The sequence below is a fragment of the Actinoplanes sp. NPDC048967 genome (genome assembly GCF_040649415.1).
Taxonomy (GTDB): Bacteria; Actinomycetota; Actinomycetes; order Mycobacteriales; family Micromonosporaceae; genus Actinoplanes.
This window is the reverse complement of record NZ_JBEZFL010000008.1, coordinates 377,533-434,335: the sequence shown is the minus strand read 5'-3', so window position 1 is coordinate 434,335 and position 56,803 is coordinate 377,533. Positions and strand designations below refer to the sequence as shown.

At 73.1% G+C, this 56,803-nt stretch carries 53 protein-coding genes, 1 tRNA gene and 1 pseudogene (1 of these 55 cut by a window edge); 37 read left to right on the top strand and 18 right to left on the bottom strand.

All coding sequences use genetic code 11. The features are described from left to right. Positions 1-734, bottom strand: the 5' portion of a protein-coding gene (locus AB0C12_RS32785) for a substrate-binding domain-containing protein (protein ID WP_360553739.1). The gene continues 370 nt to the left of window position 1, outside the view; only the first 734 of its 1,104 coding nucleotides appear in the window; it begins with the start codon at positions 732-734; the stop codon falls past the left edge of the window. Between the two features lie 667 nt (positions 735-1,401). Between AB0C12_RS32785 and AB0C12_RS32780 the strand changes: the two genes are divergently transcribed. From AB0C12_RS32780 to AB0C12_RS32735, 10 genes are read left to right on the top strand one after another with little or no spacing between them, the layout of a single operon-like run. Continuing rightward, positions 1,402-2,157, top strand: a complete 756-nt coding sequence (locus tag AB0C12_RS32780; RefSeq protein ID WP_360553738.1) for a methyltransferase domain-containing protein — start codon at positions 1,402-1,404, stop codon at positions 2,155-2,157. A 39-nt stretch (positions 2,158-2,196) separates the two neighbouring features. Then, entirely contained in the window at positions 2,197-3,696 is a 1,500-nt protein-coding gene (locus AB0C12_RS32775; protein ID WP_360553737.1) for an FAD-binding oxidoreductase, read from the top strand. A gap of 43 nt (positions 3,697-3,739) precedes the next feature. Beyond that, positions 3,740-4,096, top strand: coding sequence for a PRC-barrel domain-containing protein (locus tag AB0C12_RS32770; protein WP_360553736.1), 357 nt, complete (start codon positions 3,740-3,742; stop codon positions 4,094-4,096). 38 nt (positions 4,097-4,134) lie between these two features. Then, positions 4,135-5,229 carry an ATP-binding protein gene (locus tag AB0C12_RS32765; protein WP_360553735.1) on the top strand — a complete coding sequence of 365 codons (1,095 nt, stop codon included), beginning with the start codon at positions 4,135-4,137 and terminating at the stop codon, positions 5,227-5,229. Continuing rightward, on the top strand, positions 5,226-5,885 hold the full coding sequence (locus tag AB0C12_RS32760) for a response regulator transcription factor (protein WP_360553734.1): 660 nt from the start codon (positions 5,226-5,228) through the stop codon (positions 5,883-5,885). The genes AB0C12_RS32765 and AB0C12_RS32760 overlap by 4 nt, the downstream gene beginning before the upstream one ends. 54 nt (positions 5,886-5,939) lie before the next feature. After that, a complete protein-coding gene (locus tag AB0C12_RS32755) occupies positions 5,940-6,647 on the top strand; it encodes an ATP-binding cassette domain-containing protein (protein ID WP_360553733.1) in 708 nt (235 codons plus the stop codon). Next, positions 6,644-7,432: a hypothetical protein gene (locus AB0C12_RS32750; RefSeq protein ID WP_360553732.1), complete on the top strand. Its 789-nt coding sequence runs from the start codon at positions 6,644-6,646 to the stop codon at positions 7,430-7,432. The genes AB0C12_RS32755 and AB0C12_RS32750 overlap by 4 nt, the downstream gene beginning before the upstream one ends. Further along, on the top strand, positions 7,429-7,824 hold the full coding sequence (locus tag AB0C12_RS32745; RefSeq protein WP_360553731.1) for a hypothetical protein: 396 nt from the start codon (positions 7,429-7,431) through the stop codon (positions 7,822-7,824). The genes AB0C12_RS32750 and AB0C12_RS32745 overlap by 4 nt, the downstream gene beginning before the upstream one ends. Then, positions 7,821-8,114, top strand: a complete 294-nt coding sequence (locus AB0C12_RS32740; protein WP_360553730.1) for a hypothetical protein — start codon at positions 7,821-7,823, stop codon at positions 8,112-8,114. Before AB0C12_RS32745 ends, AB0C12_RS32740 begins: the two co-directional genes overlap by 4 nt. Positions 8,115-8,123: 9 nt before the next feature. Further along, on the top strand, positions 8,124-8,822 hold the full coding sequence (locus AB0C12_RS32735) for a hypothetical protein (protein ID WP_360553729.1): 699 nt from the start codon (positions 8,124-8,126) through the stop codon (positions 8,820-8,822). On the opposite strand, the gene AB0C12_RS32730 is transcribed toward AB0C12_RS32735, so the two are convergent. The 4 genes from AB0C12_RS32730 to AB0C12_RS32715 are packed head-to-tail and all read right to left on the bottom strand — an operon-like array spanning position 8,815 to position 14,094. Then, entirely contained in the window at positions 8,815-9,900 is a 1,086-nt protein-coding gene (locus AB0C12_RS32730; protein WP_360553728.1) for a hypothetical protein, read from the bottom strand. The genes AB0C12_RS32735 and AB0C12_RS32730 overlap by 8 nt on opposite strands. Continuing rightward, the gene (locus tag AB0C12_RS32725; protein ID WP_360553727.1) at positions 9,897-12,098 is read right to left on the bottom strand and encodes a S8 family serine peptidase; all 2,202 of its coding nucleotides are present in this window, start codon (positions 12,096-12,098) and stop codon (positions 9,897-9,899) included. The genes AB0C12_RS32730 and AB0C12_RS32725 overlap by 4 nt, the downstream gene beginning before the upstream one ends. Next, the gene (locus AB0C12_RS32720) at positions 12,095-13,087 is read right to left on the bottom strand and encodes a hypothetical protein (RefSeq protein ID WP_360553726.1); all 993 of its coding nucleotides are present in this window, start codon (positions 13,085-13,087) and stop codon (positions 12,095-12,097) included. The genes AB0C12_RS32725 and AB0C12_RS32720 overlap by 4 nt, the downstream gene beginning before the upstream one ends. A gap of 32 nt (positions 13,088-13,119) precedes the next feature. Then, on the bottom strand, positions 13,120-14,094 hold the full coding sequence (locus tag AB0C12_RS32715; RefSeq protein WP_360553725.1) for a BadF/BadG/BcrA/BcrD ATPase family protein: 975 nt from the start codon (positions 14,092-14,094) through the stop codon (positions 13,120-13,122). 109 nt (positions 14,095-14,203) lie between these two features. Between AB0C12_RS32715 and AB0C12_RS32710 the strand changes: the two genes are divergently transcribed. The 6 genes from AB0C12_RS32710 to AB0C12_RS32685 are packed head-to-tail and all read left to right on the top strand — an operon-like array spanning position 14,204 to position 20,311. Next, positions 14,204-15,121, top strand: coding sequence for a MurR/RpiR family transcriptional regulator (locus tag AB0C12_RS32710; protein WP_360553724.1), 918 nt, complete (start codon positions 14,204-14,206; stop codon positions 15,119-15,121). Next, entirely contained in the window at positions 15,118-15,882 is a 765-nt protein-coding gene (locus AB0C12_RS32705) for an SIS domain-containing protein (RefSeq protein ID WP_360553723.1), read from the top strand. The genes AB0C12_RS32710 and AB0C12_RS32705 overlap by 4 nt, the downstream gene beginning before the upstream one ends. A gap of 17 nt (positions 15,883-15,899) precedes the next feature. Continuing rightward, complete coding sequence (ngcE, locus tag AB0C12_RS32700) at positions 15,900-17,324, top strand: N-acetylglucosamine/diacetylchitobiose ABC transporter substrate-binding protein (protein WP_360553722.1); 1,425 nt, start codon at positions 15,900-15,902, stop codon at positions 17,322-17,324. Continuing rightward, positions 17,324-18,232 carry a sugar ABC transporter permease gene (locus AB0C12_RS32695; RefSeq protein WP_360553721.1) on the top strand — a complete coding sequence of 303 codons (909 nt, stop codon included), beginning with the start codon at positions 17,324-17,326 and terminating at the stop codon, positions 18,230-18,232. The genes ngcE and AB0C12_RS32695 overlap by 1 nt, the downstream gene beginning before the upstream one ends. Continuing rightward, a complete protein-coding gene (locus tag AB0C12_RS32690) occupies positions 18,229-19,113 on the top strand; it encodes a carbohydrate ABC transporter permease (RefSeq protein WP_360553720.1) in 885 nt (294 codons plus the stop codon). The genes AB0C12_RS32695 and AB0C12_RS32690 overlap by 4 nt, the downstream gene beginning before the upstream one ends. 31 nt (positions 19,114-19,144) lie before the next feature. After that, the gene (locus AB0C12_RS32685; RefSeq protein ID WP_360553719.1) at positions 19,145-20,311 is read left to right on the top strand and encodes a glycosyl hydrolase; all 1,167 of its coding nucleotides are present in this window, start codon (positions 19,145-19,147) and stop codon (positions 20,309-20,311) included. A gap of 39 nt (positions 20,312-20,350) precedes the next feature. Here the strand turns inward: AB0C12_RS32685 and AB0C12_RS32680 are convergent, their stop codons facing one another. The 4 genes from AB0C12_RS32680 to AB0C12_RS32665 are packed head-to-tail and all read right to left on the bottom strand — an operon-like array spanning position 20,351 to position 23,228. After that, a complete protein-coding gene (locus AB0C12_RS32680; RefSeq protein WP_360553718.1) occupies positions 20,351-20,608 on the bottom strand; it encodes a hypothetical protein in 258 nt (85 codons plus the stop codon). Next, the gene (locus AB0C12_RS32675; protein WP_360553717.1) at positions 20,605-22,155 is read right to left on the bottom strand and encodes a radical SAM protein; all 1,551 of its coding nucleotides are present in this window, start codon (positions 22,153-22,155) and stop codon (positions 20,605-20,607) included. The genes AB0C12_RS32680 and AB0C12_RS32675 overlap by 4 nt, the downstream gene beginning before the upstream one ends. Before the next feature lie 24 nt (positions 22,156-22,179). After that, a complete protein-coding gene (locus AB0C12_RS32670; RefSeq protein ID WP_360553716.1) occupies positions 22,180-22,500 on the bottom strand; it encodes a hypothetical protein in 321 nt (106 codons plus the stop codon). After that, a complete protein-coding gene (locus tag AB0C12_RS32665) occupies positions 22,497-23,228 on the bottom strand; it encodes a prolipoprotein diacylglyceryl transferase family protein (RefSeq protein WP_360553715.1) in 732 nt (243 codons plus the stop codon). The genes AB0C12_RS32670 and AB0C12_RS32665 overlap by 4 nt, the downstream gene beginning before the upstream one ends. Before the next feature lie 67 nt (positions 23,229-23,295). On the opposite strand from AB0C12_RS32665, the gene AB0C12_RS32660 reads away from it, so the two are divergent. The 4 genes from AB0C12_RS32660 (at position 23,296) to AB0C12_RS32645 (ending at position 27,243) form a co-directional block, all read left to right on the top strand. Continuing rightward, positions 23,296-24,081 carry an endonuclease/exonuclease/phosphatase family protein gene (locus tag AB0C12_RS32660; RefSeq protein ID WP_360553714.1) on the top strand — a complete coding sequence of 262 codons (786 nt, stop codon included), beginning with the start codon at positions 23,296-23,298 and terminating at the stop codon, positions 24,079-24,081. A 109-nt stretch (positions 24,082-24,190) separates the two neighbouring features. After that, positions 24,191-25,225 carry a tripartite tricarboxylate transporter substrate binding protein gene (locus AB0C12_RS32655; RefSeq protein ID WP_360553713.1) on the top strand — a complete coding sequence of 345 codons (1,035 nt, stop codon included), beginning with the start codon at positions 24,191-24,193 and terminating at the stop codon, positions 25,223-25,225. Further along, positions 25,226-25,693, top strand: a complete 468-nt coding sequence (locus AB0C12_RS32650; RefSeq protein ID WP_360553712.1) for a tripartite tricarboxylate transporter TctB family protein — start codon at positions 25,226-25,228, stop codon at positions 25,691-25,693. It begins immediately after the preceding gene. Further along, the gene (locus tag AB0C12_RS32645; protein ID WP_360553711.1) at positions 25,690-27,243 is read left to right on the top strand and encodes a tripartite tricarboxylate transporter permease; all 1,554 of its coding nucleotides are present in this window, start codon (positions 25,690-25,692) and stop codon (positions 27,241-27,243) included. The genes AB0C12_RS32650 and AB0C12_RS32645 overlap by 4 nt, the downstream gene beginning before the upstream one ends. Here the strand turns inward: AB0C12_RS32645 and AB0C12_RS32640 are convergent. Next, positions 27,240-28,016: a TIM barrel protein gene (locus AB0C12_RS32640; RefSeq protein ID WP_360553710.1), complete on the bottom strand. Its 777-nt coding sequence runs from the start codon at positions 28,014-28,016 to the stop codon at positions 27,240-27,242. The genes AB0C12_RS32645 and AB0C12_RS32640 overlap by 4 nt on opposite strands. Next, the gene (locus tag AB0C12_RS32635) at positions 28,013-29,038 is read right to left on the bottom strand and encodes a Gfo/Idh/MocA family oxidoreductase (protein ID WP_360553709.1); all 1,026 of its coding nucleotides are present in this window, start codon (positions 29,036-29,038) and stop codon (positions 28,013-28,015) included. Before AB0C12_RS32635 ends, AB0C12_RS32640 begins: the two co-directional genes overlap by 4 nt. Positions 29,039-29,119: 81 nt before the next feature. Between AB0C12_RS32635 and AB0C12_RS32630 the strand changes: the two genes are divergently transcribed. Continuing rightward, positions 29,120-30,121 carry a LacI family DNA-binding transcriptional regulator gene (locus AB0C12_RS32630; protein ID WP_360553708.1) on the top strand — a complete coding sequence of 334 codons (1,002 nt, stop codon included), beginning with the start codon at positions 29,120-29,122 and terminating at the stop codon, positions 30,119-30,121. A 176-nt stretch (positions 30,122-30,297) separates the two neighbouring features. Next, a complete protein-coding gene (locus AB0C12_RS32625) occupies positions 30,298-31,005 on the top strand; it encodes a lytic polysaccharide monooxygenase (protein ID WP_360553707.1) in 708 nt (235 codons plus the stop codon). Here the strand turns inward: AB0C12_RS32625 and AB0C12_RS32620 are convergent, their stop codons facing one another. Both AB0C12_RS32620 and AB0C12_RS32615 read right to left on the bottom strand, forming a co-directional pair. Next, complete coding sequence (locus AB0C12_RS32620) at positions 31,006-31,677, bottom strand: response regulator (protein ID WP_360553706.1); 672 nt, start codon at positions 31,675-31,677, stop codon at positions 31,006-31,008. It lies immediately after the preceding gene. Further along, positions 31,674-33,236 carry an ATP-binding protein gene (locus tag AB0C12_RS32615; protein WP_360553705.1) on the bottom strand — a complete coding sequence of 521 codons (1,563 nt, stop codon included), beginning with the start codon at positions 33,234-33,236 and terminating at the stop codon, positions 31,674-31,676. Before AB0C12_RS32615 ends, AB0C12_RS32620 begins: the two co-directional genes overlap by 4 nt. Positions 33,237-33,283: 47 nt before the next feature. Between AB0C12_RS32615 and AB0C12_RS32610 the strand changes: the two genes are divergently transcribed. The 7 genes and pseudogenes from AB0C12_RS32610 (at position 33,284) to AB0C12_RS32580 (ending at position 41,705) form a co-directional block, all read left to right on the top strand. Further along, a complete protein-coding gene (locus tag AB0C12_RS32610; protein WP_360553704.1) occupies positions 33,284-34,246 on the top strand; it encodes a tripartite tricarboxylate transporter substrate-binding protein in 963 nt (320 codons plus the stop codon). Between the two features lie 269 nt (positions 34,247-34,515). After that, positions 34,516-35,009, top strand: a pseudogene (locus AB0C12_RS32605) (hypothetical protein). After that, positions 35,009-36,376 carry a hypothetical protein gene (locus tag AB0C12_RS32600; RefSeq protein ID WP_360553703.1) on the top strand — a complete coding sequence of 456 codons (1,368 nt, stop codon included), beginning with the start codon at positions 35,009-35,011 and terminating at the stop codon, positions 36,374-36,376. The pseudogene AB0C12_RS32605 and the gene AB0C12_RS32600 overlap by 1 nt, the downstream one beginning before the upstream one ends. Continuing rightward, positions 36,373-37,686 carry a VWA domain-containing protein gene (locus tag AB0C12_RS32595; RefSeq protein WP_360553702.1) on the top strand — a complete coding sequence of 438 codons (1,314 nt, stop codon included), beginning with the start codon at positions 36,373-36,375 and terminating at the stop codon, positions 37,684-37,686. Before AB0C12_RS32600 ends, AB0C12_RS32595 begins: the two co-directional genes overlap by 4 nt. A 16-nt stretch (positions 37,687-37,702) precedes the next feature. Beyond that, the gene (locus AB0C12_RS32590; protein ID WP_360553701.1) at positions 37,703-38,812 is read left to right on the top strand and encodes an AAA family ATPase; all 1,110 of its coding nucleotides are present in this window, start codon (positions 37,703-37,705) and stop codon (positions 38,810-38,812) included. Further along, on the top strand, positions 38,809-41,532 hold the full coding sequence (locus AB0C12_RS32585; RefSeq protein WP_360553700.1) for a DUF5682 family protein: 2,724 nt from the start codon (positions 38,809-38,811) through the stop codon (positions 41,530-41,532). Before AB0C12_RS32590 ends, AB0C12_RS32585 begins: the two co-directional genes overlap by 4 nt. Before the next feature lie 100 nt (positions 41,533-41,632). Further along, positions 41,633-41,705: transfer RNA gene (locus AB0C12_RS32580), tRNA-Gly, on the top strand. A gap of 14 nt (positions 41,706-41,719) precedes the next feature. Here AB0C12_RS32580 and AB0C12_RS32575 read toward each other — a convergent pair. Together AB0C12_RS32575 and AB0C12_RS32570 are read right to left on the bottom strand one after the other, a co-directional pair. After that, positions 41,720-41,977, bottom strand: a complete 258-nt coding sequence (locus tag AB0C12_RS32575; RefSeq protein ID WP_360553699.1) for a hypothetical protein — start codon at positions 41,975-41,977, stop codon at positions 41,720-41,722. Between the two features lie 374 nt (positions 41,978-42,351). After that, positions 42,352-44,016: a cellulose binding domain-containing protein gene (locus AB0C12_RS32570; protein WP_360553698.1), complete on the bottom strand. Its 1,665-nt coding sequence runs from the start codon at positions 44,014-44,016 to the stop codon at positions 42,352-42,354. A 236-nt stretch (positions 44,017-44,252) separates the two neighbouring features. On the opposite strand from AB0C12_RS32570, the gene AB0C12_RS32565 reads away from it, so the two are divergent. Further along, positions 44,253-44,612, top strand: a complete 360-nt coding sequence (locus AB0C12_RS32565; protein WP_360553697.1) for a hypothetical protein — start codon at positions 44,253-44,255, stop codon at positions 44,610-44,612. Positions 44,613-44,614: 2 nt separating this feature from the next. On the opposite strand, the gene AB0C12_RS32560 is transcribed toward AB0C12_RS32565, so the two are convergent. After that, positions 44,615-45,553, bottom strand: a complete 939-nt coding sequence (locus AB0C12_RS32560; RefSeq protein ID WP_360553696.1) for a cellulose binding domain-containing protein — start codon at positions 45,551-45,553, stop codon at positions 44,615-44,617. A 130-nt stretch (positions 45,554-45,683) separates the two neighbouring features. Here AB0C12_RS32560 and AB0C12_RS32555 point away from each other — a divergent pair, with 130 nt between their 5' ends. The 3 genes from AB0C12_RS32555 (at position 45,684) to AB0C12_RS32545 (ending at position 49,485) form a co-directional block, all read left to right on the top strand. Further along, positions 45,684-46,868: a monooxygenase gene (locus tag AB0C12_RS32555; RefSeq protein WP_360553695.1), complete on the top strand. Its 1,185-nt coding sequence runs from the start codon at positions 45,684-45,686 to the stop codon at positions 46,866-46,868. 92 nt (positions 46,869-46,960) lie between these two features. Continuing rightward, the gene (locus tag AB0C12_RS32550; protein ID WP_360553694.1) at positions 46,961-48,412 is read left to right on the top strand and encodes a fibronectin type III domain-containing protein; all 1,452 of its coding nucleotides are present in this window, start codon (positions 46,961-46,963) and stop codon (positions 48,410-48,412) included. A gap of 68 nt (positions 48,413-48,480) precedes the next feature. Continuing rightward, positions 48,481-49,485 (top strand): LacI family DNA-binding transcriptional regulator, encoded by a 1,005-nt coding sequence (locus AB0C12_RS32545; protein WP_360553693.1) that lies wholly within the window; start codon positions 48,481-48,483, stop codon positions 49,483-49,485. Positions 49,486-49,498: 13 nt separating this feature from the next. Here AB0C12_RS32545 and AB0C12_RS32540 read toward each other — a convergent pair whose 3' ends face one another. Next, positions 49,499-51,037: an altronate dehydratase family protein gene (locus AB0C12_RS32540; protein WP_360553692.1), complete on the bottom strand. Its 1,539-nt coding sequence runs from the start codon at positions 51,035-51,037 to the stop codon at positions 49,499-49,501. A 120-nt stretch (positions 51,038-51,157) separates the two neighbouring features. On the opposite strand from AB0C12_RS32540, the gene AB0C12_RS32535 reads away from it, so the two are divergent. From AB0C12_RS32535 to AB0C12_RS32525, 3 genes are read left to right on the top strand one after another with little or no spacing between them, the layout of a single operon-like run. Beyond that, the gene (locus AB0C12_RS32535) at positions 51,158-52,624 is read left to right on the top strand and encodes a tagaturonate reductase (RefSeq protein WP_360553691.1); all 1,467 of its coding nucleotides are present in this window, start codon (positions 51,158-51,160) and stop codon (positions 52,622-52,624) included. A gap of 5 nt (positions 52,625-52,629) precedes the next feature. Next, on the top strand, positions 52,630-53,265 hold the full coding sequence (gene eda, locus AB0C12_RS32530; RefSeq protein WP_360553690.1) for a bifunctional 4-hydroxy-2-oxoglutarate aldolase/2-dehydro-3-deoxy-phosphogluconate aldolase: 636 nt from the start codon (positions 52,630-52,632) through the stop codon (positions 53,263-53,265). Positions 53,266-53,277: 12 nt separating this feature from the next. Then, on the top strand, positions 53,278-54,381 hold the full coding sequence (locus tag AB0C12_RS32525) for a sugar kinase (protein WP_360553689.1): 1,104 nt from the start codon (positions 53,278-53,280) through the stop codon (positions 54,379-54,381). A gap of 183 nt (positions 54,382-54,564) precedes the next feature. On the opposite strand, the gene AB0C12_RS32520 is transcribed toward AB0C12_RS32525, so the two are convergent. Then, a complete protein-coding gene (locus AB0C12_RS32520) occupies positions 54,565-55,155 on the bottom strand; it encodes a helix-turn-helix domain-containing protein (protein ID WP_360553688.1) in 591 nt (196 codons plus the stop codon). Between the two features lie 129 nt (positions 55,156-55,284). On the opposite strand from AB0C12_RS32520, the gene AB0C12_RS32515 reads away from it, so the two are divergent. Then, complete coding sequence (locus tag AB0C12_RS32515; protein WP_360553687.1) at positions 55,285-56,754, top strand: MFS transporter; 1,470 nt, start codon at positions 55,285-55,287, stop codon at positions 56,752-56,754. Positions 56,755-56,803: the final 49 nt, after the last annotated feature.

The window sequence follows — 56,803 nt, the reverse complement described above, 5'->3', positions numbered from 1 at the left end:
GCGTTGCCGAGGCCGTCGTTGGCGGCGAGCACACCCTTGATGTCCTTCTTCGAGGTGAGCATCTGCTCGAAGATGGTGCCGGCCTGCGCGTTGTCCCAGTCCGGTACCGCCTGGTCCGGGCCCTTCACGTATTCCTGCGAGTCGTACTTGGGCTTGAGGACCGAGTCGTAGCCCTGCTTGAACAGGGTGGCGTTGTTGTCGGTGGGGGAGCCGTTGAGCTCGGCGACGACCGGCTTGGTGTACTTCTTCTCGGCCAGGCAGTCCACCAGACCCTGACCCTGCAGCTCGCCGACCTTGACGTTGTCGAACGACACGTAGTAGTTCGCGCCGCCGTTGAGCGTCAGCCGGTCGTAGTCGATGGTGGCGATGCCGGCGTTCTTGGCCTTGTCCAGCACGGCCTTGCCGGTGCCGGAGTCCAGGTTGACGATCATCAGGACCTTGACGCCGCTGGAGATCATGCCGTCGGCGATCGTCTGGAACTGGGTCTTGTCGCCCTGGGCGTTCTGGATGTCGGCCTGGATCCCGGCCGCGTCGAACGCCGCCTTCAGGTACGTGAGGTCGGCAGTGGCCCACCGCGCCGAGCTCTTGGTGTCCGGCAGGATGACGCCGACCTTGCCGGTGGACGAGCCGCCGGTGCTGCCGGAGTCGCCACTGCTGCTGTCGTCACCACACGCGGCCATGCTGCCGGTGGCCAGCAGACCTGCCGCGGCCAGGGCGAATAGTCCTTTACGCATACCTTGTGTCCTCTCGGGTGTTCCGGGGCTTCGATCGGCTTCGATGGTGCCAGTGCGCGGGAGAGTCACTCCCGGAGGTGTTCAAGATCAGGAGCGAGTTTGTTGTGCCCGGCAACGTTTTCCCATAACGACCGGTTGCACAAGAGAGTCGGCGGGCGATCTTGAAACACGGGATAACAATCCGGCAACACGGCGGTGATACGAGGATTTCCGAGCTGGGCGGGCGTTGACCGGCGAGGTCGTGGTAATCGCTGGAAACGACACAGAATGGGCCGCCGCACCCGGTCAGGTGTCCGAACTCGACCCATTTAAGGGGAAAGGATCCGGGCCGGCGGACACCGAAACTTCCGAGGGGATGATCTTCCATGACTCCGGACCGATCCGGACGATGGGTCGGTCGTTCGGACGGGTCCTCGATCCTCCGAAGGGGGAGAGGCCCTCCGCAACTTCCGGAGCGGGTTTGAGGTGTACCGGCTGCGGCGGGGGTACACCGGCTCGTTGGCCGATGCGGTGCGCGGTGCGGCGGTGCTATTCCGGATTGTGTGGTGGCGGCCCGGGAATGGACGTGATCAGCGCGAGTGGCCAGTGCTTTTCCCGGAATCCGCGGTCGATATCCTGGTGCGCCGGGCCGGGCAGCAGATGGCCCGGCGACCCCCGGGAGAACAAGATGAACGGTGCCGATCCCGACCGCTGGTCGGCCGTCGCCGAAAGCTGGTCGCAGCTGTGGGGCGAATTCGCCGCGCCGGCCTGGGACGCGGTGCTCACCGCCGCCGCGGTGGGTCCTGATGCCCGCGTCCTCGACGTGGGCTGCGGCGCCGGCGACCTGCTCGCCCACCTCGCCCGCCGCGGGATGTCGGCCGCCGGCATCGACCCGGCGCCCGGCATGGTGGCGTACGCCCGCACCCGCGTGCCCGGGGCCGACCTCCGCGTCGGCACCGCCGACCACCTGCCCTGGCCCGACGCCGGCTTCGACCTGGCGGTCTCGGTGAACGCCCTGCAGTTCGCCGAGGACACCCTCGCCGCGCTGGGCGAGCTGATCCGGGTCACCGTCCCCGCCGGACACGTCGCGGTCGCCAATTGGGCCGAACGGGACCGCAACGACCTGACCGTCATCGAGGACGCCGTGGCCCGGGCCGCCGACGAGGAACCGCTGCCCGACGGTGAGCTGCGGCTACCGGGCGGCCTGGAGGAGCTGTTGCACGACGGCGGTCTCACTCTCGTCGCCGCCGGAATCGTCGAGCTTCCGTGGCGGGCGGCCGACGACGACACGCTCATCCGGGGCGTCCTGCTGGGTGAGGATCCGGCCACCATGGCGGAAACGGCGCCGACCGTGATCGCCGCCGCCCGGCCCTTCCGCACCCCGGACGGCGGTTACGCCCTCGGCAATGCGTTCCGTTATGCGGTCGGCCGGACGGCGCGCTGAGCGCCGGGCTACCCTGCCCGATATGCGACGATTGTCGGCATGCCTCTGTCTCGTCGGACACTGCTGCGCGCCGCCGTCGCGATCCCGGCCACCGGAGCCGGCTGGCCTTCCGCCGGCGGCAGCCGGAAAACCGGCGGCAGCCCGAAGACCGGCGGCGCTACAGGCACCGGCCCGACGGCTCGGGACTGGAAAGCGCTGGCCGCCGGCCTGACGGGAACGGTGGCACTGCCCGGCGCCGCGACCTTCGCCGACGCCCACCGGCTGGTCGACCCGCGCTTCGATGCGGTCCGGCCGCCCGCGGTCGCCCGGTGCGCCACCCCGGCCGACGTGACCGAGGTGATCCGCTTCGCGCGGCGCTTCGGCGTACCGGTGGTGCCGCGCGGCGGTGGCCACTCCTATGTGGGCGCGTCGACCAGCCGGACCGGCGTGGTCCTCGACCTGCGTGGCATCCGCGCGATCGGCTACGACGCGGGCAGCCGCACCGCGACGATCGGCGGCGGCGCCCGGCTCATCGACGTCTACGACCAGCTCGACGCCCACGGCGTCTCGATCCCCTCGGGTTCGTGCGGGACCGTCGGCATCGGCGGGATCACGCTGGGCGGAGGCATCGGGATGGCGGCTTCCGCGTACGGGATGACCTGCGACGCGGTGCTCGCCGCCGAGCTGGCCACCGCCGACGGCCGGCTCCGCACCGTGCACGCCGGTCGGGAGCCGGAGCTGTTCTGGGCGCTGCGCGGAGGCGGAGGCGGCAGTCTCGGGGTCGTCACCACCTGGCGGATGCGCACCTACCCGGCGGCCCCGGCCGGCACCTTCGTGCTGACCTATCCGTGGAGTGCGGCGGCCGAGGTCGCAGCCGGCTGGCAGGCGCGGCTGTCCCGGGCGCCCGACGAGACCTGGTCGTCCTGCCAGTTCGCCGCCGACGCGCGCGGTGCCCGCAGCGTACGGATCGCCGGTGTGCTGCTCGGCGGGGCCGCGGACGCCGAGGTGGCGGCGATCGTCCGGGCGATCGGCCGGGAGCCGGCCACGGTACGCGTCGAGCAGCTCCCGCACCGCACCGTCGTGCACAACCGCGGGGGCTGCGACGACGCCGGTGACTGCGGCCCGCGCGCCACCGAGCTGGTCGGCAGCGACGTCTTCCCGCGGGTCCTGCCGCCCGCTGCCGTCGCCGCCCTGCTGGCGAGCGTGGAACGCCGGTCCAGGACCCGCCGCCCGGGCATCGCCAAGCTCAAACGGATGACCGGCGCCCAGGGCCGGGTGGCTCCCGGCGCGACCGCTTTCCCCTGGCGTGGCGTGCACACGATGCTGCAGTGGCTGGTCCAGCCCGCGACCGGTGACCCGGCCACGGTCCGCGACGCCTACGCCTGGATCGACGACGGCCACCGGGCGGTGGCCCGCTGGTCGGCCGGCCGCTACGTGAACTACCTCGAACCGGATCCGGCCCGGGTGCCGCGGTATCACGGCGCCAACCTGGCCCGGCTGCGGCGGATCCGCGCCGCCGCCGACCCGGACCGGTTGTTCCGCTCGCCGTACGCCGTCTGAGGGCCCGCCGTTTCGGGCCTGACCAGCAGGGAACCACAGCAGCATGTTCCCCGCTGAGAATCTGCGCGACTGGCGCGGCGAGAAAGTCATCGACCCCGACGGCTCCAAGATCGGCGAGCTGGAGGCGGTCTACGTCGACACGGCGACCGACCAACCGGCGTTCGCGACCGTGCGGACCGGCATGATCGGCCGTCACCGGCTCACCTTCGTGCCGCTCGACGGGGCCACCGTGAGCCCGAGCGCCGTCCGGGTGCGCTACGACAAGAAGGTCGTCAGCGACGCGCCCACCATCGACCTCGACGGTGAGCTGGCCGCCGGCGACGAGCCCGGCGTCTTCGCCCATTACAACCTGCCGTACCAGCCGGGGGCCGCGGGGGAGCGCCGCCTGGCCCGCCGCTGATTGCCGACCGGACGGGCCGGGCCCAGTAGGGTGCGAACGTGCGTCGCAGCCTTTCCGCCGGCCCCTCCGGTGGCGTGCGGCTGGTGCCGGACGTCCTCGCCGCGGCCGTCGTCGTCCTGGTGTTCTGGGCGCCGCCGACCCTCGACACCGCGAGCCCGGCCGGCCGGACCGCGGGCTGGGCCCTCGCGGCGATCACCGGCCTGGCCATGGTCTCCCGGCGGCGGACCCCCGGCGCGGCGACCGTGGCCGCGGCGATCGCCACCGTCACCGGCAACGCCCTGGGCGTGTGCCAGGACCCGATGCTGGCGGTGGCCTGGTGCCTGTATCCGCTGGCCGTCGCGCGCGCCTCGCGCACCAGGCTGCCCGTCCTCGTGCTGGCCTGCGTCGCGCTCAGCCTCGCCGCCGTGACCGGCGTCCCGTCCAGCGACATGACCGGGCTCGGGCAGCGGGCCGTCGTGGCCGTCGCCGCGGTCAGCGTCGCCTGGCTGCTCGGCACCATGGTCGGCCGGGGCATCGCCGCCACCAGGGAGGCGGAGCGCGCCCGCGTCCAGCTCGAGGTGGCCCGCGACGTGCACGACGTGGTCGGCCACGCGCTCGGCGTGATCAGTGCCGAGGCCGGCGTGACCCGGGGCCTGGCCGACGCCGGGGAGCAGGAGCTGCGGGACTCCCTGGCCGGCATCGAACTGCACGCGCGGCGGGCCCTCGAAGAAGTGCAGGTGCTGGTCCGGGGACTGCGTTCAGCGCCCCCGCCGGTCACCCGGCTGTCCTCGGTCGTCGACACCACGCGCGCCGCCGGCGTCGACGTCCGCGCCCGCATCACCGTCGACGAGCAGGTCGAGGACGCCGTCGGAGCCGTCGTGCTGCGGATCGTGCAGGAGTCGCTGAGCAACGTGGTGCGGCACGCGGCGGGCGCGCCCTGCACGGTGGACGTGCACGAGACGGGCGGGGCGGTCGTCGTCCGGGTCCGGGACCGGGGGCCGGGCGCCGCCGGACGCGAGCACACCGGCTTCGGCCTGGCCGGGATGAGCGAACGGGCCCAGCTCGTCGGCGGCTCCGTCACCTGGGGCGACCATCCGGGCGGCGGCTTCGAGGTCAGCGCGCGCCTGCCCGTCCGGCGAGGTGGTGGCCGGTGACCGCGGCCATCAGCGTGTTCCTGGCCGATGACGACGACCGGTTCCGCGGCGTCTACCGCAAGCTGTTCGACCGGACGCCCGGCTTCCGGGTCGCCGGCGAGGCGGCGGACGGCGGGACCGCGGCCCGGCTCGTCGGCGCGCTGAAACCGGCGGTCGCCCTGCTCGACGTGCAGATGCCCGGCGTGAGCGGACTGGAGGCCGCCCGCCGCCTGCTGCCGGACACGACCACCAAGGTCATCATGCTGACCACCTTCGACCTCGACGAGTACGTCCACGAGGCCCTCACCCTCGGGGCCTCCGGCTTCCTGCTCAAGAACGCGTCCCCGCCCGAGGTCCTGCACGCCGTACGCACCGTCCACGCCGGCCACGCGATGCTGGCCCCGGAGATCACCGCCCGGCTGATGCGGCAGTTCGCGCCGCGCCGGCCCGAGCGGCGGCACGCGTTCGCCGGCCAGGTGTTGTCCGCCCGCGAGACCGAGGTCATCCGGTACGTCGCCCGGGGCTACTCCAACCAGCAGATCGCCGACGAGCTGATGCTGAGCGTGGAGACGGTCCGCACGTACCTGCGCCGGATGTTCGCCAAGCTCGACGTGAACGACCGCACCCACCTCGCGGTGCTGGCGTACGAGGCGGGCCTGCTGCACGAACCTCGTTAGGTGTCTACTTCCGGGTGACGCGGGCGGGTGACCGCGCGTCGCAGGCTGGTGTCCGTGATCGACATCGCTCATCTCAGCAAACGCCACGGCGGCCGGACGGCCGTCGACGACGTCAGCTTCATCGCACGGCCCGGCCGGGTCACCGGTTTTCTCGGCCCCAACGGTGCCGGCAAGTCCAGCACCCTGCGGATCCTGCTGGGCCTGGACGCGCCGGGCGGCGGCACCGCGACGATCCACGGCCGGCGCTACCGCGACCTCGACCATCCCTTACGGACGGTCGGCGCGCTGCTCGACGGGGCCGGGCCGGTGCCGGAGCGCCGGGCCGTCGACCACCTCACCTGGATCGCCCGGTCGAACCGCATCCCCCGGGCCCGGGTGGGTGCGGTTCTCGAGCTCGTCGGCCTGGCCGAGGTGGCCGGGCAGCGGGTGAAGCGGTACTCGCTCGGGATGGGTCAGCGGCTCGGCATCGCCGCGGCCCTGCTCGGTGAGCCGGATGTGCTGGTGCTCGACGAGCCGGTGAACGGGCTGGATCCGGAGGGGATCCGCTGGGTGCGGCAGCTGTTGCGGGACTACGCGGCGTCCGGGCGTACCGTGCTGCTGTCCAGCCACCTGATGGCCGAGACGGCCGGGACCGCCGACGACCTGGTGGTCATCAACCGGGGCCGGATCGCCGGGCGGGGTTCGGTCGCCGAGGTCACCGCGGGCCATCCGTCGCTGGAGGCGGCGTTCTTCGCCCTGACCGGCGAACGGACCGCGGCATGAGAGCGGCAGTCCGCGCGGAACTGGTCAAGATCACCACTCTGCGCACCGGCTGGCTCGTGCTGGGCGCCGTCCTCGCCCTCCAGGTGCTGGTGGAGGTGCAGGTGGTGGGCCTCACCGCCGACGCGGTGGCCCAGGTGACGCCGGACGGATCCATCGAGATCTTCCTCGGCCGGCGCGAACCCGCCCGCGCGGCCCTGCTCGAGGGCATCCGCGCGTCGTCGCTGCAGATCAGCGTGTTCCTGCCGGCACTGGCCGCGGTGCTCGCCGGGCAGGAGTTCCGCGGCGGGCAGCTCGGGCTGACGGTGCTCGCCGTGCCCCGCCGGGGCCGGTTGCTCGTGGCCAAGCTCCTGGCCGCGGCCGCGTACCTCACCCTGGCGGCGGTGCTGATCGCCACGATCAGCACGGTGTTCAGCTACCTGGGCGTCAAGGACCGGTTCCCCGGGCTGCCGGTCAGCGCCGACGCGGTCGGGGGCCAGGCCAGGTTCATCCTGTACGCGGTGCTGCTCGGCCTGAGCACGTACGCGATCGCCGTCATCGCCCGCAGCACCCTGGTGGCCATCGGGGTCAGCCTCGCGCTGATCACCGTGACGATGACCCAGGTGCTGGCCGGCGCGCCCGGCCTGGACGCGCTCCTGCCGGTCAGCGCCGGCCGCAACCTGCTGCTCAACCCCGCGACCGGCGACCTGACGTCGAGCCCGCCGCAGGCCGTGCTGGTGCTGGTGGGCTGGGCGCTGGTGACCGCGCTGCTGGCCGGGGTCACCCTCGTACGGCGGGACGCCCGGTGACCGCCCTGCTCGCGGCCGAGCTGGCCAAGATCCGTACCCTGCCGGCGGTCTGGATCGCCCTCACCGCCGCGCTCGCCGCGAACGGTGGGCTCGGCGTCCTCGCCGCGTCGGACGCCGTCCGCGTCGCCGGTCCGGACGGCCCGGTCCCGGTCGCCCGGCTGGGCGCCCCGTTGCTGGCCCCGGTCTACGTCTTCGTCGCGATCGCGGTCTGCGCCGCCGGCAGCGAGTTCCGTGGCGGGCAGGTCCGGGTCAGCCTGCTCGCCGTGCCGCGCCGGACCCGGCTGTTCGCCGCCAAGTCCGCGGTGTGCGCTCTGGTCAGTGTGCTCGCGGCCGTGCTGGTGGTGCTGCCGTCCCGCGTGTCGCCGCGGGCCCCGGCCTGGCCGAACTGGTGACCGCGTACCTGTTGCTCGCGCTGGTCGGCTACGGCTTCGCGGTCATCGTGCGGACCGTCGTGACCCCGCTCGCCGTGCTGTCCGTCGCCGCCCTGCTGGTGGCCCCGATGCTTCGCGACGTCGTTCCGGTCCTGGTGAAGTACCTGCCGCATGACGCGGCGCTCAGCCTCGTGGGCCTGCCCGGCGGCCCGGCCGCCCTGGGCCCGGCCGGCGGCCTGCTCACCCTGTCGTGCTGGGCCGCGGGGTGCGTCGCTGCCGCCTGGCTGGTCTTCGTCCGCCGCGACGCTTGAGGAGCTGTGTTGTCGAAACGGCTTGTGGTCGTCGCGCTCGCCGCCGTCCTGGTGGCCGCCGTGGCCGCGCTCGTGGTGCTCTACCCGATCGCTGTCGCGGCCACCTGTCCCGGCTGCTACGGGCTGCGTCAGGCCGCCCCGGACGTCTACGTCGACGACGGCGCGACGCCCCGACAGCGGCGCCAGGTGGTGGACCTGATCGCGGCGGCGAGGCAGCGGGTCGGCGACTACCTCGGTCCGATGCGCAGCAGCCCCCGCGTCCTGGTCTGCCTCAGCGCCGAGTGCTACGAGCACATCGGCGGTGGCGGCGAGAAGGGACAGGCCCTGCGGGACCGTGCGCTGGCGCTGTCCCCGGACGGCGCCGACGTGGTGATCGCCAGCCACGAGCTGACCCACGCGGAGCTGTACCGGCGGCTCGGCTCCCGCTACGACCAGGTGCCGCGCTGGTTCCACGAGGGCATCGCGGTGCTGGTCTCGGACGATCCCCGCTACCTGACCGCGAAGCCGCCGGGCGAGCGCTGCCCGATCGACCACGCCCGGGCGCTGGCGGCCATCCGCGCCGGCGCGGCGCCCTCGACGGATTTCTACCGCGACAGTGCCTGCGTGGTGGACCGCTGGGTCGCCGCGCACGGCGGTGCCGACGCCGTGCTGGACCTCGTCGCTCGCCTGCGAGCCGGCGAGTCCTTCGCCGCCGTCGTGGTCACTTAGCCGCTCGCAGCAGGCGGCGCAGGTTGGCGATGATCTCGGTCTCGTGCTCGGCCAGGATCGGGATGGTGGCGTCGACCAGCTGGAAGATGTCCGGCCCCTCCAGCTCGGTCAGGGTCCGGCGCAGGGTGGCGGCCCGGGCGTCGGACGGCGGATGGTCCGCGACGATCGCCGCGCCGCCGAGCTCCGGCACCTCGTCGCGCACGCGGTTCAGCAGGTGGTCGACCGCGAAGAACAGGAACGTCCCGGTGACCGCGACGGACTTGCGCAACAGCGGGCTCTGCTCCTGCTCGTCGTACTCCAGGGCTTTCAGGGCGAGCAGCATCCCGATCTCGTCCGCCTCGAACTCCTGGTCGTGACTCTTGCGCAGCCACTCGGCACCGCTCGGGCGCCGGCCGGTACGGGTGAGGTGCCCGGCCAGGAAGTGGCCGTACTCGTGGGCCACGGCGAAGGTCTCCGCGGCGCCGGCGTAGAGGTAACTCAGGGCGCCGCGGGTGGTGCCGTCGACCTCCTGCTTGCCGCCGCGGCCGGGATCCGTGTGCAACAGGTACGCCGCCAGCGAGCTGACCAGGTTCTCGTCCGCGTGCCGCCGGCGGCGTTCCATGGCCGGTGTGGTCGGCTGGACGTCGTAGCCCCCGTCCGGGCGCCGCTCGGCCACCCGCACCCTGGTGTTGAGCGCGAGGGCCACCTCGACGAGCAGGTAGTGCAGGCCGGTGTTGATCAGCAGCAGCGTGCCGTGGCGCGCGGCGAGCGCTTCGGCGTTGAACGACCGGTGGGGGTACTCGCCGACGTACACCGGGCCGGGCAGCTCCCCGCTGAGCTCACGGATCGCCCGCTCGATCCGCGCCGAGGTGGCGGCGTAGCGGTCCCGCGGTCCGCCGCCGCGCGGCTCGGGCGGCTCGGGCGGCAGCAGATTCCGTTCGCCGTAGTCGGCCGCCGATCGCTGCGCCTGCTCCGTGATCCGGGCGATCAGGAGCGCTTCCTCCGCCGGCGTGGCGGTCCGCCCGACGAGGTGCTCCAGGCCCTGGGCCCGCAGCAGCTCACGGTACTCGGCGGCCAGCGCCGCGCGCGCCGCGCTCACGGCTGCCCCTGCCATCCGGCGCCGGGCACGTCGGTCGGCCCGCCGGTCACGGCCACCGCGAAGTCCTGCGGCCCGAAGAGCAGCTCCGACACGGCGGTCACCTCGATCGAGTAGTCGCCCGGCCCGGCCCGGTCGAGGCGGACGATCTGCACGTTGTTGGCGGTGTCGGCGGTCGCGTAGGCGGTGCGGCGCTGCTCGTTGCCGGACCAGCGGCGCCCGTCCGCCCGGTGCACCACGACCAGGCTGAGCGCGTGCTGGATGCCGCGCCCGGGCGGATCGGTCCACGTCAGACACACGCGCAGCGGGCCCGGATCGGTGCGGTGCAGCGTCAGCCGGACGGTCTGCCCGAGCCGGTCCAGCGGCCGGCTGGGGGAGGCGGCCGCCCAGGTGTCGGCGTAGATCGCGGGCCGGGCGCCGGCCAGGTCGAGCAGGCCGAAGCCCTGGTGGCAGTTGGGCGGGTACGGGTGCTGCGCCGCCGCGTCCCGCCCGCCGAGCCAGCGGGTGCCGTTGAGCAGTGCCGCCTTGAGCAGGGCGGCGCTCGGCTCGTGAGCGTGGGCGGTGAACCACTCCCGGACCAGGGCCGCGGCTCCGGCGACGAGCGGCGCGGCCATGCTGGTGCCGCCCAGTACCGCGTAGTTGTCGTCCCAGTCCCGCCAGAAGGAGCGGTCCGGGGCCAGCGCGGACCGGGTGGACACGACGCAGGTGCCCGGGGCCACCAGGTCCGGCTTGATCCGGTCGTGCTCCTGGCACGGTCCCCGGCTGCTGAACGCGGCCAGCGAGTCCGGGTCACCGCCGAGCCGCTCGTCGCCGATCGGGGCGTCCGGGAAACCGGCCGGGGACCACTCCCGCCAGGTCAGATCGGGCACGCCCCGGGTGCTGCGGCTCGCGCCGACGGTCAGGGCGTTCTTGGCGGTGGCCGGCGCGGTCACCGAGAAGAGGTCGACGAAGCCGGGCGGCACGTGCCGGGGAGCCACGGCCTGGCCGGCATTGCCCGCGGCGACGACGACGAGCATGTCGGGGTGCTCGCTGACGAACTCGTCGATCTCCAGCGAGCTCATCCGGTAGACCGAGCCGGCCTCCGCACCCCAGCTGTTGTTGTGGATCCGGGCGCCCGCGGCGTAGGCCTCGCCCAGCAGGTCGTTGAGGTCGACGGGCAGGCCGGAGAGCCGGCCGGCGGCGTCCAGCACGGACTGGAAGAAGACCGACGCGCCGGGCGCCGCGCCGCGGAACGTGCCACCCGAGGCGGACCCGTCCCCGGCGAGGGTGCCGGCCACATGGGTGCCGTGGCCGTGCGGATCGCTGGCGTCGTTCGGCCGGCCCCGCGCGACGACCCGCAGCAGGCGGCCCTTGAGGTCGGGGTGCCGGCTGTCGACGCCGGTGTCCGCGATCGCGACGACCTGGCCGCGCCCGGTCAGCCCGGCCAGGGCGGGAACGGTCGCGCGCAGGCCGACGATGCGCTGCGCGTGGTCGTTGGCCAGCTCCGGGGCGACGTAGAGGTCGACGGCCGCCACGTCCTGCCGCCGGGCCAGCTCGACCAGGGCGGGATCACCGAAGCGGCACCGGAAGCGCACCTTGCGGCGCCCGGCGCCGTCCTCCGGCCAGCCCTGCCGGGCCAGCCAGGCGCGGATCGCCGGCAGGTCCGGCGCGCGGTGGGCGAGCACCTCGTAGCGCACGGGACGGGCCCCGGGCAGTTGCCCGCCGGGGGACACCACGTTGCCGGCGTCGGCGGTGTCGCTGAGCCGGTACGGCCGCACGTCCAGCACGAACTCCAGCGCCGCCACCGCGGCCCCGCGCCCACCCGGGATCCGGGTCACATAGAGCTGGTCCGCGACCCGCTCGAGCACGGCGGCGTCGAACGCGGCCAGCTCGTCGCGCCAGGACCGGGGTGGCACCGGCACCGTCCGCAGCAGGACGGTCTCGCCGTACCCGGGCTGCTCGGCCTTCGGGGTGTCGTCGAGGTCAGGAAGGGTGAGCGAGCCGAGCATGGCGTACCGCGACGGCGGTGCGAGCGGCGGGACCGGCCCGGCGGCGGGGTCTCCGACGGAGTGGATGATCAGTCCGAGCCGGCGTAACTCCGGCAGGTTCCGCTCGTCGGTGGCGCCCGAGACCACGTCACCGCGTACGGCGGTGCCGGCCAGCAGAGCGAGCACGGCGTCCCGGTCGCTGCCGCCGGCCAGGTGCCCGACCACCGAGATCACGAGCGGCGGCCGAAGAAGCGCCGGGCCGGAGCCGGCAGCACCCGCAGTCGTTGCGCCGCCCGGGTGGCCACCTCGGGCACCGAGGACTTCGCGGCGAGCCGGTAGAAGCGGCGCGACTTCGTCACGTCCCCGGCCTGCTCCCAGTACCAGCCCAGGTTGTGCGCGGCGAACGCCCGGCTGCGGTCGTCGGTGGCCCTGTCGTACGCGAACTCCCACAGCCGGCGGGCTTCGGCCTGGTGGCCGGCCTCGTCCTCCAGCATGCCGAGGTTGATCGCGCCCTCGACGGCGAACTCGGGGATGCCGAGGTCGATGGCGAGCTGGAAGGCCGCGTGGGCACCGGTCAGGTCGCCCAGCTCCTTGCGGACGTTGCCGAGCTGCCGGGCGGCGGCCGAGCGGAACACCGGATCGGCGCCGGCCTGCTCGGTGGCGTCGCGCAGCGCTGCCTCCGCCCGGCCCGGCTCGCCCAGCTCGATCAGGGACAGGCCGAGGTGCAGGCGTACGGCCGCCACCTCGCTGGGCGTCTTGGCCACCGGCGCGGCCCGCTCCAGCCAGAGCACCGCCTTGGCGTGCTCGCCGTGCTGGTGCGCATCGATCCCGATCTGCGCGGCGAGCAGGGTGGTCAGGGCCCGGCTGATCAGCTCGTGCTCGGCCTTGCGGGCCGACGTGGCCTGCCCGTACATCGTGTCGCGCAGGGAACTGGCGAAAGCGCCGCGCGTGAACTGCCGGCCCGGGCCGTCGCCGCCGAACCCGGCGAAGTCGGCGGTCGGCCGCAGCACGTTGCCCCAGGGACCGGAGCCGTCGGCGGCCGCGTCGACGTGCTCGCGCGGGGCGACCAGCTGCAGGTCCTCCTCGGTGCGCGGCCGGTCACCGCACACCGGGCACGGCTTGCCGACGCAACGGGCCTTGAGCGCCTGGTATTCGTCCGGGCCCAGCACCACCTGGTGGTGGACACAGTGGCCGCACCGGTGCGACAGCACGAAGATGTTCAACGACGCCTCCCAGGCGGGCGGACACAGCCACCCTACGACGCGGGCGTATCCCTGTGTACCCGAGAAGTTCCGGTGTGTGAGAGGGCTGGCAGCATGCGGCCATGCAGCCGGCCGGCCGCCTGGTCGTCCAGCTCGGACACCTCGCGCAGGGCCAGCCAGGCGGCGCCCGCGGCGGGATCGTGCGAGGTGGCGACCGGGCCGGGCAGAGCCGCGAGCACGGCCTCGCGGACGGGAGTGTCGCCGGTGAGCAGGCCGCCGGCCAGCACGACCGGGCCGTCGAGGGGCCCCAGCTCGCCCAGGGTGGCGACCAGCCGGGTGCCGGCCTCGGTGGTCAGCCGTACGGCGAGGGGGTCGCCGGCCCGGGCGGCGGCGCAGACCACCGGAGCGAGCGCGGCGAACGCCGAGGGCGGCTGGCGTCCGGCCCAGTGCACGAGCTGATCGCACGAGACCACCGCGGCGTGGGTCGCCACGGCGGCAGCGAGCCCGCGCGGTGCTGAAGCCGGCCACGTGCGGGCCACCGCCCGGACGGCGTGCAGGCCCAGCCACAGGCCCGAGCCCTCGTCGCCGAGCAGCCAGCCGAGTCCGTCCGCCGTGCCTGTGACCCGGCGGCTCTCCAGGCGGGCCGCCACCGCGCCGGTGCCCGCGATGAGCACCGCGCCGGAGGGTGCCGGGGTGCCCGCGGCGAACGCCGTGACCGCGTCCCCGACGACGGTGACCGGGCAGGTCAGACCGGTTGCCCGCCACTGCTCGGCGAACGCCTCCGCCACCCGGGGATCCGCCAGGGCGCTGCGACCGGCGACCCCCACGACTCCCGCGATCACCGTTGCCGGGTCGTGGCCGCGCAGGGCTGTGCGGACCGCCGTACCGATGGCCCGGGCGGCCTGGGGTCCGGCCGCCGCGGGGTTGCCCGGGCCGGCCGACCCTCGGCCCAGCACCGCGCCCCGCGTGGTCGCGACCACGGCGCGCGACGCCGTCCCGCCGGCGTCGACTCCCAGCACCAGTTTCACGCATCGCATCGAAACATAGAAAGTTTTTGTTGACCAGAAGCCATAGTGGTCGTAATTTTCATCGACACAGGACAACTATGAAAACGAGGATCAGCACAATGAGGATCGGGTGACGGGCGAGAGCGGCGGCCTCCTGGTGCGGCTGCGCATCGAGGGACCGAGCATGCCGGAGGCGCTGGCGAAGATCGCCGAGACCATCCTGGCCGATCCGGAGACGGCGGCCCACGCGAGCATCGTGGACCTGGCCGAGCGGTCCGGCACCTCGACCGCCACGGTCACCCGGTTCAGCCGGGCGCTGGGTTTCAAGGGCTACGCGAACCTGCGGGTCGCCGTGGCCACCGAGACCGGCCGGGCCGAGCAGGCCCGCTGGGAGACCGACATCAGCGGCGACATCAACCCCGGCGACCAGCTCGACAAGGTGCTGGACATGATCACCGCCGCGGACACCCGGGCCATCCAGGCCACGGCGTCCGGATTGGACACCGCGGCGATCGAGCGGGTCGCGGCGGCGATCGCCACCGCCGGACGGGTGGAGATCTTCGGGCTGGGCAGCAGCGGTACGGCGGGCAGCGAGATGGCCTTCCGGCTGGAGCGCATCCGCGTCCCGGTGCGGTACCGCGCCGACACCCACACCGCCCTGACCAACGCCGCGCTGCTCGGCCCCGGTGACGTGGCGATCGCCCTGTCGCACTCCGGCCGCACCCGCGAGGCCATCGAGACCCTGGCCGAGGCGGCCGACCACGGGGCGCTGACCGTCGCGGTGACCTCGTTCGCCCGTTCGCCGCTGGCCGAGGTCGCCGACGTCGCGTTCGTGACCTCGGTGCACGAGACCACCTTCCGGCTGGCGGCGCTGTCCGCCCTGCACTCGCAGCTGCTGATCCTCGACCTCATCTACGTCGCCGTGGCCCAGCGCACCTACGAGCGCACCGCCGAGGCCCTCGAGCTGACCGTGCGGGCCGTCGACGCCCACCGGGTGCCCGAGCCCCACGCCAACCGCAAGCGAGCACGGAGGGACAAGCCGCTGTGAAGATCACAAGTGCCGCCTACGCCGAGGTCATCGCCGAGGCCATCACCCGGGTCGGGAGCAGTCAGCGTGACGCGGTGGCCCGGGCCGCCGACCTGCTGACCGCGACCCTGCGCGCCGGCGGGGTGATCCAGGCCTTCGGGTGCGGACACTCCGAGGCGCTGGCCATGGAGATCGCCGGCCGGGCGGGTGGCCTGGTGCCGACCAACAAGATCGCGCTGCGCGACATCGTCCTGTACGGCGGCGAACCCGCCGCGGTACTCACCGATCCGCAGCTGGAGCGCACGCCCAGCGTCGCCCACCGGCTCTACGACCTGGCCCCGATCAAGCCCGACGACACCTTCGTCATCGCCTCCAACTCCGGCGTCAACGGCGCCGTGGTGGAGATGGCGCAGCTGGTCAAGCAGCGCGGGCACGCGCTGATCGCGATCACCTCGCTGGCGCACTCGGCGCGGGTGGACTCGCGGCACGACAGCGGGCTCAAACTGACCGATCTCGCCGACGTCGTGCTCGACAACGGCGCCCCCTACGGCGACGCCGCGCTGCCCTACAGCGCCGGCGCCGGAATCGCCGGGGCGGTGGGTGCCGTCTCCTCGATCACCGCCGCCCTGCTGGCCCAGCAGCTGGTCACCGAGGTGGTGGCCCGGCTGCTGGCGCTCGGCATCACCCCGCCGGTCTATCTCTCCGACAACGTGCCGGGCGGGCGGGAGCACAACAAGGAGCTCGAAGCGCGGTACGCCGGGCGCATCCGGCGTACCGCTTAGGGAAGAAGGCCCAGCTGATGAACCGCCCACCCCTGGCCGAACCGTACCCCACGAGACGCACCCTGCTGCGCACGGCGCTGACCGCCGGCGTCGCGGCCCCGCTGCTCAGCGCCTGTGTGACCGGCGGCGGCGACGACAACGACCCGGCCGCCGGCAACACCGGCGCCAAGAGCGCCGACAACCCCCTGGGGGTCAAGGCCGAGACCCCGCTCGAGGTGGTGATCTTCAAGGGCGGGTACGGCGACGAGTACGCCAAGCACGCCGGCACCCTCTACACCCGCAAGTACCCGGGCGCCAAGATCGACCACCAGGGCCTGCAGAAGATCGGTGAGGCCCTGCAGCCCCGGTTCGTGGCCAACACACCCCCGGACGTCGTCGACAACACCGGCGCGAGCCGGCTCGACATCGCCACGCTGGTGGCGGCCAAGCAGGTCAGCGACCTGAGCGCGCTGCTGGACGCGCCGTCCTTCGACGACCCGGCCGTGACGGTGCGCGACACTCTGCTGCCCGGGGTGGTCGAGGACGGCACCTTCGGCAAGACCCCGATGACCCTGAACTTCACCTACACCGTCTGGGGGCTCTGGTATTCCAAGCCGCTGTTCGCCAAGAAGGGCTGGGCGTACCCGAAGACCTGGGACGAGATGCTGACGCTGTGCGCGACCATCAAGGCCGCCGGCATCGCGCCCTGGACCTACCAGGGCAAGTATCCGGAGTACATCAACGATCCGCTGCTCAGCATGGCCGCCAAGACCGGCGGGCTCGCGCTGGTCAAGGCCGTGGACAACCTGGAGCCCAACGCGTGGAAGGCGCCGGGGCTGATCGGGGCCGCCGAGGCGTTCGCCGAGCTGGCCGGCAGGGGCTACCTGATGGCCGGCTCCGAGGCGCTGACCCACACCGAGGCCCAGGCCGCGTGGTGCAACGGCAAGGCCGCGTTCATCCCGTGCGGGTCCTGGCTGGAGAGCGAGCAGAAGGACGTCACCCCGCCCGGCTTCGACATGGTGATGGGCGCGGTGCCGTCGCGGACGGCGGGCGACCAGCTCAAGCCGACCGCGGTGCAGGCCGCCAGCAGCGAGTCGTTCCTGGTGCCGGCCAAGGCGAAGAACCCGGCCGGCGGGATGGAGTATCTGCGGATCCTGTTCTCCAAGCAGTCCGCCAAGGCGTTCGCGTCCACGGCCGGCACGCTGCCCGCGGTGGCCGGGGCGACCGACGGGCTGACGTTGAGCAGCGGGCTCGGCTCGGTCCGCGACGCGGTCACCGCGGCCGGCCCCGAGACCTTCACCTACCGCTTCCGCACCTGGTACGCCCCGCTGGCCAAGGCCCTCGACGACGCCACCGGCGAGCTGGTGAACAAGCGCATCACCGCGGCGGAGTGGGCGCAGCGGGTGCAGAAGGCGGCGGACGCAATCGCCAAGGACTCCTCGGTGCAGAAGTACACCCGCTGATGCGGCACGGTCGGTGGCGGTTCCTGGCCGGCGCGCTGGTGCCCGCGCTGGTGCTGCACGTGGTCTTCGTGCTGTCGCCGTACGCGCAGGCCTTCTATCTGTCGCTGACCGACTGGACCGGCGTGGCCGGCGAGGCGCACTTCGTCGGGGCGGGCAACTACGCCCGCCTCGGCGGGGACTCGCTGTTCCTGGACGCGGTCCGCAACAACGCGGTGATGCTGGTGGTCGTCCCGCTGGTCACCATCGGCATCGGGCTGTTCCTGGCCAGCATGATGCACCTCGGCGGGCGGGGCGGGCGGCGCGGCATCGCCGGCTCGGGGGCGTACCAGATCGTGTACTTCTTCCCGCAGCTGCTCTCGCTCGTGGTCATCGCGGTCCTGTGGGGTTTCGTCTACAACCCCAACACCGGCCTGCTGAACGGGGGACTGCGCGCGATCGGGCTCGGCGGGCTCGCGCAGAGCTGGCTGGCCTCGCCGTCGCTGGCCCTGATCGCCGTGATGGCGGTGCTGGTCTGGTCGTCGGTCGGCTTCTACGTGGTGCTGTTCAGCGCGGCGATCGACGGCATCCCGCGGGAGCTGTTCGAGGCGGCGCTGCTCGACGGGGCCGGGGCCTGGGCGACCTTCCGCAAGGTGACGTTGCCGCTGGTCCGCGAGACCGTGCAGGTGGCGTTCGTCTATCTCGGCATCGCCGCGCTGGACGCCTTCGCGGTGGTGCAGGTGATGACGGTCGGGCCTGGCGGTCCGGACGGCGCCACCGAGGTCATCGGGCTCTCGCTGTACCGCAACGCGTTCACCTACGGCAAGTTCGGCTACGCCTCGGCCATGGGCGTCGCCCTGTTCTTCGCCACCCTGACCCTGGCCGTGCTGGCGCTGCGGGCCGGCCGCAAGGAGAGGCTGGAGCTGGCATGACGCTGGTGGATGAACGGCCCGCGGTGTCCGTACCACCGGCGCCCGCGCGCCGGGCCCGGCGGTCCTACGCCGTGTTCCCGGTGCACCTGGCCATGCTGGCCTGGGCGGTGGTCACCGCGCTGCCGCTGCTGTGGGCGGTGATCAGCTCGTTCAAGACCGACACCGAGATCCTCAACGAGCCGTGGTCGCTGCCCGCCTCCCCGCAGCCGGGCAACTGGGCGCGGGCCTGGACCGAGGCCAGCATCGGCCGCTACTTCCTCAACAGCCTCATCGTGGTCGGCGGGGCTCTGCTGCTGACCATGCTGCTCGGCTCGCTGGTCGCCTACGCCCTGGCCCGCTACGAGTTCCGGGGCAACCGGCTCATCTACTACACCTTCGTCGCGGCCATGTTCTTCCCGGTCTTCCTGGCCCTGGTGCCCCTGTTCTTCGTGGTGCAGCGGCTCGGGCTGCTGGGCACGTACCAGGGTCTGATCCTGGTCTATGCGGCGTATGCCGTGCCTTTCACGGTCTTCTTCCTGCACTCGTTCTTCCGCACCCTGCCCGGCGAGGTGGCCGAGGCGGCGTTCATCGACGGCTGTTCGCACGGTGCCGTCTTCTTCCGCGTCATGCTGCCGATGGCCCGGCCGGGCCTGGTCGCCGTCGGCATCTTCAATTTCCTCGGGCTCTGGAACCAGTACCTGCTCCCACTGGTCCTCAACCCCGACCCGGACCGGTACGTCCTGGCGCAGGGTCTGGCCGCCCTGTCGGTCAGCCAGGGCTACCGCAGTGACTGGAGCGGTCTGTTCGCCGGCCTGACCATCGCCATGCTGCCGGTGCTGATCGCCTACGTCGCGTTCCAACGCCACATCCGCGCCGGAATGACCGCCGGCGCGGTCAAGTAGGTCCCCTCACCCCCCATTCCGGAGGACCCCCATGTCCAAAATCCTCAAGCTGCTGGGTGTGACGACGCTGCTGAGCTCCCTGGCCGTCTTCACCCACGCCGCCGGCGCCTCCGCCGCCGACTGCGGCTACCTGTTCGACGACTTCTCCTACAGCTCGTCCGGTGACAGCTCGCTGACCGCGCACGGCTGGACTCCGCGCAGTTACGCCGGCGGACCGGGCGTGCCGGGAGCGACGTGGTCGCCGAGCAGCATCACCTTCCCCACTGAGGGCGGGCAGAAGGTCATGCAGCTCACCGCCTCGACCGACGGCACCGGCGCCGGCACCAGCCACGCGGAGCTCTACAGCACCCAGAAGCGTTACCTGGAGGGCACGTACGCCAGCCGGGTCCGCTTCACCGACACCCCCACGGCCGGCAACGACGGCGACCACATCAACGAGACGTTCTTCACCATCAGCCCGCTCAACGGCGACCTGGACCCGACGTACAGCGAGCTGGACATCTCCGAGTACCTGCCCAACGGCGGGTGGGGCGAGACGGGCCCGATCAACTACCAGACGACCTGGTACACGTACCGGGCCGAGCCGTGGCTGGCCGACAACGTGCACTCCGAACAGCGGTCCAGCCTCAACGGCTGGCACGACCTGGTCGCCACGGTGGCCGACGGGCACGTCAAGTACTACATCGACGGTGTGCTGGTCGGTGACCACTCGGGCAAGTTCTACCCGCGGCAGACCATGACGATCAACTGGAACCTCTGGTTCATCGACACGGCGGCGCACACCGGCGGGCGCAGCACCTACATCCAGCAGGTGGACTGGGTGCTGTTCGCGAAGAACCAGGCGCTGACCCCGGCCGAGGTGAGTGCGCGGACCGCGGGCTACCGCTCGGCCGGCAGCACGTTCGCGGACACGGTGGACACCACGGGGGGCTGCACCCCGCCGACCAACCCGCCGTCCACTCCGCCGACGAGTCCGCCCACCACGCCGCCGTCGCAGGGCGACTGCACCAACGCGCCGGAGTGGGCGTTCGGATCGGTCTACCAGGGCGGGCAGACCGTCAAGCACGAGAAGAGCCGCAACGGCGACCCCAGCGGCCCGCCGTCGGGTGAGGGCAAGCACCTGTGGAAGGCCCGGTACTGGACGCAGGGCTCCGAGCCCGGCTGGACCCAGCAGTGGCAGGACCTCGGTCGCTGCTGATCCTTCTCGCGGGGGCGTCGCCACCGGCGGCGCCCCCGCTCAGGTCAGCCAGGTCCAGCACTGCCAGCCGATCCCGGCCAGCCCGGCCGCGGTCAGCGCGGCCAGGTACGCCACCACCAGCCGGACGTCACGCAGGACGCACTTGGACCGTTGCAGTCCCGCCCGCCGTGCCCGCACGTAGCCGGCCAGCCCCAGTGTGGCGAACGCGGTGACCGCCAGCGGCCCGGCCAGCCAGGCCAGCGCGGCCACGGTGGCGTAGACACACAGTCGCAGCGGATCGGCCGGAGTGCCGGTCACCGCCGCACCACTGCCTGGGGAAGGCGCTGGGCGGCCAGCTGCGGCCAGGCCTGCACGGCGCAGAACGGCGCGCACTGGTCCCGGTCGTCCTTGCGGGTGCCGACGTGCACGCAGCACTGCAGCAGCCGTTCCTCCACCATCGTGGCCATGTCCATGAACGGCTTGACGGTGATCCGCTTGACCCGTTCGGCCAGCATCCGGCGCAGCCGCTCCCGGCCGCCGGGCAGGCTCGACGACGCCATCGCGGCCAGCGTGCCGATCCCCAGGTCGCAGTTCGCGCAGATGTCACGCCACAGGTCGCCGACCCGGGGATGCGACAGCGACGACTGCTCCGAGAGCAGGCCGAGCAGCGAGTCGCGGACCGCCCGGCGCAGCTGCGCGGGCAGCTCGGTGTCGGCGATCCGGTTGGCCACGGCGTCGGGCGCCAGCTCCAGGAAGGACAGCAGCCGGTCGTGGCCGACCAGGGCGGTCAGCGAGCGCCACTCGCCGGTGTCGTCGCGCAGCAGGTAGCCGACCGAACAGCAGTGCGGGTGCGAGCAGGGCAGCGCGGTCAGGTCCCGCCAGGTGACCAGGTCGCCGGTCTGCGGGCCGAGCCGGGCCAGCACCCCGGTGTGGGTGAGCCGGCGGCTGCTGTCGATGACCCCGGAACGGCCGGAGCCGAACTGCGGCTGGATCGACACCCCGCCCACGTACGGCGTGTCCAGCGCCCGCTTGACGACCGCGCCGATCTCGTCGTCGTTGACGTCCAGCGCGGCCGTCATGGTCAGCGTGGTGAAGATGCCGCGCCCGGCCAGCCGGTCGATGGCCTGTTCCTTGGCCCGGCGGAGGTCGGCGCCGCGGTGCTGCCGGTGCGCGCGCTCACTGACCCCGTCGTACTGCAGGTACACCTCGACCCGTTCGCGATGGGCGGCGAGCAGGTCCAGCAGGGCGTCGTCGCGGGCGATCCGCAACCCGTTGGTGTTGAGCAGGATCCGCACGACGTCCCGGGCGGCGACCGCGTCGAGCAGCTCGGCCAGGTACGGGTACAGGGTGGGCTCACCACCGGAGAGCATGAGCACGTCGATGCGCTGCCGCTCGCGGGCCAGCCGGGCGTCGAGACTGGCCAGTACGTCGGCCAGCGGGACGACGGTGTCCAGGGCCGGCGACGAGTCGGCGAAGCACGTGGGGCAGCGCAGGTTGCACGAGTCGGTGAGGTCGGTGAGCAGGATGCAGGTGTGCTGCGTCTGCATCTCCGGCAGCCCGTCGAGGTAGGCGGCCGGCACCGGGGCGAAGTTGCCGGCCAGGTCGGGCTCGTGCTGCTTGGTCGGCGCGGTCCACTGCTCCAGGTAGGTCAGGATCGCCGGGTGCTCGTCGTACAGGGTGCGCACGAGGCCGTGCCGCGGGCAGCCGCGCTCGAGCCAGACCTGCTCGTCGCGGACCACGAGCCGGCCGGAGAGCCGGGCGACCTCGGCCAGCGGGCGCTGCGGGTGCTCGTCGTGGCAGTGCGGGCAGAACGCGTTGACATAGCGGTGGATGCGGTCGCCGCGCAGCGGCATGCCGGTGCCCATCAGTGGTCCCTCCGGTAGTGCTTGTCATGAGGCCGAGATCAGGGCCACGCACAGCCCGAACCCGACGAGCGGCAGCACGATCAGGCCGGTGGCCCACCCGATGAACAGCCCGATCCCCAGGCCCCGGTCGCCCTTGACGATCAGGACGGTGCCGGCCGCGACGACGGCGGCGAACAGCACCAGCTGACCGAGCAGGCTGCCCCCGATCAGCGCCTGGTCGGCGGCATCGCCCGCGCCCCAGATGGCGGCGGCGACCAGGCCGGCGCACATCAGGTGCCCGAGCAGCGCGAGTCCGATCCCGGCCCAGACGGCACCGGTGCGGATCGGCTGCGGCGGCGGCCTCATACCGGCACCCCCTGCGTGCGGGCGGCCCGGTGCCGCCGGGCGAGGATCACGAGCCGCCAGGCCAGCAGGGGAGCGCAGGCCAGCAGGAACAGCTGCGGGCGGGTCAGCCCGGCCGCCACCACCTCGTTGCCGCGGACGAACTCGACCGCGAACCGGAACACGGCGTAACCCGTCAGGTAGCCGGTGAACAGGGCGTCCGGCTGGGTGATCCGGTCGCGGGCCAGGATCAGCACGGCCAGGGCGAGGAGATGAAAAGCGATCTCGTACGCGAAAGAGGGGTGCCGCGGCACACCGTCCACGGTGACGCCCCAGCCCGCGCCGGTGGGCGTGCCGGGCCGTTCGGTGAGCAGGCACCCGATCCGGCCGACCGCCATACCGGCGGCGATCGCGGGCGCGAACAGGTCGCCGCTGCGGGCCCGGTACCCGCAGAGCCGCTTGGCGACCAGCACACCGAGGTACGCGCCGGCCAGGCCGGAGAGGATGCTGCGGTTGCCGTACGCCCACTGCTCGGCCAGGGTGGCGTTCTGCCGCGGGTCCAAGTGCTGCAGCCAGGTGCCGAGCCGGCCGAACAGGGCGCCGCCGACGAGCACCCCGGCCACCAGGTACCAGAGCCGCTCGTCGCCGCGGCCGCGCCGGCGTACCTCGGCGGCGAAGACCAGCCCGGCGACCGCCAGGCCGAGCGCGACGAAGACGTCATGCGTACCCGCAGGCATTTGCCCGATATGCACCGAATCACGATATAGCAAGCGTCGTCGGATCAGGCGCGGTCGGGTCATCCGGGTAGCGTCTGGCGGCGTGACCCGGACGACCGTGGTGCGGCTGCTGACCTTCAACGCGCTCATGCGCGGTGACGTCCGGGCGCGGCTGCGGGCCCTCGGCACGGTCCTGGAGCAGTCCTCCTACGACGTGGTCTGCCTCCAGGAGGTGCTGCTGCATCGCCATGCGACCCTGGTGCGCCGCCTCGCCCGGCACTACGGCCACCACGCGCGGTCCGGCTCCCCGCTCCTGGAGGGCGGCCTCGTGCTGCTGTCCCGGTGGCCGATCCGGACCGCCCGCTTCGTGCGGTACCCGCGCACCGGCCCGCCCCGTCCCGAATACCTCATGCGCAAGGGCGTCCAGCTCGCCGTCCTGGACACGCCCGCCGGCCCGCTCGCGATCGCGAACACCCACCTGTCCGCCAACCGCGACGGAGACTGGTCACCGGCGAACCGCTACACCCGGGTCGCCCGCGCCGAACTGGATCACCTCGCCGGTGAGCTGGCCCGGCTCGACCCGGCGCTGCCGGTCGTGGCGGTCGGCGACTTCAACGTCCCTCGCACGGCCGCCGCGCTCACCGGCTTCCTGGCCCGGGCCGGGCTCACCGACGTGCTGGCCGGCGACCCCGCGCCGACGTACCGGCCCACCCCGCGCTGGCCGGCCCCGCCCGCCTTCGACCACGTGCTGATCCGGCCGGCGCCGCAGCGGGAGCTCTCCGCGGAGGCGCGGATCGTCCTGCGGGACGCGGTGACGCTGCCGGGTGGCCGGCCGGGGTATCTGTCCGATCACTACGGTGTCGAAGCGGTGCTGTCCCTGGGCGGCTGAGCTGCCACGACCACAAAGACCACAACGACCACCGTGTCCGTAACGATGACCGCCGATGGTCCCGCGATGCAGCATCTCTGAAACACGCAGGCAACACAGAGGAGCGGTCGTGAAGGACACAGTTGTGCGGCGCCCGGGTCGCGTCGTCGCCGCGGGGATGGCCGCGGCGCTGCTGGCCGCCACCGCGGCCGGGTGCACCAAGGACACCGCCGGCGGGCGGACCGGCACCGGCGAGGTGCGCTATCCGACCAAGACAGTGCAGCTCATGGTGCCCGCCGCGCCGGGCGGCGGCTGGGATCTCACCGCCCGCACCATGCAGCAGGCGATGACCGACGGCAAGCTCGTCGAGCAGCCTGTCGAGGTCTACAACGTCACCGGCGCGGCCGGCACCATCGGGCTGGCCCAGCTCGTCTCCAAGAACCGCGGCGACGCCCACCACCTGATGGTCATGGGCCTGGTGATGGTCGGCGGCGTGGTGGCCAACAAGTCGCCGGTGAAGCTGGACCAGGTCACCCCGATCGCCACGCTCACCGCCGAGCAGGAGGTCATCGTCGTCCCGGCGGCCTCCAAGTACCAGAACCTCAAGCAGCTCATGGACGACGCCAAGACCGCACCGGCGTCGGTCAACTGGGGTGGCGGCTCGGCCGGCGGCACCGACCAGATCCTGGTCGGGCTGCTCGCCAAGGCGGCCGGCGCCGACCCCGAGGCGATGAAGTACGTCGCGTACTCCGGTGGCGGCGAGGCCAAGGCCGCGCTGCTCTCCGGTGACCTGACCGCGGCCGTCTCGGGCCAGAGCGAGTTCAAGGACCTGGTCGCGTCGGGCAAGGTCCGCGCGCTCGCGGTTTCCGGTGCGACCGGCGTCGACGTCGGCGGCGGGTCGCCGGCCCCGACCGTCAAGGAGCAGGGGTACGACGTCGAGCTGATGAACTGGCGCGGAATCGTGGCCCCGCCCGGGATCGACGTCCCGACCAAGGACGCCGTGACCGCCCTCATGGACCGGCTGCACTCCTCGGAGTCGTGGAAGTCCGCGTTGCAGAAGCAGGGCTGGGAGGACTTCTACCAGAGCGGTGATACCGCGTCGACGTTCTTCACCAGCGAGAACCAGCGCATCACCGCGGTGCTCACCGACATCGGGCTCGGCTAGATGACCACCGACGTGGCACCGGCCCGCCGTACCGGTGGAGTGATCCTCGCCGGCGGGCTGGTGCTCGCCGGCGTGGGTCTGCTCTGGTCGGCGGTGTCGGCGGCCGATGGTGACCTCGGCCTGCAGAGCCCGCGCCTGGCCCCGGTCGTGATCGCCGCGGCCTGGGTTGTCGTCGCGCTGGCGCACCTGATGGCCCAGCTGCGCACCCGGGAGGCGCCGCCGGAGGAGAAGCCCGGCTGGTGGAGCCCGGCCGGGGTGGTCGCGAGCCTGGTCGGCTTCGCCGTCGCCCTGGAGTACGCCGGCTTCGTCGTCTCCGCCGCTGCCTTCGTCGTCGTGGTGTCCCGGGTCCTCGGCAGCCGCCACCTGGTCCGTGACGTCATCGTGGCGGTACTGCTGCCGACGGCGGTCTACCTGGTCTTCACCCGGCTGCTCGACATCTTCCTGCCCGCGGGGGTGTTTCCGCTGTGAACGTCTTCGGTGATCTGCTCTCCGGCTTCGGCACCGTGCTGAGCCCGCAGTACCTGCTGTACGCGGCGATCGGCGTCACTCTGGGCACGTTCGTCGGCGTGCTGCCCGGCATCGGCCCGGCCCTGACGATCGCGCTGCTGCTGCCGGTCACCTTCAGCCTGGACGACCCGATCGGCACGTTCATCATGTTCGCCGGCATCTACTACGGCGCCATGTACGGCGGCTCCACCACCTCGATCCTGCTCAACACCCCGGGCGAGTCGGCGTCGGTGGCCACCGCGATCGAGGGCTATCAGATGGCCCGGCGCGGAAGGGCGAAGGCCGCCCTGGCCACGGCCGCGATCGGATCGTTCGTGGCCGGCACCATCTCCACGCTGTTGCTGAGCCTGCTGGCCCAGCCGGTGGCGAAGCTGGCGACCACGTTCCGCGCGGCCGACTACTTCGCGCTGGCGTTGCTGGCCATGGTCGCGGTCACCGCGCTGGTCGGCCGGTCGGTCGTGCGCGGCCTGATGTCGCTGGTCTTCGGCCTGTTCCTGGGGCTGGTCGGGATCGACGCGCTGACCGGGCAGGCCCGGTTCACCTTCGGCACGATGGAACTGCTGGAGGGCGTGGACATCGTGGTGGTGATCGTCGGCCTGTTCGCGATCGGCGAGACCCTCTACGTCGCGAGCCGGCTGCGGCACCTGCCTGAGCACGTGCATCCGCTGGAGCCCGGGTCGGCGCGGCACGGCTGGCTCACCCGCGACGACTGGCGGCGCTCGTGGGGGCCGTGGCTGCGCGGGACGGCGGTGGGCTTCCCGTTCGGGGCGCTGCCGTCGGGCGGAGCGGACGTGCCGACGTTCCTGTCGTACACCTACGAGAAGCACCGGGCGCGGGACCGGGCCGAGTTCGGTAAGGGGGCGATCGAGGGGGTGGCCGGTCCGGAGGCGGCCAACAACGCGGCGTTCTCGGGGGTGCTCGTACCGTTGCTGACCCTCGGCATCCCCACCTCCGCGACCGCCGCGGTCATGCTGGCCGCTTTCCAGATCTTCAACCTGCAGCCCGGCCCGCAACTGTTCGACACCTCGCCCGAGCTGGTCTGGGCGCTGATCGCCTCGCTCTACGTCGGCAACGTGCTGCTGTTGCTGCTCAACCTGCCGCTGATCCGGGTCTGGGTCAAAGTGCTGCAGATCCCGCGACCCGTCCTGTACGCCGGCATCCTGGTCTTCGCCACGCTCGGGGTCTACGCCGCCACGGGCAGCGTCAACCAGGTGTTCATCGCCTACGCCGTCGGGGTGATCGGCTTCGGGATGCGGCACTTCGACTTCCCGATCGCGCCGGTGATCCTGGGCCTGATCCTCGGCCCGATGATGGAGGTGCAGTTCCGCCGGGCGCTGCTGGTGGCCAACGGTGATCTGAGCACGTTCGTGACCCGGCCGCTGACGGCGATCCTGCTCGCGTGTGCGGTGCTGGCGTTCGTGGTGCCGTACCTGCCGCGCATCGTGGCCCGGCTGCGCGGCCGCGACCCGCGCGACGAGCCCGGCAAGCTGGTGTTCGCCGAGGACGACTAGCCGAACGCGCGGCGGAAGTCGTCCAGCGCGAGGTCCGGGTCGTCGCTGGCCCAGCCCTCCAGGGCGACGACGCCGCGGTAGCCGAGCCGGCGCAGGGCCGCGGCGACGGCGGGATAGTGGATCTCACCGGTGCCCGGCTCGCACCGGCCCGGCACGTCGGCGACCTGGATCTCGCCGATCCACGGCAGGGCCCGCTCGACGAGCTGGACGAGGTTCCCCTCACCGATCTGCGCGTGGTAGAGGTCCAGGTTCATCCGCAGGTGCGGACTGCCGACGGCTTCCACCAGGGCCAGCGTGTCGGCCGCCCGGGCGAAGGGGACGTCGGGGTGGTCGACCGCGGTGTTGAGGTTCTCCAGGGTGAAGACCCGCCCGGCCCGCTCACCGAGCTCCGCCAGCCGGCTCAGGGTCCGGACGGCGGTGAGCCACATCGCGGGCGTCACCACCGCGGCCGGGACGACCGGCAGTCCCCGGTCGTCGAGTCCGGTGCCGTGCACGTTCAGGCGTGGGCAGCCGAGCCGCTCGGCGGCCTCCAGCGAGAGCCGGGCGGTGGCCAGGAGCTCGTCGGCGCCGTCCGGGTCGGCCAGGGTGCCCCGCAGGTAGCCGGTCATCGACGAGATCGTCGCGCCGGTCGCGGCCAGCGTGTCGAGGTCCTGGCCCGCCCAGTTCCACATCTCGACCTCGAAGCCGCGCTCGGCGATGCGCCGCACCCGGTCGGCGAACGGAAGGTCGAGGAAGACCATCTCGGCGCAGACGGCCAGCCGGTAGCCGCTCACCCGGCCACCTCGTCGATGCGGACCGGACGGCCGCCGGCCACCGACGCGGCGGCGGCCAGCGCGATGGCCAGGGCGGCCCGGGCGTCCTCGCCGGTCACCGGCGCCGGCGTGCCGGAGCGGACCGCGTCGGCGAACGCCGCCAGCTCAGCGGTGTAGGCGCCGGTGAACAGCTCCTGGTCACTGCGGACGGTCCCGGCCGTCCGGCCCGGGGCGCCGGAGAAGACCATCGTGGTACGGCGGCCGTCGCCCATGGTGGCCGTGCCGCCCGGGCCGAACACCTCGCCGCGGACGTCGTAGCCGTAGGTGGCCTCGAAGCAGGCCTCCGCCGTGCCGATCGCGCCGTTGTCGAAGCGCACGGTGACCACGGCCGTGTCGAGCAGCCCCCGGTCCCGCCAGCCCGGCTCGACCAGGGCGTCGGCGACCGCGTGGACCTCCACGGCCGTGCCGCCCGGGTTGAGGAACCGCAGCGTGTCGAAGTCGTGGATCAGGGTCTCGAGGAAGATCGTGCCCGGCGGTACGCGCGCCGGGTCGAACCCGCCCGGATCCCGGGTCAGCGACCGCAGCAGCCGGGGCGTCCCGATCGTGCCGGCGTCCAGCAGCGCCCGTGCCGCCTGCCAGTCGGGGGCGAACCGCCGGTTGAAGCCGACCTGCAGCACCACCCCGGCGGCACGGGCGGCCGCGACGGCCCGGTCGGCGCCGGGCAGGTCGAGGGCCATCGGCTTCTCGCAGAACACGTGCTTGCCCGCCTCGGCCGCCGCGACGACCAGGCCGGCGTGGAACCGGGCGGGCGCGGCGATCACCACCGCGTCGACCTCCGGGTCGCCCCACACCTGGGCCGCATCGGTGTAGGCCCGGTCGGCGTCGAGGGCATCGGCCAGCGCTTCGGCCGCGCCCGGCGCCGGGTCGGCCACCGCCACCAGCCGGGTGCCGCGCAGCCGCCGGCTCACGGTCTCGCCGTGGAACGAGCCCATCCGGCCCGACCCGATCAGCGCGACTCTGACCTCTTTACTGGAACGTTCCATGCCACGAGAGTGGGCCGCGGCACCGGCCGGCGTCAAGGGTGGAAGCTGGAACGTTCCAGACTGTGCGACTACGCTGGGCCGGTGCGCAGCGCGGAACGGAGAGCGACCCTGGCCGACGTGGCGGCACGGGCCGGCGTGTCCAAGTCGCTGGTGAGCCTGGTGATGCGTCACGAGCCGGGAGCCGGCACCGAGACGCGGCGCCGGGTCCTCGAGGCCGCCGACGAGCTCGGCTACCACCCCGACAGCCGGGCCCGGCTGCTGCGCAGCGGCCGCAGCCGGCTGCTCGGCGTCGTGTTCGGCATCCAGCACGACTTCCACGGCGACCTGGTCACCGACCTCTACGCCGCCGCCCGGGAGACCGGTTACGAGGTGGCGCTGAGTGCCGTCACGCCCGGCCGCGACGAGCGGGAGGCGACAGCCGGCCTGCTCCAGGACCGCTGTGAGGCGCTGATCCTGCTCGGGCCGCAGCAGCCCACCGCGAGCCTGGTCCGGCTGGCCACCCGGCTGCCGGTGATCGTGCTGGCCCGGGGCGTCCGGCACGCGGCCGTGGACGTCGTCCGCACCGCCGACGCCGAAGGGCTGCACCAGGCCGTCGATCACCTGGTCCAGCTGGGCCACCGCCGGATCGCGCACATCGACGGCGGGCGCGCCCCCGGCGCCGCCGAGCGCCGCCGTGGATACCGCGACGCCCTGCGGGGCCACGGCCTCGACCGGTACGCACGGATCGTCCCGGGCGGCCTCACCGAGGAGGACGGCGCGGCGGCGGCCCGGGTGCTCCTCGACGACCCGCCGACCGCCGTGACCGTCTTCAACGACCGCTGCGCCACCGGGGTCCTCGACGTCCTGGCCCGGCACGGACGCCAGGTGCCCGGCGATCTCAGCGTGGTCGGCTACGACGACAGCCGGCTGGCCCGGCTCGCGCACGTCGACCTCACCACGATCGCGCAGGACGCCGGCACGATGACCAGGCTCGCCGTACGCCGGGCGATCGACCGGATCGAGGGGACCGCGGTGGCCCGGCGCGAGGTCGTCGTCCCGCCCCGGCTGGTCGTCCGGGGCACCACCGGACCGCCAATACATTGACAGACGTAGATGTCTTCTGAAAGTCTCGGTGCGGGACCGCCGCGGGAGCAAGTGGCCGGTCGGGAGAGGGCGAGACTCCCGGCCCACCGTCCACCGATGCCCGCGCGCGTCGTGCTTTCCGTCCCCCGGCGACGTTGCCCGGGCATCTCGATCCCTCATCGAGTGCTGGAGGCACCATGTCCTCGACCATCCGACTGCCCCGACCCGTGGCCCGCACCGGCACCGTGCTGGTGGCAGCCGTTCTGCTGCTCACCACCGCGCTGGCCGGCGGCGCGTTCGCCCACGGTTCGACGATCGACCCCGCGTCGCGCAACTACGGCTGCTGGAAGCGCTGGGGCAGCGACTTCCAGAATCCGACCATGGCCACCGTGGACCCCATGTGCTGGCAGGCCTGGCAGGCCGACACCACCGCGATGTGGAACTGGAACGGTCTCTACCGGGAGAACGTCCAGGGCAACCACCAGGCCGCCGTCCCCAACGGCACGCTGTGCAGCGCCGGCAACACCGGCGGCACCCGCTACTCGGCGCTGGACACGCCGGGCAACTGGACCGCCACCCGCATCCCGAGCTCGTCGGCGTTCACGGTGGTGGCCCACGACCAGGCCCGGCACGGCGCCAAGTACTACCGGGTCTACGTGAGCCGGCAGGGCTACAACCCGCTGACCCAGCGGCTGTCCTGGAGTGACCTGACCCTGCTCAAGGACACCGGGCCGATCGCGCCCGGCGCCGGCGAGACCACCTCCGACCCGGCCCTGGGTGGCGTGTCGGTGAAGATCCCGGTGAGCGCACCGGGGCTGACCGGCCGGCACATCGTCTACACCGTGTGGGAGGCCGGGCACGCCGACCAGGTCTACTACTGGTGCGCGGACGTGAACTTCGGGTAGCTAGGCGATCCAGCGGTACCGGCGTTGCGGCCGGCCCGCCGACCCGTAGCGGAGCCGGACCTCGGCCTTTCCCGCGGTGACGAAGTGCTCGAGATAACGGCGGGTGCTCACCCGGGAAAGGCCGATCCGCTCGGCGCACTCCTCGGCCGACAGGTCACCCGGGCAGTCGCGCATCGCGTCCGCGATCAGGCGGGAGGTTTCCGCGGTCAGCCCCTTCGGCATCGGCGCGCTGGACATCCGCAACGTCACGAACAGCTGATCCACGTCGGGCTGCCCCACGTCGGTGCTGAGCGCGAGCCGGTCGTGCACGGCGGCGTAGCGCTCCAGCCGGTCACGCAGCACGTCGAAACCGAACGGCTTGAGCACGTAGTGCACGACGCCTCCGCGCAGCGCCGAGCGTACGGTCGACACGTCGCGCGCCGCCGTCACCGCGAGCACGTCCGGCCCGCCGTCCCCGCTGTCCCGCAGCCGCCGAAGCACGTCCAGCCCGGTGATGTCGGGCAGGTAGATGTCCAGCAGCACCAGATCCGGCCGCACCGCACCGACCTGGGCCAGCGCGTCGGCGCCGGTGTGCGCGACCCCGACCGTGGTGAAGCCGGGCACCCGGTCGACAAAACCGCGGTGCACCTTGGCCACCATGAAGTCGTCGTCCACCACCAGTACGCGGATCACGCCACCACCTCCCGGGCCGGTGGCAGCCGGGCGGTGAAGGTCGAGCCGCGCACCTCGACGCCGCCGCCGCGGTGCCCGCAGATCAGCCGGATCATCGCCAGGCCCAGCCCGTGGTGGCCGTCCACCTGGTCCTTGGTGCTCCAGCCCTGCTGGAACACCCGGTCGGCCAGCTCCGGCCCGACCCCGGGCCCCGAGTCGGTCACCGTCACCACCACCTCGCCCACCGGCGTCGTCGTCACCCGTACGGTGATGGACCCGCCCGGACCCACCGCGTCGAGCGCGTTGTCCACCAGGTTGCCGACCACCGTGACCAGGTCGGCCGACAGCTGATCGTCGACCGTGGGCAGGTCCGTGCCCTCGGCGATGGTCAGCGTGACCCCCTGCTCGGCGGCCAGGCTGGCCTTGGCGATCAGCAACGCGGCCAGGGCCGGGTCCCGGATCACCCTGGTCACCTCCCGGTCCAGGGTCTCGTGCAGCTCGCTGGTCCGGTTGATGTAGCGGACCACCTCCTCGTGCTCGCCCAGCTCGACCAGGCCGGAGATGGTGTGCAGCCGGTTCACGAACTCGTGCGCCTGGGCCCGCAGGGTGTCGGTCGTGTGCCGGCTGACGTCGAGCTCCCGGCGCAGCGCGGTCAGCTCGGTGCGGTCGCGCAGGGTGGTCACCGAACCCGCGGCGCGGCCCCGCATGACGACCGGCTGACGGTTCAGCACCACCACCCGGTCGTCGCTGAGCACCACCTGGTCGACCCCCTCCGACCGGCCGGTGAGCACGTCCAGCAGCGCCGGCTCGAAGCCCTGCTCCAGCAGGGACCGGCCGACCGCGTCCGGGCGCAGCCCGAGCAGCCGGATCGCCTCGTCGTTGACCAGGGTCACCCGGTGCGCGGTGTCGGTGCCGATCACACCCTCCTTGATGCCGTGCAGCATCGCCTCCCGGTGCTCGACCAGGCCGGTGATCTCGCGCGGCTCCAGGCCCAGGGTCTGCCGCTTCACCCGCCGCGCGAGCAGCAACGAGCCGCCGACGCCCAGCGCGGCCCCCAGCACCAGGTAGGTGAGCAGGTTGGTCAGCGCGCTGCCGAGCTGATCGGCCGGGGTGGGATAGGCCCGGCCCACGATGATCAGCCCGATGAAGTGGCCGTCCTGCTCGTCCAGCACGGGAACGTGCGCGACCAGCGCCTTGCTGCCGCTCTCGATGACACCGACCCAGGACCGGCCGCTGAGCGCCGGACTGCCGGCCATCGGCGCGGGCCGCCCGGCGTCCGGGCCGGTGACGACGGTCCCGGCCGCGTCGGCGACCACCACGTACGAGGCACCGGACACCGCCCGCGCACTCTCCGCCACCGTCTCCAGGGCATCGCGGCCCAGCGGATTGCCCAGCCCCAGCCGCACGGTCCGGTTGATCGCCGCGTTCTCACCGACCGACCGCAGCCGCTCGCCCTCGACCCGGCGGAACGCGGCGTCGGCCTCGGCGATCGAGACCGCGGCGACCGCCCCGACGACGAGCAGGACGATGGCCAGTTGCAGGGCGAGCAACTGGCCGGCCAGGGAGAGCCGGTGTCTCATGCAACAGCATCCTGCGCCGATCGGCCGTGCTGCGCCAGACTGTCGGCATGCGAAGACGCTCCCTGCTCGGCGGCGCGCTGGCAGCCGTCCTGGCGGGGTGCGCCGCGCCGGCCGGGCCGGGCGACGACCTGCGGATCATGGTGCCGAACCCGCCCGGCAGCGGCTACGACATCACGGCCCGGGTGCTGGCCACCGCGCTCGGCGACGCCGGCATCGCCCGCGGCGTCGAGGTGTTCAACCTGCCCGGCGCGGGGGGAGTGGTCGGGCTGCGCCGGCTCGCGTACGAGCAGGGCAACGCCCGGCTGGTCATGCTCATGGGGCTGGGCCTGATCGGTGCCGGGATCGCGGCCGGTGCCGAGGTCACGCCGGCGGAAGCCACGCCGATCGCCCGGCTGGTGCAGGAGCCGTCGATCGTGGTGGTGCGCCGCGATTCGCCGTACGGCTCGCTCGACGAGCTGATCGAGGCCTGGCGGGCCGACCCGGCCGGGGTGCCCGCCGGCGGTGGCTCCTCGATCGGCGGACCCGACCACCTGGCCACCATGTTGCTGGCCGAGGCGGCCGGCCTGGCGCCGGCCCGGGTCGCCTACCGGCGCAACGACGGCGGCGGCGACCTGCTCGCCGCCGTCCTCGGCCGCGAGGTCGCGTTCGCCCTGTCCGGCCTGAGCGAGTACGCCGACCAGATCACCTCGGGCCAGCTGCGGGCCCTCGCGGTGACCAGCGAGCAGACCGTCGACCAGGTGCCGGCGCCGACGGTCCGGGCCGCCGGCCTCGACGTCGTCTTCAACAACTGGCGTGGCATCGTCGCCCCGCCCGGTCTGGCCCCCGCCGATGCGGCCGCGCTGCGGGCGACTGTCGCGAAGCTGGACACCTCGGCGCCCTGGGCCGCGGCCCGCGGCCGCTTCGGCTGGACGCCGGCCTATCTGACCGGCGACGCCTTCGGCGCCTTCATGGCCGAGGAGAGCGCCCGGGTGGCCGGCGTCCTGCGCCGGCTCGGCCTGCACCGCCCTTGACCGGTACGCCGGCCCCGGACCTGATCGCCGTGAAGTCGCCTTCCTCGTAACGGCTCGCAGCCCTGCCACGGGCTACACGTCCGCGGCGCCACCGCGCACGGTTCGTGACCCGTCGCCGATGCGCGGCCGGCCGGCACCTCCCAGGAAGACGAGTCCGGACGCCGGGTGCCACCGGGCCGGCGCACGCCAGCAACCCGGATCCGCCCCGGGTTCTGTCGTACCCGTCCGATACAACTACGACCCGATCGATCGTGCGGGAGGACCGGATCGTGACCGAGGACGAGATCGTCTACGAGCGGCGCAGCGCGGCGCCGGTCATCGCGCCCGTGCGCCCGCGCAAGCTGGCCAAGGTGCCCTTTGTGGAGCTGGCCGAGGGCCGGTTGCAGGGCGTCGTCTCGAGCGGCTCGGACGCGTCGCGGGTCTACGTCTCCTCGATCACCGCCGGGGACCACGGGCTGAGCTGCACCACCAACAACAACCGGCCCTGCGGCGGCCTCGGCCCGGCCCGGCCGTGCAACCACATCGGCGCGCTGATCGACGCCGCGGTGGCGCAGTACGGCCTCGACCGGGTGACCCGCTACCTCAAGGCCTGCCCGAGGGCGAGCAGGACCTCCGCCACGCCCTGCACCCGACGACGGCGCCGAGGCACTCCGCCGAGGTGTTCAGCGGCTTCCTGCGCCACCTGGCCTATCTGGAGCTCCCGCCGGCCGCCGACCCCCTGCCCGAGCTGCAGTGGTTCCCGGCCGCCGGGGCGGTGAGCTGATGCTCGCCGCGGCGCTGCGCACCCGCCCGGCCGGGCTCGACCAGGCGCTGGCCCTGGTCGACGGCCTGGACGACGCGCTCCTGCACGGCCTGGCCCGCCTCGACGAGACGCGCGCCGCCCACCTCACCGCCCTGGCCGCCGCCTTCGCCGGCTCGCCGCTGGCCGGCCCGGTCGCCGAGGCCACCGGCAAGATCATCGCCGGGACGGTGACCGACCAGCATCTGGCCGTCCTGGCCGGCGCCCGTTCCGCTCTGCTCGGCGCGGCCCACGACACCCTGCTCGCCGGCGTGGACGCCGCCCTCGGCCGGGTCCGGGAGCCGTGGTCCGCCGCGCCTGTCCCCGCGGCTCCCGGCCGTCCCCTGGCCGCCGGCCGTTCGTGGCTGCGCGAGCTGGCGATCGCCGGTTGGCGCGGCGTCGACACGGAGGTGGCGGCCGGCGGCGCGCAGGCCGTGCAGGCACTGCTGGCCGACCCGTCGGCCCGCCGGCTCGCGGTCCTGCTCGACGGCTTCGCGGCCGAGTTACGGGCCACGGCACCGGTCGCCGCGCTGACCCCCGTCCCGGTGCGCCGCTGGGCCGATCTCTGGGCCCGGGCCCTGCTGCTGTGCCAGGACGGCTTCGCGACCACCGAGGCCGTCGCGGTCGACGGGCGGTTGCTGATCCTCGGCGCCGACCTGCACGAGCACCCGACGGTGTTCCGGGCCCAGGTGCACGGGCTGCTGGAGACCCGCGGCGGCGGGGTGCGCCTGGTCCGGGCGAGCATGGCGGCCGCCAAGGTCGACACCATCACCGGCCCGTCCGCCTGGCGGATGCTCGCCGCCTTCCCACTGCTGCGCGCGGCGCTCGCCGGGCACCGCACGGTCGAGGTGTCCGGCATGCCGCTCACCCCGGGCGGCGATCTGATCTGGCACGAGGCCCGCGCCGCGGCGGGCGGGCCGGCCGACCCGTTCGCGACCGCCCGGGTCCGGCTCGGTGCCGCGATCGCCTCGTCCGCCCCGCCGCTCGACCGGCATCCGGTGGCGATCGCCGAGCCGGTGCTGCTGGAGGGCTATCGGGCGACGGCGGACTCGTTCGACCTCGGCGGCACGACCCTGGCGGTGGACGTGAGCCGGCTGCCCGCGGCCGGCCCGCTCACGCCCGCGCTCGTGGCGGCCTCCACGGCATGCCTGGGGCTGCTGCGCTGGGAGGCCGGGCGGTGGTCGGTGCAGCCGCTGGCCGTGCAGACCCTGATCGGCAAGAAGGCGGTCGCCGTGCACACCGCCGACTGGGCCCTGGGCCCCACCGAGGCCAGGGCGGCGAAGGCGGAGGCGGTCGCGGGCACCGCCGTCGACGTGCTGCGCGAGCGAGCGGGAAGGCTGCTGCGAAAGTGACGACGGCGCACCACCGACGGCAGGTGCTCTACTGGCGGCTCCTGGCCCGGCTCTTCGACCCCGACGAGCAGGCCGCCCTGGAGTCCGCGAGCGTGGCCGTCGTCGACGACCTGGCACTGCCGGCCGCGCTGCTCGACCCGTCGGTCTCGGTGGACACGGTGGTGCAACGGTTCCCGCACCTGGAGTCCGAGTTCGACGGCCTGCTGACCACCACGGCGGACGACCGCGACGGCGAGGTGCGCCGGGCGGCCCTGATCTCCAAGGTGCTGCTCAACGTCTTCGCCACCGGCTCGGGCGAGGTGACCGCCGGGCAGCTCACCCGCTGGCAGGCCGACGCGGGCTGGTTCGAGCGGGCGCTCGGCGCCGAGCCCGGGCGGTTGCGGGGGCGCTCGACCGGCGTGGGCGGCGGCTCCGGCGGCGACCTCACCGCGGTGCTGGCCGGGATCGAGGGTGAGCTCGTCAAGCGGATGCGGCTGCGCGAGGTCCTCGCCGACCCCCGGCTGGCCCGGCAGCTGACGCCCGGCATGTCGCTGATCGAGCAGCTGCTGCGCGACAAGAGCAACCTCGACGGCGTCGCCCTGGCCAACGCCAAGGCGCTGATCCGCCGGTTCGTCGACGAGGTCGCCGAGGTGCTGCGCACCCAGGTCGCGCAGGCGCCGGCCGGCACCGTCGACCGGTCCGTGCCGCCCCGGCGGGTCCTGCGCAACCTCGACGTCAACCGCACCATCTGGCAGAACCTGCCGAGGTGGAGCCCGGCCGACGAGCGCCTCTACGTCGACCGGCTGTATTACCGGCACACCGCCAGGCGCACCAGCCCGGCCCGGATGATCGTGGTGGTGGACCAGTCCGGCTCGATGGTCGATGCCATGGTCAACTGCACCGTCCTGGCCTCGATCTTCGCCGGGCTGCCGCGGGTCGAGGTGCACCTGATCGCGTACGACACCCGCGCGCTGGATCTCACGCCCTGGGTGCACGACCCGTTCGAGGTGCTGCTGCGGACCGATCTCGGCGGCGGCAACGACGGCCCGGCCGCCCTGGCCCTGGCCCAGGCCAAGATCGCCGCTCCGGCCGACACGGTGCTCGTCTGGATCTCGGACTTCTACGAGTTCGACCGGTCCCGGCCGCTGTTCGACGGCATCGCCGCCCTGCACCGCTCCGGCGTGCGCTTCATCCCGGTCGGCTCGGTCACCAGCTCCGGCGCCCAGCAGGTCAACCCCTGGTTCCGCCGGCGCCTGCGGGACCTGGGCACCCCGGTGATCTCCGGCAACATCGGCAAGCTCGTCACCGAGCTCAAAGACTTCATCGCCTGACAACCAAGGAGCTGCCATGAGCGAGATGCTGCGCGCCCCCGCCGAGGTCAAGTACGCCGACGAGCTGGACTGGCTCGAGTCGGTCGACGACGGGCCCAAGCCGTTCTCCTGGCGGCTCAGCCCCAAGATGGTCCGCCTGTTCGTCCTCGGCTCGGTCCGCGCCGACGGCCTCGACCGGGTGATCCCGCAGAAGTGGTTCGGCGAGCGGAGCCTGGTCGAGCGGGCCGTCGTCACGCTCGCCTCCGACCGCGGTCTGCTGCTCATCGGCGACCCCGGCACCGGCAAGAGCTGGCTGGCCGAGCTGCTCGCCGCCGCCGTCAGCCGCAACTCCACGCTGGTCGTGCAGGGCACCGCCGGCACCACCGAGGACCACGTCAAGTACTCGTGGAACGTCTCGATGGTCATCGCCCAGGGCCAGTCCCGCGCCTCGATGATCCCGTCACCGATCATGACCGCGATGGAGGGCGGGGTGATCGGCCGCTTCGAGGAGCTGACCCGCTCCACCAGCGACGTGCAGGACGCCCTGATCTCGATCCTCTCCGAGAAGTACGTCTCCATCCCCGAGCTGGACGACGACAACATCGTCTTCGCCCGGCCCGGCTTCTCGATCATCGCCACCGCCAACAGCCGCGACCGGGGCGTCAACGACCTCTCGTCCGCACTCAAGCGACGCTTCAACTTCGTCCGCATCCCGATGGTGACCAACCGCCGGAGCGAGGCGGAGATCGTCCGCTTCCGCACCGCCGAGCTGCTGCGCCGGCACAACATCGAGCTGGAGGTGCCACCGACACTGCTGGACGTGCTGCTGCAGAGCTTCGCCGACCTGCGCGCTGCCTCGGCCGCGGCAACCGGCGACGACGAACGCCTGGAGTCGGCGCTGTCCACCGCCGAGCAGATCGGCGTCCTGGAGGACGCCATCCTGCACAGCACCTTCTTCGGAGGCACGCTCGACGCGCAGACACTCGCCGGCACGCTGGTCGGGTCACTGGCCCGGCGCAGCCCCGAAGACCTGGCCATCCTCAACAAGTACTGGCACGGGGTCGTCGAGCCACGCAGCAAGGACCACGGCGGCGAATGGTCCGGCTTCCTGGAGGGCGGCCGCCGGGCGATCGCCACCCTGTCGTGAGTGACCCCTTCGGTGAGCTGCGCGCGCGGCTGCTCGAGGCGGCCGAGGCGCTCACCGGCGGGCCGGCGGCGCTGCCGGAGATCCTCGCCGGCATCGTCGACGACGTCGATCACGCCCTGCGCGAGCCGGTGGAGATCTTCCCCGTCTGCCACCACTCGCCGTCCTCGGCGCTGGCCATGGTCCGGCGGCTGCGGGAGAAGCGGCCGACGGTGATCTACCTGGAGCTGTGCGAGGACCTCGGGCCGCTGCTGAGCGAACTGCGAAACTGCCGGCTGCCGGTGGCGTTGCAGGCGTTCGCGGCGGAGCTGGACGGCTTCCCCGAGGAGGCGGCGCCGCTGAGCGTGATCGCGCCGATCACCGAGGCGTCGGCGGAATACCAGGCGATCGCCTACGCCCTGGAGACGCCCGGCGTGGAACTCGTCCTGGTCGACCGGTCCACCGATCACCTCTTCCAGTGGATGCCCGCACCCGGGCCGGCCGCGTCCACCGAGGCGGCGTGGGAGTTGCACGGTGCCGCGGTCGGGGTGGAGCTCGGCGATCTGCGGCCGCGCTTCGCCGAGCTGGAGGAGCACCTGCTGCGCCACGGGCGGGTCCGGCACTGGTCGGAATGGTGGGACCAGTACGTGGAACAGCCCCTCGCCGGCGCCGACCATGCGACGTACCGGCAGGTGATGGTCCTGATCGGCAGCCTGTTCCGGCGCCTGACGCCGCACGACACCCGGCTGCACGCGATCGACGAGGACCGCGAGCGTCACATGTGGACGCGCATCCGCGAGCACCTCGCCGCCGGCGGCGCCGACCGGGCCGACTGCCTGTACGTCTGCGGGGCCTTCCACGCCGCCAGCCGCGTACCCGAGGCCGGCTCCGATCCCTTGGCGCCGGACTTCACCATCCCGCCGCCCACCGGCAGCAAGTGGCTCTACGGGCTCATCCCGTCCAGCCGCTCCGCGATCGAGGCGCAGTTCGAGCTCGCCCCGGGCTCCGTCTCCATCGCCGCCGCCACCTGGGAGAAGGCGCTCAGCGGCAGTGGGCTCACGCCGTACCGGCTGGCCGGGCAGAAGGGCGGCCGGAAGCGCGCTGCGAAGGCCTTGCCGCTGCCCGCGAGGGAGCCCGTGGCGGTGACCGACCAGCTCACCGCCTACCTCGGTACGCCCGCTGTCCTCGACGGGCTCGACGAGCAGGAGCTGCGCGGCTGGTGCGTCGACATCGTGCGGCTGGCCCGGCGCAACGGCTATCCGGCCAGCACCGCCGACGCCATCGCCGTCTTCGAGACGTCGATCCTGCTGGCCGGGATGCGCGGGCGGGCGCGGCCCACGCCGTACGACTTCCAGGACGCGGCCGTCACCTGCATCGAGAAGGAGGCCGTGCCGGGCCGTCGTGACGTACGCCGGCTCTGCGAGGTCCTGCTCGGCGGCGACCGGGTCGGCCAGGTCGGGTACGCCGCGATGCCGCCGCTCGCCCGTGACGTCCTCGACCGGCTCGCCCCGCTCGGCCTCGACCTGGAACAACGCACCATCCAGCGGGCGCTGCTCGACGTCACCGCCCGGCCGGAGCTCGCCGCCTGCTCGGACCTGCTGTGGATGCTGCGCTGCCTGCTGCCCGACCACGCCGTACGGCCGATCATGGGCACCCGCCGCCTGGGCGAGCCGACCATCCAGGAGAGCTGGGACCTGGACCTGGGCCGCCACCAGCGCACCATCATCGAGCTCGGCTACGAGGGCGTGACCGTCGAACAGGTCCTCGAGCAACGCCTCCGCCGCGCGGCCTGGGGCCCTGAGTCCACGGCGGCGACCGCGCTCAGGGCCGTCGAACAGTCCCTGGTGTTCCTGCACAGTCCCCGGCTCACCGACGACCTGGGTGCTCGGGCCGTCGACCTGTTGGCCGGTGAACGCACCGTCGACGAGGCCCCCACGGTGCTGCGCCGCATCCGCCGCCTGCTCGCCTACTACCGGACGACCGCCCGGGCGCTGCCGCCCTGGTGCGACCGGTTCGTCACCGAGGGGTACGCGCACTACTGCACGCTCCTGCCCACCGCGTTCGTCAGCGAGGACACGGGGGTGCGGCAGGTCGGCGCGATGCTCGGCTTCCTGGTCAGCCTGGAAGCCCTGGCGTTGTCGCTGGGCTGCGACCGGAGACAGCTGGAGCTGGCCGTACGGCAGTCGCATCCGCGGGCCCCGATGAAGCTGGCATTGCTCTGGGCGGCTCAGCATCAGCTGGGCCTGCTTCCCCTGGCCGAGTTGCGTGCCCGGGTCGGCGCTCTGCTCGACAACCCGCTGGTGGTGCCGGCCTTCCCGCAGTACGTCACTGGCCTGGTGCAGGCGCTGGAGGCGGTGCCCCGGCTGGCGCCGTTCGTCGTCGAGACGCTGTCCGAAGCGTTCGGGCAGCTGCCCGATCGGGTCCTGCTGCCCTGGCTGCCGACCCTGATCACCACCCTCCGGACGCATGCGGCGGAGCTCGTCCCGGTCCTGACCCGTGCGGCCGGACGCACGTTCCCCGGCACACTGGCCGAGCTCGACTCCTGGACCCCGCCCTGGGATGCCGACGGCGGGCCCGGTCCGCCGGTGGGCCTGGGTGTGAGCGCCGCCGTGGCGTTGCTGGCGGCGTATCCGTCAGCCACCGACGGAGTGGCGGGACTGCTCGGGGTTGCTGCCGGCGGCGTGGCCGAGCTGCTGGCGGCTCATCCGGCTGCGGGGGAGGCGGTGGCCGAGTTGATGACGTGAAGGTGATCTCGTGACGCCGGGTGGCCGTACCCGGGTGCTCGGCCGGCGGGGGATTTGCTAGTGTTTCCTCCGTCGCCGGGGCAACGCGCCGGAGTGACAAGCGGACGTAGCGCAGCTGGTAGCGCATCACCTTGCCAAGGTGAGGGTCGCGGGTTCGAATCCCGTCGTCCGCTCTCCCGAACGACACCTACCCGTCGAAGCCCGTGCTCACGGTCAGGTCCCTCCACCGCTCCAGCTCGGCGCGTTGCGCGTCCAGGACGTTGCTGAACGCATGGAGGGCATCCGCGCCGAGCAGCAGGAGGGCCGGCGGTTCCGGCGCGGCCACCGCGGTGATGATCGCTTGCGCGGCCTTCGCCGGGTCACCCGGCTGGGTGCCGTGGACGGTGTCGTTCGCGCCGGCCCGGCGAGCCCGCATGCCCGGGAGCACTGCCTTGATCATCGCCACCGCACCGAAGAGTGGGTGTCGAACAGCCGTCGCACCTCGGCGTCGTCACCTTCCTCGACCGCGGCCCGGTAGCCGTAGCCGGCATTGTCGACCAGGACGTCGACCCGGCCGAAGTCCCGCCTCGGCCCGCCGCACCGCGGCCGTGACCTGTGCGGGGTCGGTCACGTCGAGCGCGAGGGCGCGGGCGGTGTCCGGGTGCGCCTGCTCCAGGTCCTGGATCTTGGCGGCGTCGCGGGCGGTCACGACGGCGTTGTCGCTGCGGGCGAGGACCGCCTCGGCGAGGGTACGGCCTCCCAGCCGGACGCCGGTGGGCCGCGCCGGTGGCCGAGGGGCGCGGCGGCCGGATCGTCGCCGCACCCCTCGGGCCTCAGGACTCAGCTCGCACTGCAGGTGGGCGTCATCGGGCCCGCCGTACCGGTGGCCTGGAAGCCGAATTCCGTAGCCTGACCGGCGCCGATCCTGCCGTTGTAGGCCACGTTGGAGAACTGGACCGCGCCGCTGGTGCCGGTCCGGTCGGCGTTCCAGCTGCTGGTCACCGTGGCGCCGGCCGGTACCGTCATTCCGACGGTCCAGCCGTTGGTTCCCGACGCCCCCGCGGTCACCTTGACCGTGGCCACGAAGCCGCCGTTCCAGGCGTTGACCGACACCGTCGCGGTGCAGCCGGCACCCGGAACCGGGGCGCTGGGTGACGGCGAGCCGGAGGACGGCGAGCTCGGGGACGGGGAGCCCGTCGACGGGGCGCTGGGCGACGGGGTGCTCGACGACGGCGGCGTGGAGGTGAGGGCCGGCGTCTGCCAGTCACGCCACTCGGCCAGGTTGCCCGCCGCGCGGCTGGAGATCCGGATCGCGCCCGGGGCGGTGCCGGTTCTCAGGAGGAACTTCTGGATGTGCTGCTGCAGCGGGGTACGCCACTCCGGCCGGTTCGCGCAGTGGGTGCCGTCCTGGACGTCCGACCAGTACGTGATGTTCGCACCCGCGCCCAGCGCCTTGTAGACCTCCGCGCCGCCCAGGGCGGCCACGCTGGCCGACTTCGGACCCAGGTTGGCGATGTGCGGGTTGTCCATGATGAACAGGCCGCGCGGGGCCACCATCGCCACGAGTTCGTGGGTGTCCACCGGCAGCCTGGCCGGGCTGCCGGTGAAGGAGCCGAACGCGTCGCCCAGCCAGGGCTGCTCGCCGTACGCGCTGCTCAGGCTCTGCGCGCCCTCGCCCGGGATCCCTCGGAAGATCGGTGCGCCCGCGCTGCCCGACTCGATCGGCATGGTCAGCGCGATGCGCTGGTCGAACGCACCCGTGACGATGGCGCCCTTGCCGAAGCGGGAGCAGCCGGTGACGCCCGTGGCGTCCGCGCGCAGGATGCTGCCGTTCGACTGCTCGATGACGTCGATGATCCGGCTGACCCCCCACGCCCACGCCACCAGCAGACCCGTGCTGCTGGACGCGCCGTAGATGCTGTAGAACGCGCCTTGCTTGTTGTTGCGCGGGGTGCCTTCCTTACCCACCGCGTACGGGTCGTAGTTGATGACAGCCGCACCGGCCGCCTTGATGCCGGCCGTGTCAGCACCGAAACCGCCCAGCACGACAACGGCGGGGAACGGGCCGGAGCCGCTGGGCAGCTCGACCTTGGCCGAGAAGCTGGAGCTTCTGCCGTTGTGGCTCACGTTCACGGTGATCGTGGTGCTCGACACCGTTCCCGTGACGGTGGCGGGCTTCGCCGGCTTCTCGCCGTACACGAATCTCTCGGCCAGTTTCTTGATCTCCGCCCGCCGGCACTGCCAGTCCGACGTGCTGGTGATGCGCGTGCCGTTGAGCCGGGTGAAGGGGTCGGGGAGTTTGGCGATGGTCGGCAGCGAGCCGCCGTCGGGCAGCGCGGGTACGGCGCAGCCGGCGCCTTCGTCCTCGACCGCGGCGGCCGGGACGGCGGCCTCCGCGGCGGGGATCGTGGTGACCAGAGTCGCCACTCCGGCGATGGTCACTGCCGCAGTCAGCAACGCGACGAGTGCCGAGCGGATGTCAGAGCGGCCCGGGCTGGTGGTCACGGGGCCCTCCTTCCGTGGGGGGATCGCGGGGGCGCCGAATACCGGAACTTCCGGTCGCGCAAGCATGGAAGCGCTCCCATGGTGGACGGCTCCAGTGTTGAGTGTTGTATCGACGAATGTCAATCAACCTGGGCGGTAGGGAGGCGCCGGCCGGTCGCCTTTCTCGCCGGACCACCGAAACTTACGGTCCGCTCGGGGCCGGGGAGAGGCCGGCCGCCGACGCGTACCCTCTGCCCATGGCTGATGCTGAGGATGTCCGCCGCCTGGCGCTGGCTCTCCCGCAGACCGAGGAGATCGACAGCGAAGGCTTCGACTTCCGGGTGGCGGGCAAGGGCTTCGTCTGGTCCTACCCCGAGCGTCTGCCCGGCAAGCCGCGCACGATCCGCACCGACGTCGCGGTTCTCTACGTGGGCGACGAGGCCGAGAAGCAGGCGCTGCTGCTCGGCGAACCGCGGCTCTTCTTCACCACGCCCGGCTACGACGGCCTGCCGCTGGTGATGCTGCGCCTGCCGGAGGTCACCGTCGACCGTCTCGGCGAGCTGGTGACCGACGCCTGGCGGATGCGTGCCCCCGAGGGCCTGGCCGGCGCCGCGTAGCCCTACGGGTAGCTCAGCTCCACCACGGCCGAGTAGTTGTCGACTGCGTTCAGCGTGCGCACCCCGAGGGTGTGCGAGCCCGGCGCCGGCGCCGCAATGGTGATCGATGTGCTGCCGACCTGTCCCACCGGCACCCCGTCCAGCAGGACCTCGTAGCCCGCGACCGGCGCCGTGATGAACGGTGACTGGGCCGGGGGAGCCGTCCAGGACAAGCGCAGCAGCCCGGCCCCCGGAGTGTCCACCCGCAGAGCGCTCGGCGGCGCCGGGATCTCGTCACCGCGCCAGATCCGCCCGAGCGACTTGTACGACCACGGCGACACGTTCCCGGCCGCGTCCACCGCACGCACGGAGAAGACGTACACCCGCGGCGGCAACGCTCCGCCGGTCGAGTAGACGTAGCGGGTGTCGGTGACCGTCGCCCGAGGCTCGCCGCTCTCGGACACCTCGTATCTGACCGGTCCCTGATCGTCGGTGGACGGCGCCCAGGTGATCGTGAGGCCGGCGCTGATGTCGAAGGCCAATGGTCCGGGACGGCCGGGTGCCGTGTGGTCCATCGGGGCCCCCGCGCAGTCGGCACCGTTGAGGGTGCAGTTCGCCGGGTCGCCCTGGCCGCCGGCCACCCAGCCGAACGTCGTGGACGATCCCGGCGCCAGCCGCGCGTTCCAGGTCTCGTTGGTGACCGTGTAGTGCTCCCCGCTGCGGGTGAACACCCCGCTGTAGGAGCTCGTCACCCTGGTGCCGGGAAGGTCGAACTCGACCCGCCAGCCGTCGACGGCGGCCGCGCTGTCGTTGCGGATCGTGATGCTGCCGACGTAGCCCGCCGGCCACTGCCCCAGGCGCGTGAAGGCGGCGACGGGCGCGCCAGTCGCCGCCGAACCGGCGGCTGCGGGCGCCAGGACGGCCCCCGTGGTCAGGACGAGCAGCACGGCGAGTCGTTTCATATCGACGACGTTATATGTGACCGGACCAAGATCGAAAGGAGGCGTATTTCCGGGTCATCCCGGATAGGACTCCGCTCCCTATTGCGGGCATGCTGGACGGATCGCGCATTCGGCCACGGGGAGGAAGCCCATGCACGCCAGACGACTCACCATCGGGACCGGCGCCGCACTCGCCACACTGCTGCTCGCTGCGGCGTGTGGTTCCGGCACCGGCGACGCGGCCGAGCCCGCCCCCGCCCCGGCGGGCGCCGGCCCGCACGGTTCGCACAGCGCGTCGTCCCCGGCGCCTCCGGTGGCGCTGCGCCAGGGGGAGCGGTTCGTCGATCTGGCCCTGCCGCAGCCCTACACCCCCGCCGCCCCCAACGGCGGCACCGACGAATACCGGTGCTTCGTCGTCGATCCGAAGCTGACCGAGCCCGCGTACCTGACCGGCAGCCGCTTCCGGCCGCAGAACGCCGACATCGTGCACCACGCGATCTTCTACCGGCTCAGCGCCGAGCAGGCCAAGGCCGCCGCCGACCTGGACGCGAAGACGCCGGGCGAGGGCTGGACCTGCTTCGGTGACGCGGGTGTGCCGGGGGACACGGCCTGGGTCGCGCACTGGGCTCCCGGCGCCGGCGAGACGCTCATGCCGGCCGGTTTCGGCTTCGAGATGCCGCCCGGCAGCAAGCTGGTCATGCAGGTGCACTACAACCTGCTCGGCGTCACCGATCAGAGCAAGGCCTCCGACCGGTCCGGCATCCAGATGCGGATCGCGGACGGCGGAGCGCCGTTGCGGGGCCTCGAAACCGCCCTGGTGGCGGCGCCGATCGAGCTGCCGTGCGAGCCGGGTGCCACCGGCCCCCTCTGCGATCGCGACACCGCTGTCGCGGATGTCGCCAAGCGCTTCGGCGCCGGATCCGCCGAGACCGTCCAGGGCCTCAACGCGGGCTGCAACGCCGGCGCCGCGCCGGTCGCCGGCAACACCCAGCATTGCGACCATCCGGTACGCGAGCCCGGCACGATCTACCTCGCCGCCGGCCACATGCACCTGCTCGGACGGTCCATCAAGGTCGAGCTCAATCCGGGTACGCCCAAGGCCCGCACCATCATCGACGTGCCGCGATACGACTTCGACAATCAGGCCCTGGTCCCGCTGCCCGAGCCCATCGCCGTCGAGCGCGGGGACACGCTGCGCGTCACCTGCACCCACGACGCGACCCTGCGCAAGCAGTTGCCGCAGCTCAAGTCCCTTCCCTCGCGGTACGTCGTGTGGGGCGAGGGCACCAGCGACGAGATGTGCCTGGGAGTCATGGTGATGGCCCCCAGGTCCTGAACGGTGAGCGGTCCTTGACATCGCGCGGGGCAGGCCCTTGGCTGAACGCATCGACGGCCACGGATGGTCTGTCCCGCGCCGGAGAGGTTCCCATGCGCCGCTGGCTCGCGCTTCCGCTCGTGATCGCCGTACTGACGCCGGGGGCACCCGCCCGGGCGGACAGCGCCGCGCCCGCCACACCGCAGCGGGTGGCGCTGGGGGCCGGCACCACCTCGATGAGCCTGTCCTGGGAGCAGCCGCGCACCGGTCCCCGGGCCCGCTGGTTCCAGGTGTACGAGGACGGCCAGGTGGTCGCCCGGGCCACCACCACCTCCGCGACCGTGGGGGTGGCCTTCAACTCCACCCACACGTACACGGTCACCGCCGTCGACGCGCAGGGCCACGAGTCCGCCCCGACCGTCCCGGTCAGCGGGCAAGCCTGGGCGTCCGGCCTGAATCCGGAGTGCCTGAGCCCGGCGCCGCTGACGGTCACGGCCACCGCGATCACCGCCTCGGCCGCCTCGCTGTCGTGGCCCCGGCATCCTCTGTGGCAGGACCTGGAGCTGCGGGTCGGCGGGGTCGGCCTGGGCCGGACGACGCGCACCAGCGCCCGGATCGGCGGCCTGGCCCCGGCGACGACCTACAACGTCGGCCTCTACCGCTACAACGGCTGTCTGCAGCAGACCGTGCCGGTGGCCTGGGGCTCCCTGACGACCGCCGCCGGCGGCACCGAGCGTCCGGCCGCACCGTCCGCGCTGTCCGTCGCCGGCCGCACCGACACCACGATCCGGCTCTCCTGGACCGCAGCCGAGGGCCCGGCCCCGGCCCGGTACGCGGTCTACGACGGCGACACCCTCGTCGCCCGCACCAGGAGCACCGCCGTGACGGTCGGCCGCCTTTACCACGCCTCGCGACACACCTTCACCGTGGCGGCCCTCAACGCCGCCGGCGACGAGTCCACCCACACCCGGCCGGTGCCGGCCGACACCGAGCCCTGCCAGGTCGACCCGCCCCGGCCGATCGGGCTCACCGCCACCGCGGTGTCCCCGTCCTCGGTCCGGCTGAGCTGGGTCCTGCGATCCGCGGCGGTCTCGTACACCGTCTACGACGGCGACCGCCCGGTCGCCACGCCGGCCGGTCCGGAGGCCATGGTGACCGGGCTGGCGTCCGCCTCGCGGCACAACTTCCGGGTGACCGCCATCCTGCCGGACGGCTGCGGCGAGACCCCGCGCAGCACCGCCGTCGCGGTGACCACGCCGCCCGGCCCGACCGGCCGCCCCGCCCCGCCCGTGGACCTCACGCTCGCCGGCAACGCGCCCCTGGGCGTGAACAGCACCGCGCTCACGCTCAGCTGGACAGCGTCCGCCGGCGGCGAGCCCGCGACCGGCTACCGGATCTACGAGGGCGCGACCCTCGCCGGTACGGCCACCGGCACCCAGCTGCCCCTCACGGTCGGCGCGGGCACCCGGCACACCTACACCGTGGTGGCCGTGGACGCCGCCGGCACCGAGTCCTTGTCGAGCGCTCCGCTGGCCGTGCAGGCCACGTACCTGCCGCCGCCGTAACGGCTGCCGCGCGCCGACGTCTCGCTATGCTGACGCCAGCAATGGCCGGCAGCGAGGGAGAGGCACGCGTGCGCACCACCGTGCATGACGTCGCGCGCGCGGCCGGCGTCTCGGTCTCCACGGTGTCGCGGGCGCTCACCGGCGGCCGGGTCAGCCCCGCCACCCGCGAGGCGGTGCAGGAGGCGGCGGAACGCCTCGGCTACCGGCCAAACCGGGCGGCCCAGGGGCTCATCACCGGCCGCACCGGCAACCTCGGCCTGATCGTGCCCGACCTGCGCAACCCGTTCTTCGCGGACGTGGCCAAGGGCGTGACCGCCCGGGCCCGGGCGGTCAACTGCGGCGTGTTCATCAGCGACACGGACGAGGACGTCGCGGCCGAGCTGGAGGCGATCGCCACCCTGGGCCGCAACACCGACGGGGTCCTGCTCTGCTCCCCGCGGGCCGGCGACGCCGAGCTGCTGGAGGTGGCCGACCCGGCGACGACCGTGCTGGTGCACCGCCGGGTGCCCGGCATGCTGTCCGTGGTGGCCGACATCGCCGGCGGCACCCGGCAGGCCATCGGTCATCTCCGGGCCCTCGGGCACCGGTGCATCGCCTTCGTCGCCGGGCCGGAGGACTCGTGGGCCGGGCAGCAGCGGCTGTCGGCACTGGCCGAGATCACCGCCGGCGACGACACCGAGATCCTGCGCGTCGGTTCGGTGGCGCCCACGTTCCAGGGCGGGGTGCTCGCCGGCGACCTGGTGCTGGCCGGTCCGGCCACCGCCGTGCTGGCCTACAACGACCTGGTCGCCATGGGCCTGTTGCACCGTCTCGCCGCCCGCGGGATCGCGGTGCCGCAGCGGATGAGCGTGGTCGGCTACGACGACATCAGCATGGCCATGATGAGCCACCCGCCGCTGACCACGGTGACGGTCCCCAAGGGCCGGTCCGGGGTGGCCGCGCTGGAGCTGCTGCTGCGCCGCATCGGGGGCGCCGACGGGTCGGGCCGGCCGGCCGGCTCCGCGCGCGAGCCGGAGATCACCCTGGCCACCAGCCTGGCCGTGCGGGACTCCTCCGGGGTGGCCCCGGCCTGACTGACGGCTCCCGTCAGGTCACCGCGCCGAGCTGCCACGGGACGAACTCGTCGCGGCCCAGGTCCAGTTCCTCGCTGACCGTGGGCCGGCCGGACGCCACGTCCAGGACGGTCCGCAGGATCTCCTCGCCGAGGCCCTCGATGGTCGCGGTGCCGTCGGCGATGCCGCCCGCGTTGAGGTCCATGTCGTCGCGCATGCGCTCGAACATCGTGGTGTTCGTCGCGATCTTGACGCACGGCACCGGCTTGGTACCGAGCACCGAGCCCCGGCCGGTGGTGAAGCAGACGACGTTCGCGCCCCCGGCGACCAGCCCGGTGACCGAGACCGGGTCGTAGCCCGGGGTGTCCATGAAGGTGAAGCCGGACGCGGTCACCCGCTCGGCGTACTCGTAGACCGCCACGAGCTCGGCGGTGCCGCCCTTGGCGACCGCGCCCAGCGACTTCTCCAGGATCGTGGTGAGGCCGCCGGCCTTGTTGCCCGGTGACGGGTTGTTGTCCAGCGTGCCCCCACCGGCCTGCACGTACCCGTGCCACCAGGCGATCCGGTCGAGCAGCCGCTGCCCGACCTCCTTACTGACCGCCCGCCGGGTCAGCAGGTGCTCCGCGCCGAAGACCTCGGGGGTCTCGGCCAGGACGGTGGTCGCTCCCTGAGCGACCAGCAGATCGGAGGTACGGCCCAGAGCCGGGTTCGCGGTGATCCCCGAATACCCGTCCGAGCCGCCGCAGTTGAGCCCGAGCACCAGCGCCGACGCCGGTACGGTCTGTCGCCGCCGTTGCGCCACCTGCTCCAGCAGCCCCCGCACCGCGGTGACCCCGGCCCGGACCGTGGCCCGGATACCGCCCTGCTCCTGGATGACGAGCTGCTCGATCAGGGTGTCCGCCGGGAGCGCGCCGGTCACGCTGTCGACGCCGATCATCTCGCAGCCCAGGCCCAGCACCAGGATCGCGCCGATGTTCGGGTGCGCGGCGTACCCGCGCAGGGTGCGCTGGAGCAGCCGGCCGCCGTCGCTGGTGGGCACCAGGCCGCAGCCGGAGTCGTGGGTGAGCGCGACGACGCCGTCGACCCCCGGGAACGCGTCCATCGCCAGGCCACGGAACTGGTCGGCGATCATCCGGGCCGTCGAGGCGGCGCAGTTGACCGACGTCACGATGCCGACGTAGTTGCGCGTGCCGACCGAGCCGTCCGCGCGGACGTACCCCTCGAACGTGAGCCGCTCGGGGGCCGGCGGAATCGCCACGCGGGCCGTGCCGAACTCGTACGTGTGGTCGACCGAGTCCATGGCGAGGTTGTGGGCGTGCACGTGGTCGCCGGCGCGCACGTCGCCGGTGGTGCGGCCGATGGTCTGGCCGTACTTGTGCACCCGGGTGCCCGGAGCCAGCTCGCGCAGCGCGACCTTGTGTCCCTGCGGCACCGCCGCCGCGACGGTCAGCAGCAGGTCACCGTGTCGCAGCACCAGGCCCGGCGGGAGGTCGCGCAACGCCACCGCGACGTCGTCGTCGGGCCCCAGCAGCAGGGCGTGCTCGGGAAGCGGGGCGGGTTCCGGGTCAGCCATGAGGTGCATCCTCGCCGCGAATGGAAAGTTGCGGGAACGTTTTCACTCTGTATCATCGCACGCAGTCGATGGGCCGTCCACGGGCGGCGACGTCGGTGCCGGTCCCCGGAGAGGAATCACGTGACCCAGGCGAGGCCAGATCTGCGCCCCCTGAGCAGCGCCGGCGTGGCCCGGGCGGAGCTGCCCGTGCGGATCCTGCAGATCGGCGCCGGCAACTTCATCCGCGCGTTCGTCGACCTGATGGTGCACCGGGCGAACGAGGCCGGCGTGCTCCGGCACGGGATCGCGGTCCTGAAGGTGACGCCCCGGCCGGAGCACGTGACCCCGCGCCTGGCCGAGCAGGACGGCCTGTTCCACGTCGTCCTCGAGGGCGCCGGGGCCACGGAGACCACCCTGGTCACCGCGGTCCGCGAGGTCGTCAACGCCTACGCCGACTGGGACCGCTGCCGCGCGCTGGCCCGCGGCGAGGAGCTGCGGTTCGTCGTCTCCAACACCACCGAGGCGGGCATCGTGTTCGTCGACGGCGACGACCTCACCGCGTCGCCTCCCGCGTCGTTCCCGGCGAAGATGACCGCGCTGCTGCACGAGCGCTGGCGGCACTTCGGCGGTGACCCGGCCCGGGGACTGTCGTTCCTGCCCTGCGAACTCAACGAGGACAACGGCAGCACCCTGCGGGCGATGGTCCTCCGGCACGCCGCTCGGGCGAGCGCCGATCCCGGCTTCGCGCGGTGGGTCGCCGAGCACTGCCGGTTCTACGACACGATCGTCGACCGCATCGTGCCGGGACTGCCCGCGGACGAGGCCGCGGAGCTGCGGCAGAGCCTGGGGTACGACGACCGCCTCATCGTCCGCGGCGAGTCCTACGGGCACTGGGCGATCGCCGGCGACCCGGCCATCCGTGACGAGTTCCCGCTGGACCGGGCCGGCCAGCCCGTCGAGTTCCTCACCGACATCCGGCCGTACCGGGAGAAGAAGGTCCGTGTGCTCAACGGCGCGCACACCGCGATGGCCGCGGTGGCCCCGCTGCTGGGCTGCCGGACCGTGCTGGAGGCCACCGCGCACCCGCTCGCCGGGGCGTACGTCCGGCAGCTGGTCGAGTGCGAGGTGCTGCCGACCCTGCCCGGCGACCGCGCCGAGCTGAGCCGCTTCGCCGCCGCGATCCTCGACCGGTTCCGCAATCCCGTGCTGCGGCACGAGCTGGCCGACATCGCGCTCAACGCGATCGCCAAGTGGCGTACCCGGAATCTGCCCGTGGTCCTCGACGCCTGGCGCGCCGGGCGCGAGGCCCCGCTCAGCGTCTTCGCCCTGGCCTGCCTGCTGGCCGGCTACGCCGGGGTGCTGAGCGACCTGCCGGTCCGCGACGACGATCCGGCGGTGCTGTCGCGGATCCGGGACAGCTTCCCGGCCGGCGATCCGCAATCCTGGCCGGCGCAGCTCTTCCCGGCGCTCGGCTGGTCCGGAACGCTCGACCAGTCGCAGCTGACGCGGCTGGCCGCCGAGACCGCCGTACCGTTGCGCGCGCTTCTCGCCGGTGACCCCGCGCAGGTCCTGACCGGACTGCTGACGCCTTCCCCTGTGTCCGACTAGGAGTGATGACCGTGCACGAGACCTGGCAACAGCTGGCCGACCACGCGCTCGTACCCGTGGTGGTGCTGGACGACCCGGCCGCCGCCCGGCCGCTGGGCCAGGCGCTGGTCGACGGCGGGCTGCCCGTCGCCGAGGTCACGTTGCGCACCCCCGAGGCCCTCAAGGGCATCCAGGAGCTGGCCGGGCACGGCGGCCTGCTCGTCGGGGCCGGCACGGTGCTGACCCCGCGGCAGGTGGAGCTGGCCGTCGAGGCCGGCGCCCGGTACGTCGTCTCGCCCGGGCTCTCGCGGGCCGTGGTCGAGCGCTGCCAGGCACTCGGCGTACCGGTGCTGCCCGGCGCGGTGACCGCGACCGAGGTCCAGGCGGCCATCGAGCTCGGCCTGGAGGCCGTCAAGTTCTTCCCGGCCGCCACCTCGGGCGGTCCGGCCGCCGTCGCCGCCCTGGCCGCGCCCTTCGCGGACATGCGCTTCGTGCCCACCGGCGGCATCGACGCCGGCAACGTCGCCGACTACCTCGCGCTGCCCGCCGTGCTGGCCGTCGGCGGCTCCTGGATGGTGCCGCGCGCCGCGATCCGCGCCGGTGACTTCGCCCGGATCCACGAGCTGACCAGCCAGGCTGTCGCCGCCACCCGCGGACGTTGAGAGAGGTCCACCATGCCGGTACTGCCGCTCAGGCCCGCCGACTCCTGCCGTTTCGACGCCGTCAGCCTCGGTGAGGTGATGCTGCGCCTCGACCCGGGGGAGGGGCGCGTGCGCACGGCCCGTTCCTTCCGCGCCTCGGAGGGCGGCGGTGAGTACAACGTCGCTCGGGGGCTGCGGCGCGTCTTCGGCCTGCGCACCGCCGTCGTCACCGCGCTGGCCGACAACGAGGTGGGCCGGCTCGTCGAGGACTGCATGCTGACCGGCGGGGTCGACACCAGCTTCGTGCGGTGGATCCCGTACGACGGGGTGGGCCGGGCGGTGCGCAACGGGCTCAACTTCACCGAGCGGGGTTTCGGCGTACGGGGGGCCGTCGGGGTCTCGGACCGCGGGCACACGGCCGCGTCGCAGCTGCGGGCGCAGGACGTCGACTGGGACCACCTGTTCGGCGAGGTCGGGGTCCGCTGGCTGCACACCGGCGGCATCTTCGCCGCCCTGTCCGACACCGCCGCGGAGACGACTCTGGCCGCGGTGCACGCCGCCCGCCGCCACGGCACCGTGGTCTCCTACGACCTCAATTACCGCCCGAGCCTGTGGAAGGCGGTCGGCGGCACCGCCCGGGCCCGCGAGGTCAACGCCGGCATCGCCCCGCACGTCGACGTGATGATCGGCAACGAGGAGGACTTCACCGCCTGCCTCGGCTTCCAGGTCGAAGGCGTCGACGACAACCTGCGGGACCTGCGTACGGCGTCGTTCGCCCGGATGATCAGCAAGGTGGCGGCCGAGTACCCCCGCCTGCGCGTCATCGCGACGACCCTGCGCGGCGTCCGCACGGCCACCCGCAACGACTGGGGTGCCCTGGCCTGGTCCGGGCCGACCGGCGTGATCGAGTCGACGCACCGCCCGGACCTCGAGATCCTGGACCGCGTCGGCGGCGGCGACTCCTTCGCGGCCGGCCTGATCTACGGCATCCTGGACGGCGCCTCGCTCGCGGAAGCGGTCGAGTACGGTGCCGCGCACGGCGCCTTGGCGATGACGACGCCGGGGGACACGTCGATGGCCGTCAAGGCGGAGGTCCTGGCCCTGGCGGCCGGCGGAGGCGCCCGCGTCCAGCGCTGACCAGCCCGCGCTTGTTTCTTCTCCGTGAGACCACCTGGCTTGTCTTGCGGGCCGTGGTCGACCAGGAGAAGCTCCTCAGCGACCAGCGGCTGATGTGCTGCGAGTCGCTCGGCGCGGACGCCGTCGCCGCCATCCGCAGCACCTCGGCGGCCCGGGCGCGCGCCGACCCCCTGACGGCTGCGGTCAGCGCCGCGCCAGCAGGCCGGAGATCAGGTCCTGGAGCGGCTCGAGGAGCTCCTGCTCGCCGGCCGAGGCCAGAGGTTCCATCGTCGCCGTGGAGCGCAGCAGGGCGATGCCCAGCGCGGCCGACAGCGCGATCTGCGCCCGCAGCAGCAGCTTGTCGTCGCCCGGCCTCCGCCCGGCGGCCGTGGCGAGGCTCTCGGCGAAGGAGCGCAGGATGCCCCGCCGGATCTCGTCGGCGCGTTCGTCGCCGGAGGAGCGCAGCAGCAGCACCAGCAGGCTGGGGTGCTGGCCGACGTGCGGGCCGGCGAGCTGGCGGGCGATGGCGTGCGGCACCTCGGCGAGGGTCACATCCGCCGCGACCGTGCGGCCCAGCTCGTCGACGGCGCCGGTCAGGCAGGCCTCGAACAGGCCCTCCTTGGACGTGAAGTAGCGGTTGATCAGGGCGACGTTGACCCCGGCCTCGTCGGCGATCTCGCGCACGGTGGTGGCCGCGTAGCCATCGGCCGCGAAGCGGCGCCGGGCGGCGTCGAGCAGGAGCTGCCGGGTGCCCGCGGCGTCGCGGCGGCGGGGTGCGGGCGTACGTGTCGTCATGGCTTCCTTCCGTGGCGTCACCAGCGTAACGGTCGCCGGGGTGTGACGTAAACATCCGTTGACTTTGCCGCCCGGCGGTCGATACTGGGTTAAGTCAGCAACTGTTTACATCTAGGTTCCGGGGTTCTCATGACGCAAACCATCGAGCAGCCGCCCACCGCGGATTCCGCCGTGGGCGGGGGCCGTAGTGCCGGCAACACCCTGCTGGTGCTCTACCTGTCGCTCGGCGGCCTGGCCTTCGCCGTGCTCCAGTCACTGGTGGCCCCGGCGTTGTCGACGATCGGGCGCGAGCTGAATGCCTCGACCGGCGACGCCAGTTGGGTGATCACGGCATACCTGCTCTCCGCGTCCGTGCTGACGCCGATCCTCGGCCGCCTCGGCGACATGGTGGGCAAGCGCCGCGTCCTGATCGCCGTGCTCGCCATCCTGGCCGGCGGCACCCTGCTGGCCGCGCTGGCGCCCAACCTGGTCGTGCTGATCGTCGCCCGCGCGCTGCAGGGTGCGGCCGGGGCGATCCTGCCCCTGTCGATCGGCATCGTGCGCGACGAGCTGCCCCGGGAGCGCGTCGGCGTCACGGTCGGCCTGCTGTCGGCGATCTTCGGGGTCGGCGCCGGTGTCGGCATCGTGGCCGCCGGCCCGATCGTCGAGCACCTGTCCTGGCACTGGCTGTTCTGGCTGCCGCTGGTCCTGGTCGTCATCGCGCTGCTCGGGTCGATCTTCGGCATCAAGGAGTCGCCGGTGCGCACCCCCGGGCGCCTCGACGTGCTCGGCGCCGGGATCCTGTCGGTGGCGCTGGTGTCGCTGCTGCTGGCGATCAGCAAAGGCCAGGCCTGGGGCTGGGGCGAGGCCCGGACCGTCGGCCTGCTGGCCCTCGGCGTCGTCGCCCTGATCGTCTTCGTCGTGGTCGAGCTGCGGGTCCGGGAGCCGCTCATCGACATGCGCCTGATGCGGGTCCGCGGCGTGTGGGCCACCGACCTGGTCGCGCTCATCCTGGGCTTCGCCATGTTCGGCACGTTCCTGCTGGTCCCCACGCTGCTCCAGCTGCCCGCGGCGACCGGCTACGGCTTCGGCAAGTCGGTCTCGCAGGCCGGGCTGTTCCTGCTGCCGACCGTCCTCATGATGGTCGTCTTCGGTCCGCTGGCCGGCCTGCTGGACCGCCGCCACGGCCCGAAGGTGCCGATGTTCCTCGGGGCCGTCCTGGTCGTCACCGCATTCACGCTGCCCGCCCTCGGCCACGGCGCGATCTGGCAGGTGCTGGCCTCCGGAGTGCTCACCGGCGCCGGTATCGGCTTCGCCTTCGCGGCGATGTCCAACGCGATCATCGAGAGTGTGCCGGCCGCCCAGACCGGTGAGGCCACCGGCGTCAACACGATCGCCCGGACCATCGGCAGCAGCATCGGCACGGCGGTCGTCGCGGCCGTCATCTCGTCGCACAGCACGCCGCAGGGCCTGCCCACGGACGACGCGTTCACCTACGGCTTCTGGGTCTGCGCCGCCGTTGCGGTCCTCGCGGTGGTCGCTTCGCTCGCCCTGCCGTCGGCGCGCCGACGGGCCGCGGCGACCCCGACGGCGCCAACCCCCACGTCGGCGACGACGTAGACGGCGGCGGCGGCCTCGGTGGCGGCGATGTAAACGGCGGCGGTCTCGG

Coding starts and splice junctions, on each gene's coding strand:
- AB0C12_RS32780 (WP_360553738.1), top strand. CDS start 1,402: ATGAACGGTGCCGATCCCGACCGCTGGTCGGCCGTCGCCGAAAGCTGG.
- AB0C12_RS32775 (WP_360553737.1), top strand. CDS start 2,197: ATGCCTCTGTCTCGTCGGACACTGCTGCGCGCCGCCGTCGCGATCCCG.
- AB0C12_RS32770 (WP_360553736.1), top strand. CDS start 3,740: ATGTTCCCCGCTGAGAATCTGCGCGACTGGCGCGGCGAGAAAGTCATC.
- AB0C12_RS32750 (WP_360553732.1), top strand. CDS start 6,644: ATGAGAGCGGCAGTCCGCGCGGAACTGGTCAAGATCACCACTCTGCGC.
- ngcE (WP_360553722.1), top strand. CDS start 15,900: ATGAACCGCCCACCCCTGGCCGAACCGTACCCCACGAGACGCACCCTG.
- AB0C12_RS32695 (WP_360553721.1), top strand. CDS start 17,324: ATGCGGCACGGTCGGTGGCGGTTCCTGGCCGGCGCGCTGGTGCCCGCG.
- AB0C12_RS32690 (WP_360553720.1), top strand. CDS start 18,229: ATGACGCTGGTGGATGAACGGCCCGCGGTGTCCGTACCACCGGCGCCC.
- AB0C12_RS32685 (WP_360553719.1), top strand. CDS start 19,145: ATGTCCAAAATCCTCAAGCTGCTGGGTGTGACGACGCTGCTGAGCTCC.
- AB0C12_RS32675 (WP_360553717.1), bottom strand. CDS start 22,155: ATGGGCACCGGCATGCCGCTGCGCGGCGACCGCATCCACCGCTATGTC.
- AB0C12_RS32670 (WP_360553716.1), bottom strand. CDS start 22,500: ATGAGGCCGCCGCCGCAGCCGATCCGCACCGGTGCCGTCTGGGCCGGG.
- AB0C12_RS32650 (WP_360553712.1), top strand. CDS start 25,226: ATGACCACCGACGTGGCACCGGCCCGCCGTACCGGTGGAGTGATCCTC.
- AB0C12_RS32635 (WP_360553709.1), bottom strand. CDS start 29,038: ATGGAACGTTCCAGTAAAGAGGTCAGAGTCGCGCTGATCGGGTCGGGC.
- AB0C12_RS32625 (WP_360553707.1), top strand. CDS start 30,298: ATGTCCTCGACCATCCGACTGCCCCGACCCGTGGCCCGCACCGGCACC.
- AB0C12_RS32615 (WP_360553705.1), bottom strand. CDS start 33,236: ATGAGACACCGGCTCTCCCTGGCCGGCCAGTTGCTCGCCCTGCAACTG.
- AB0C12_RS32610 (WP_360553704.1), top strand. CDS start 33,284: ATGCGAAGACGCTCCCTGCTCGGCGGCGCGCTGGCAGCCGTCCTGGCG.
- AB0C12_RS32600 (WP_360553703.1), top strand. CDS start 35,009: ATGCTCGCCGCGGCGCTGCGCACCCGCCCGGCCGGGCTCGACCAGGCG.
- AB0C12_RS32590 (WP_360553701.1), top strand. CDS start 37,703: ATGAGCGAGATGCTGCGCGCCCCCGCCGAGGTCAAGTACGCCGACGAG.
- AB0C12_RS32565 (WP_360553697.1), top strand. CDS start 44,253: ATGGCTGATGCTGAGGATGTCCGCCGCCTGGCGCTGGCTCTCCCGCAG.
- AB0C12_RS32560 (WP_360553696.1), bottom strand. CDS start 45,553: ATGAAACGACTCGCCGTGCTGCTCGTCCTGACCACGGGGGCCGTCCTG.
- AB0C12_RS32555 (WP_360553695.1), top strand. CDS start 45,684: ATGCACGCCAGACGACTCACCATCGGGACCGGCGCCGCACTCGCCACA.
- AB0C12_RS32550 (WP_360553694.1), top strand. CDS start 46,961: ATGCGCCGCTGGCTCGCGCTTCCGCTCGTGATCGCCGTACTGACGCCG.
- AB0C12_RS32540 (WP_360553692.1), bottom strand. CDS start 51,037: ATGGCTGACCCGGAACCCGCCCCGCTTCCCGAGCACGCCCTGCTGCTG.
- eda (WP_360553690.1), top strand. CDS start 52,630: ATGACCGTGCACGAGACCTGGCAACAGCTGGCCGACCACGCGCTCGTA.
- AB0C12_RS32525 (WP_360553689.1), top strand. CDS start 53,278: ATGCCGGTACTGCCGCTCAGGCCCGCCGACTCCTGCCGTTTCGACGCC.
- AB0C12_RS32520 (WP_360553688.1), bottom strand. CDS start 55,155: ATGACGACACGTACGCCCGCACCCCGCCGCCGCGACGCCGCGGGCACC.
- AB0C12_RS32515 (WP_360553687.1), top strand. CDS start 55,285: ATGACGCAAACCATCGAGCAGCCGCCCACCGCGGATTCCGCCGTGGGC.